Source organism: Amycolatopsis japonica (genome assembly GCF_000732925.1).
Lineage (GTDB): Bacteria > Actinomycetota > Actinomycetes > Mycobacteriales > Pseudonocardiaceae > Amycolatopsis > Amycolatopsis japonica.
This window is the reverse complement of sequence record NZ_CP008953.1, coordinates 1-56,066: the sequence shown is the minus strand read 5'-3', so window position 1 is coordinate 56,066 and position 56,066 is coordinate 1. Positions and strand designations below refer to the sequence as shown.

Here is a 56,066-nt window from a genome sequence, read left to right as displayed (position 1 = left end):
ACGTGGCCGAGCAGGATCGACGGGCCGACGTCGCCGGGCACCGGCGAAAGCCGGTACCACGCGGCCTGCATCGGGTTCTTCGCCGACGGGACGGACATCTTGCCGTCCTTGCCGACCGCGACGGTGACCAGACTCGACTCCGCGCCGATCTTGGGGATCTTCACGTTCGTCGGACGGGTCCCGTTGTACGGCTTGACCACCGGCGGAGCCGATTCCGACGGCGCCGCGGCGGGCGCGGCGGGTTCGTCGGTGCCGCATCCCGTCAGCGCGAGGGAAAGCACAAGGGCGGCCGCGACCACGCGGCCGCCCTGCGTCAGGAGCTTCATCGGATCAGGCCGCGGTGGCGCCGAAACCGGTCTCGATGCCGCCCTTCGGCTTCAGCTTGACCTGCTTCTTCGGCTGCTCCGGCTTGGTGCCCGGCGCGGTCGAGCCGCCGCCGACCGTCTCGATCTCGATGTCACCCTTGCCCGGCTTGCCGTCGCAGGTCCAGGTGAAGGTGCTCGACGTGCCCTTGAAACCGGGCTTGGCCTCGACGATGTAGATCCACAGGTAGGCGTCGCCACCGTCCTGGAACGAGTCGACGATGGTGAAGTCCGGCGCGGTGACGTCCGCGGGCTCCGAACCGCACAGGATCGCCAGCGCGCCCTCGTTGCCCTCGACGTAGCCGGCGCCGACGTTCAGCTCCGGCTTCGGCGGAGTGGTGGTGGTCGGCTTCTCCGACGTGGAGGTCGACGGCTTGCCGGAGGTGGGCGTGCCGCTGGTCGAGGTCGGCGTGCCGGTCTCGGAGGAGGACGGCGGGGCCGTCGTGACCTTGCCGCCCGACCACGAGGGCGGGTTGCTGACCTGGCCGCCGGACCACGAGGGCGAGGGCGCCGTGGTGGGCGTCTCGCTCGTCGGCGCGGGAGGCGTGGTCGTCGTTTCGGTCTGCGCCATCGCGACCGGCGTCACGGCCAGCGAGATGACGGCGCCGGCCAGCACCGCACCCGCGAGGCGGCCCAACGTCTTCTTCAAAGTGATCTCCCAGTGGAAAAGCATCGCAACGCACGGTGACCCCCACCATGCGACCACCCAGGGAAGATTCCCACGTATGGGTGATAGCGCGATCCTGGCCGAAAACCGCGGCCGGACGTAGCGAATAGACGGTGACAAAAGCCACCGTGAAAACGGGTAACGCGGGAGTGGTCTCGGCCGATACAAGGGCCCGAAAGTCGCTCAGCCAAGGGAAAAACTCGCGGCGACGAGGGAATGTTAACACCCGGACGGCCCGAAAGTCGCTATGCGGAAGTACTTCTTTCCCGCCCGTCGTGCGCGGTGAAATACCGACCGTTCATGAGCGAATCCCGGTGCCGGGCAACTTGAAGGTCACGATCAGAACACCAGGAATCACGTGCCCAAGCTAGCCGAGCGCGGAGGCCAGATCCGTCCAGAGATCCTCCGGATCTTCGAGCCCGACGCTGAACCGGACGAGCCCCGCGGGCACGTGGGCGTCGCCCGCCATCCAGGCCCGCCGCTCGACCAGGCTCTCCACCCCGCCGAGGCTGGTGGCGGCGCGGATCAGCCGCAGCGACCCGATGACCTTGTCCGCGGTCTCGGCGTCCGGGAGTTCGAACGCGATCATCGTGCCGGAGCCGGGATAACGCACCCGGGTGATCGCGGGGTGGTCGAGCAGCCGCGCCGCCAGCAGCTTCGCCGTGCGGGTCTGCTCGGCCAGCCGCACCGGCAGGGTGCGCAGCCCGCGCAGGGCCAGCCACGCTTCGAGCGCTCCCGGCGTCGCCCCCAGCCTCGTGCGCGCGTCGCGCAGACCTTTCGCGACGCTTTCGTCGGCCGCGATGGTGAGGCCGAGGAGAAGGTCGCTGTGGCCGCCGATGAGTTTCGTAGCGCTGTGCACGACGATGTCGGCGCCGAGCTCCAGCGGCCGTTGACCGAGCGGGGTGGCGAACGTGTTGTCCACCGCGACCAGGCCGTTCGCGGCGGCGGCGATCGTCTCGATGTCGATGACGTCGAGCGTCGGGTTGGTCGGCGATTCGAGCCAGAGCAGGTCCGCGTCCGCGGCGGCGACCCAGGCGGCCGTGTCCTCCGGCTCGATCTCGGTCACCACCAGACGGCCCGTGCCGTGCGCGTGCGCGAGCAGCCCGCGCGACCCCGCGTAGGAGAACGTCGGGACACAGACCTTCGCCCCGACCGGCAGGGTGTCGACGACCGCGCTGAGCGTCGCGATCCCGGACGCGAAGGCCGTGGCGTGCCCGCCTTCGAGCGCGCCGATCGCGGCTTCGAGGGCCTCCCAGGTCGGGGTGCCGTCCTGGCGCGAATACGCGCGGTCGGCGCCGGCGTCGAAGGTGCTCGCCGCGACGATCGGCACGTTCAGCGGCTCGCCGGGCCCTTCCGGGCGTCCGGCGGCGACGGCGAGGGTGCGGGGTGACCAGTCGTTCGTGTCCACCCCGCCACCGTAAACCGTGCCCTCGCTCGGCCCGGTCACTCGTGGTTCAGAGGTCGCTTCGGTCGATCCAGTCGATCGTGGCGACGACGTTCGCGCCGAGGGCGGCTCGCGTGGCGGCGGTCGCGGCCCGGCGGCGGGCTTGCTGGACGAGAGCGGCCCAAGGGTGGGAATAGTCGAGGTCTGCGTCCCCCCACTGGACCTCTGTCCAGTACATCCCGCCGTCGCGTTCGACTCGCCAGAGCTGGAAGTCGAGCGTCACCTGATCATGGGCGGCGAGGTCGTCGATGACGTGGCTCAGTCGTTCCGAGGGCCATGCCTCGTGCCCGTAGGCCGTGGTGAAACGGAGGCTCGCGGTCAGCGACGGGACGACAGGATGCCGGGCACCGAGCTCGGTCAAAGCGAATCGAATGCTGCCCGGCGCCGACCAGTCAGGAGGGTCGCCGCGGTCCTTGCACGCTTGAAAGGCGCGCCGGAGCGCGGGTACCGCGTCGATGACGCGTAGCCGGGCCAAGGCGCGGGCGGACCACTCGCGGACCGTGTCGTGCTCGCTGGTCAGCAGCTCGATCAGCGGTTGCCCGGCGCGGGCGTCGCCGAGTTCTTGAAGGATCTCGATGGCGCAAAGCTGCCCGAAACCGTTCAGCGTCGGCAGGGCTCGCAAAAGCGGCGCGATCACGTCGGTCTCACGGCCGAGACGGGTCAGCTCCGCCTGCGCGTCTTCGGCCTCGCCGCCGCCATCCGCGTCGAGTCGACGAACGAGTCGCTCGATCTCGTGCATGATGGGCCCCTTCCTCACGTCCGAGCAGGGGCCCATCAGACACCACGAGCTAGTGGGCGTACACCTCGAATTCGTAGAGGGAGTAGCCGTACTTCGTCCCGCGCTGGACACCGGCCATCCGGACGTAGCGCCCGTCCACCGCCTCGAAGGCGACGTTGTCCGTTCCGCCGTTTCCGTCCACTATGGACGCCGCGTCCCGCCAGTTCATGCCGTCGGACGAGACCTGCACCTTGTACGCCTTCCCGTACGCAGCTTCCCACTGCGGGACGACGCGGGACACGCGCTGCACCGAACCGAGATCCACGGTGATCGACTGGTTGTCGCTCCAATCGCTGGCCCAGCGCGTCGACAGGTCGACGTCTATCGCGTTGGACGGCGGCGAGTCGTACCAGCCGGTCTCGTGGCTGCTCGCGCTCACCGATCGGCCGGTGGCGAGGTTGGCGATGTTGTCGCCACGTTTCGCCGGGAACTCCACGACCTGCTGGAAGGTCGGCCGGTTCTGCGTGCTCATCTTGTCCTGCGTGATACCGCCGAGCGCGCGGTGGATGATCGTGTCGGCGCACCACTGGTCGCCCGCGGCGCAGTCGCCGTCACCGGGATAGACGGTGTTCGCGGGCTGCGCGGCCGCCTGCGTCAGCGAGTCGAGCAGCACCTGACGGCACGCGTTGACATCGCCGCCGCCGCAGTACTTCACGGCGAGCGGGCCGGCCACGTTCTGCCCGAGTACCGAGCGGATGTCCTTGTGCACGTAGCCCCACCAGCCGGACTGGTACGACGAACCGGCGTGCCCCTGGCCGACGTGCTTGCCGGGAACCTCGTTCTGCCAGCCGGAAGGCGATTCGTTGATCTTCAGCACGCCGACCATGGCGCCGTAGGCGGCGTCACCCATACCGGGTTTGAACTGGGCGTTCACCAGCAGCGGCCACCAGGCGTCCATGATGCGGATCGCGTCGGCGTTGGCGTAGGCCTTGCTGCCCGGCGAAGTCTCCGAGCGCAGACCGCCCGCGGCGAGCCAGGTCTTGAGCTTCGCCACCGCGTCCGCGGCCGGGCCGGTCACCGGTGCCTTGTCGATCACCTTGAACAGTTCCGGCAGCACCTTCTCCGCGCGGAGATCGGCCAGCGCCGCCTCCTCCATGGCCTGCGTGAGGTTCACCCGCGTCACCTTGGTGCCGCTGGAGACCAGCTTCTTCACCCGCGCGTCGATCAGATCGCCGCGGTGCACGGAACTCTTGTCCGCGCCGCTGGCCGCGTAACCGTTGGTCTGCGCGTTGTTCCAGCTGATGTAGTAGTCCTGGTTGATCGACTGCGGGTGCTGCGAAGACGGCGTGTAGTTCGCGAGGTTGCCGTCGGGGTTCCAACCCTGCCAGTCGAATCCGGCGTCCGCCTTCACCGGCATGGCCGGGTCGACGTTCGGATTGCGGACGGGGTTCGAGCCGGAGTTGAAGTACGCGACGTCACGCGAGTCGGCGTAGAACCAGTTGTAGGTCTGGTTGACGTCGGCCGCCGCGGCCTGGAAGTCCTGCGCGGATTTGATCGCGTCCGGGTCGTTGAACTTCTGGAAGCCGATGATCGTGTCGATCTCATGCTGGAACGTCGACCGCAGCGACGCGTACGCCACCGGTTTGCCGCCGACCAGCGCCCGGCTCGTCACCGGCCCGTACTTGGTGCGGAAGCTGCGCAGCGTGTACGAACCTTCGGCCGTCCCGTCGGCGATCGTGGGCTTCCACGCGTTCTTGCGCTCGACGATCTCGAACGGCAGGCACTGACCGCGGAACCGGTAGAAGTTGGAGTTCTTCGTCGGCGCGGAGCCGTTCTGCTCGCACAGTTCGACGGCGTAGGTGTCGGTGATGTCCTGCGACGCCGAGGTCGCGCTCCACGAGTAGTCCTTGCCGCGGCCGAGCAGCACGTACATGCTGATGCCCGCGAACGAGGCACCGCGCGCACTGATGCCAGGGCCCTGGAGTTCCTGCAGCATCAGCAATTGCGGCGCGAAGTAGCCGGCCTGAGGGCCGAAGACGGCGACCGGGTGACCGCTCGCGGTCTTGGCGCCGGACACCACCAGCGCGTTGGACATGCCGTGCTTTTCCGACAGCAGGTTTCCCGGCAGGACGCCGTCGTCGAAGATGCCGCGGACGGCCTTCTGGTCCTCGGGCGCCGGGACGTCCACCTTGGCGGGCGTCGCCGTCCCGGCGGAACCGGTCGGGTCGAAGACCAGCTGCTGCCCGGTGACCGAACCCTTGTCCGGCATCGCCGCGCCCTGCGGGTTCGACGGCGCCTTGCCGTAGTCGAACGTCTGTCCATTGTGGAGAGTCTTGACGGTCTCGGGGTCGTCCTCGGACCGCAGGCTCTTCCAAACCTTGTCGCCTTGTTCGAGTCCGTACTTCTCCTGCATCGCCATCTTCGCGATGGCGTTCTGCACCTCGCCGCCACCGCCGGCGCCGAACTGCGCCCCGACGACGGCGGCGAGGACGACGAGGTCGGTGAGCTTGAACGGCTCGATGGTCCCGGCGTTCGTGATCGCGTCGACGTGCCCGGTGAGCACGTACTCGCCGGGGAAGTAGCGGCCGCTGTGCGCGTCGGAGATGTACTTGTTGACACCCTGCACGTAGGCCTCGGCGTCGGCCTTGCCCTGCGCGCCGCGCGGGCCACTGGCCGCGGCGTTGTCGATCTGCTTCTGCAGCTCCTGCTCGGTGTACGGCGCCGAGGCGAAGAAGCTCTGCTCGAGTTCGCGGTTGCCCTGCGCGCCACCGGCGTACGAGGTCAGCTGGCCGCGGCCGACGCGGCGCATGATGTCCATCAGCCACAGGCGGTCCTGCGCGGCGGCGTATCCGGCGCCGTACATCGTGCCCGGCCGCGTCGTGCCGACGATCCGGGGCACGCCGATCCCCTTGTCGCGGGTGATCGTCACGTCCGAACGCGGTTTGATCGTGCTCTCGACCTGGCCGGACGGAACACCGAACGACGCGTCGTTGAAGAACTGGTTGATCTTGTCCGTCGTCAGTGTCTTGTAGCCGTCGGCGAGCGAGGCGTACTTGCCGAGCTGATCGGCCGAATGCGCGGGCCGGGTGCCGAACGCCTTGTGCGCCAGGATCTCGGCGAGGGTGGCGTTCCCCTTGGTGCCGGGCGGGAGGATGTCACCGCACTGGCCGCCGCAGTAGTCGTCGAGCGCGGCCGCCACCACCGAGTTCCGTGGCGCCTCCGCGGCGTTCGCCTGCAGTGCCGGAACGGTGCCCGCCACCAGCGTCAACCCCGCCAGCGTCGTCAAGACCCGTATGCCTCGTCGCATGAAAGACCTCCGTCGTCGGAGAGTGACGAGGCGCACACTACCCACGAGTATCCAAATTTGTGAAGACTATTCGCGTTCTTGCCACCGTTCGGCGGAATACTCGCCCTGCGGGCCCGGGACCTGCGGAGGTAGCTTATGGGCATGTCTTTGCAGAAGCCCCAGATCGACCGCCCGGAGGGCCCCGCGCCGTCCGACCTGGAGAAGTCCGACATCACCGTCGGCGAGGGCCAGGAGGCGAAGGCCGGCGACACCGTCTCGGTGCACTACGTCGGCGTCTCGCACTCGACCGGCGACCAGTTCGACGCCTCGTGGGACCGCGGCGAACCGCTGCGCTTCGGCCTCGGCGCCGGTCAGGTCATCCCCGGCTGGGACCAGGGCGTGGCCGGGATGAAGGTCGGCGGCCGCCGCAAGCTGGTCATCCCGCCGCATCTGGCCTACGGCGAACGCGGCGCCGGCGGCGTCATCAAGCCGAACGAGACCTTGATCTTCGTCGTCGACCTCATCGGCGTGAACTGACCCACACCCGACGAGCCGAAAGGGCCCTTCACCTCGTGCGATGAGGTGAAGGGCCCTTTCGCTGCATCTAATGAGGTGAAAGTCCCCTTCGCCCCCACCCCAACCACCCCGCCAACCGCCGCCGACCGCACCGCGGGGGTCCGGGGGCTCGGCCCCCCGGGGACTGACGAGCGACGACGAACGCGAAAGAGGCCCCGTCGCGCTAGCGAAGGGGCCTCTGACTAAGAGTGGGCGAGGAGGGAGTTGAACCCTCACGTCCTTTCGGACACACGGACCTGAACCGTGCGCGTCTGCCATTCCGCCACTCGCCCGAGTGCTTCGTTCTCTGACAGCTCGCAAAGCGTAGCAGGCGGATTTCACGGGTTTCACCGGGGGCCGTGTCCGACTGGCCGTACCCGGATAGGATCGACGGGGAAGCACACGTGTGAGGAGGGTTGCCCGGTGGGCCGCGTCGAACGGTTTGACAGACGGCTCGAGAACCTTGTGGGCAATACCTTCGCGCGCATGTTCGGTGGCAACGTCGTCACGCAGGAAGTGGCGGTGGCGCTTGAGCGCGAGAGCGAGGAGAACGTTCGTGAGCTGGCCGGTGGTCGACAGCTCGCTCCCAATCACTACATCGTGTCGTTGGGGCAGGCTGATCACGAGCGCATGGCCGGAGACGAGCGTCGGGTCACCTCGGTGTTGGCGGAGGCGGTCAAGGAACACCTCGCCGAGCACGGATGGGACACCTATGGTGACGTCGTAGTTTCGCTCGAGCGCAACGAGGCGCTGCATACTGGACAGTTCAAGACCCGTTCGTCCGTCGATCCCGACGTCAAGCCCCACGGCGCCGAAGGTTCGTCACGGTCGGCACGACCCAGCAACGCAGGAGACCCAGCAATGAGCCAGCCCCCCGGCTACGGCCAATACGACCAGGGTGACCCGTACGGCCAGCAGCAGGGCCAGTACGGCTACGGACAGCAGGCTGGCCAGCAGCAGCCCGGGTACGACCAGGGTTATGGCGGCCAGCAGCAGGGCGGCTACGACCAGGGTTACGGCGGCGCCCAGCAGCCCGGCTACGACCAGTACGGCGGCCAGCAGCAAGGCGGCTACGACCAGGGCTACGGCGGCGGCGCCGCCCAGCAGCCCGGCTATGACCAGTACGGCGGCCAGCAGCAGCCCGGGTACGACCAGGGTTACGGCGGCGCCCAGCAGCCCGGCTACGACCAGTACGGCGGCCAGCAGCAAGGCGGCTACGACCAGGGCTACGGCGGCGGCGCCGCCCAGCAGCCCGGGTACGACCAGTACGGCGGCCAGCAGCAGGGCGGCGGCTACGACCAGTACGGCGGTGGCCAGCAGCAGTACGGCCAGCCCGCCGCGGACCCGTACGCGCAGGGTGGCGGCTACGGCGGCCAGCCGGCGGCCGGGCGTCAGCTCACCGCGAGCCTCCAGCTCGACGACGGCTCGAACCGTTCGTACTCGCTCAAGCAGGGTGGGAACGTCGTGGGCCGCGGCCAGGACGCCGACTTCCGGCTCCCGGACACCGGGGTCTCGCGCCGTCACCTGGAGATCACCTGGGACGGCCAGAGCGCGACGCTCGCGGACATCGGTTCGACGAACGGCACGACCGTCAACGGCACCCCGGTGCAGACGTGGCAGCTGGCCGACGGCGACGTGATCCGCGTGGGCCACTCGTCTCTCGTGTTCCGTACGCAGGGCTGACCGGCGGCGTCCGGAGGGGGTATCGCAGAATTGCGGTGCGGGACCTGTGGTGGATCGGCACCGCGGGTCGTACGCGGAGAGCAAGGCCGTTCGGAGCCGACCATCCCGGACGGCACGGGCTCTCCGCGGCGTACAGGAGAAACGGGAGCGGACACAACAAGTGCCAGAGCTGGTCGTTCAACTCACCAGGGTGGGCTTTCTCGTGCTGCTCTGGCTCTTCGTGTTCGCCGCGTTGCGTGTCGTCCGTTCGGATCTGTACGCGGCCTCCGGGCTGCGAGTGGCCGTCCCGACGTTCGGCCGCAAGAAGAAGGAAAACAAGAAGCCGCGCGGCGGGAAGTCGCCGCAGCAGCTGCTCGTGACCCATGGTGCGCTGGCGGGAACCAGGATCGCCTTGGACGGCAGGCCGATCCTGATCGGCCGCGCCGACGACTCGACTCTGGTGCTGGACGACGACTACGCGTCGACCCGGCACGCCCGGATCGCCCTGCGCGGGGAGGATTGGTACGTGGAAGATCTGGGTTCGACGAACGGGACGTACCTCGACCGGGCTAAGGTCACGGCACCCCTCCGGGTCCCGCTCGGAGTCCCCATCCGGATCGGCAAAACGGTGATCGAGCTTCGCCCATGACTCTCGTCCTCCGCTACGCGGCTCGCAGCGACCGGGGCCTGGTGCGTTCCAGCAACCAGGACTCCGTGTACGCAGGTCCCCGCCTGCTCGCCCTCGCCGACGGCATGGGTGGGCACGCAGCGGGTGAGGTGGCCAGCAAGGTCGTCATCGCCTCCCTCGCCCCCCTCGACGACGACGATCCCAGCGACGATCTCCTCGCTCAGCTGAGAGAGGCCGTCCAGAACGGCAACGCCGCCATCGCCGAGCTCGTCCAGCAGGACCCGGACCTCGACGGGATGGGCACGACCCTGACCGCCGTGCTGTTCGCCGGTTCGCGGATGGGTGTCGTGCACGTCGGCGACTCCCGGGCGTACCTGATGCGCGGCGGTCAGTTCTCGCAGATCACGCGGGACGACAGCTTCGTCAACGAACTTCTCGAACAGGGCCGGATCACGCCGGAAGAGGCCGCGGTGCACCCGCAGCGGTCGCTGCTGCTGAAGGCGCTCACCGGCCACGAGGTCGAGCCGAGCCTCACCGTGCGCGAGGCCCGCGCCGGCGACCGGTACCTGATCTGCTCGGACGGCCTGTCCGGCATGGTCAGCGACGAGACGCTGTCCGAGGCGATCCAGATCCCGGATCCGCAGGCCTGCGCGGACCGGATGATCGAGCTGGCGCTCAAGGGCGGCGGCACGGACAACGTCACGGTGATCATCGCCGACGTCGTCGACGTCGACTTCGGTGAGGACGCGCCCATCGTGGGCGGCGCCGCCGGGGACGGCAGCGACGAGTTCCACCAGGGGGACTCCCCCGCCGCCCGCGCCCGTGCGCTGACCCAGCCCGCGCCGCAGCCGCGGCCGGAGGTCCAGCCCCAACAGGAGGACCCCAAGGTCAAGCGCCGGAGGCGATTTCGCTGGCTGGCGGGAGCGGTGGTCGTCCTGATCGTGCTGGCCGCGGCGGCGATCGCCACGCGGTATTTCGTGCTGAGCCAGTACTACGTCGGCGAGGGTCCCGGCGAGGAGGTCGTGATCTACCGCGGCGTCCCCGGCAGCATCCTCGGCATCGACCTGCACGCCTACGAGCAGGGCTCGTGCCCGCCGGGCGGGCTGTGCACCGACAAGCTGCTGGTGCCCGCGTTGCAGGAAGACGCGCGGATCGCGGTGAAGAACGGCGTCAAGAAGGACAACCTCGACGACGCCCGCAAGTACATCGACGACTTCCTGCGGCCGCACAAGCAGCTGGCCGACTGCAAGCCGAACACCAGCTCGACTTCCACGCCGCCTTCCGCTTCGTCACCGCCTCCGGTGTCGTCGTCGGCGGCAGCCCCTTCTACCCCCGCCTCGCCGAGTTCGGCGAACCAGCCAGCGGGGAGGGACTGCTCGACGCCGGCCACGGCAGCACCAGGGGGCGGTAACTGATGAGCACGCCGATCGCCGATCCGGCTTCGGCCCAGTTCGCCACGAACCCTCCGCGCGAGCTGCCCAAACGGCGCGGGACCGAACTCGTCCTCCTGGCGTTCGCGACGTTCATCGTCACCGTCGCGCTCGTGCTGGTCGAGGCGAACCAGGAGCAGGAGCTCACCAGCTCGATCATCTGGCTGGGGCTGTCGTACCTCGGGGTGCTGACGGCGGCGCATCTGGCGGTCCGCCGCTGGGCGCCGTACGCGGACCCGGTGATCCTGCCGTGCGTCGCGCTCCTGAACGGGCTCGGCCTGGTGATGATCCACCGGATCGACCTGGCGCTCGCGGAACGCGCGGTGCAGCAGGGCAAGGAGTACACGCCGGACGTCACCAAGCAGGTGCTGTTCACGGCGATCTCGCTGGTGCTGTTCGTGGTGGTGCTGGTCGTGATCAGCGATCACCGCACGCTGACCCGCTACGGCTACACCTGTGGTCTGGTCGGCATCGTGGCGCTCGCGCTGCCCGCGGTGCTGCCGTCGAGCCTTTCCGAGGTCAACGGCGCGAAGGTCTGGATCAAGCTGCCGTTCTTCTCGATCCAGCCCGGCGAGTTCGCGAAGATCCTGCTGATGATCTTCTTCGCTTCGTTCCTGGTGACGAAACGGGACCTGTTCATGGTCGCGGGCAAGAAGATCGTCGGCGTCGAGCTGCCGCGTGCCCGTGATCTCGGCCCGATCCTGATCGCGGCGGCCGCCTGCCTCGGCGTGCTGGTGTTCGAGAAGGACCTCGGGACGTCGCTGCTGTTCTTCGGCGTCACGCTGGTGATGCTGTACGTCGCGACCGAACGGGTCATCTGGGTCGTGCTGGGCGTCGGTTTCTTCGCCGCCGGCGCGATCATCGCCTACAACCTGTTCACGCACGTCCAGCAGCGCGTCCGCAACTGGATCGACCCGCTCGCCACCTACGACGACGCGGGCGGCGGCTACCAGGTCGCGCAGGGGCTGTTCGGGCTCGGCACCGGCGGGGTCGGCGGCACCGGCCTCGGCGCCGGACGGCCGGATATGGTCCCCGAGGCCAAGACGGACTTCATCACCACCGCGATCGGCGAGGAACTGGGCTTCGTCGGCCTCGCCGCGATGCTGATGCTGTACCTGATCCTGGCGATGCGCGGGATGCGCAGCGCCCTCGCGGTCCGCGACACCTTCGGCAAACTCCTCGGCGGCGGCCTCTCGTTCGCCCTGGTCATGCAGATCTTCGTGGTCGTCGGCGGCGTCACGAACCTGATCCCGAACACCGGGATCACCGCCCCGTTCCTCTCCCGCGGTGGTTCTTCACTGCTCGCGAACTACATCCTGGTGGCCCTCCTGCTCCGAATCTCCGACGCCGCCCGCAAACCCGCGGTGCGGCCGAAGCCGCAGCAGCCGCAGGCGCCGCTCGCCGAAGCGCACACGGTGATGGTCCAGCGGCCGTCCGTGAACGGTGAGGGGAGCGCTTCGTGAACACCCCGCTCCGCAAGGTGGGCGTCGCCATGCTCGTCATGGTGGTGCTCCTGCTGGCCAACGCCACCTACATCCAGGTGGTCAAGGCCGACGACTACCGCACCGACTCGCGCAACCTCCGGGTGCTCTACGAGGAGTACTCGCGGCAGCGCGGGCTGATCGTGACGCCCGACGGCGCCGCGCTCGCGAAGGTCGACCCGTCGAACGACAAGTACAAGTTCATCCGGACCTACGCCGACGGCCCGATGTACGCGCCGGTCACCGGCTACTACTCGATCAACTACGGCTCGGGCGGCCTGGAGCGGTCCGAGGACGACGTGCTCAACGGTTCCGACCCGCGGCTGTTCGTGCGGCGCCTGTCGGACATGGTCACCGGCCGCGACCCGCGCGGCGGGAACGTGCGGCTGACGATCAACCCGGCCGTGCAGAAGGCCGCGTACGACCTGATGACGCAGAAGGGTTACACCGGCTCGGTGGTCGCCATCGAGCCGAAGACCGGGCGCATCCTGGCCATGGTCTCGACGCCCTCGTACGACCCGAACAAGCTCGCCTCGCACGTCGGCAAGGAGCAGATCGCGGCCTGGGGCCAGTGGCGCGACGACCCGAAGAAGCCGATGCTGAACCGCGCGATCTCGGAGACCTACCCGCCGGGTTCGACGGCCAAGCTGCTGGTGACCGCGGCCGCGCTCGAGAACGGCAAGACGGCGGACATGCCGGTCAACACCGCGCCCAACGTGAAGCTCCCCGGCACGCAGACGACGCTGGAGAACTACGGCGGCGCGGCCTGCAAGGGCAGCACGCTGAAGGAAGCGCTGCGGTACTCGTGCAACGTGCCGTTCGCCGAACTCGCCGGAGAACTCGGCAAGGACAAGCTGAACGCGACGGCGAAGAACTTCGGTGTCGGCGAGGACCTGGCCGTGCCGATGCGGGTCGCCGCCTCCTCCCTCGGGCCCCTCGAGTCGAAGGCGGCGCTGTTCCAGAGCGCCATCGGGCAGCGCGACGTGCGGCTGACCCCGATCCAGGACGCCCTGCTTTCGGCGACCATCGCCAACAACGGGATGGCGATGAAACCGCAGCTGGTGCAGTCGCTGCTGGCGCCGAACCTGTCGACCATCGAGGACTACAAGCCGACCGAGCTGACCGGCGACGCCGCGATGTCCAGCGCGAACGCCGCGATCCTGCGCGACATGATGCTGGCGTCGGAGGAGAACACGAAGGGCGCCGGCAAACGAGGCGACATCCAGATCGCCTCCAAGACCGGCACCGCCGAGCACGGCAACGACCCGAAGAACACCCCGCCGCACGCCTGGTACACCGGGTTCGCGCCGGCGATGGACCCGAAGATCGCCGTCTCGGTGATCGTCGAGTCCGGGGGTAACCGCGGGCTCGAAGCGACCGGTGGCACCGTGGCCGCGGAGATCGGCCGCGCCGCCGTCAACGCCATGCTCGGGGGTGGATAGCGGATGCTGTCCTCGGGTCAGCTGCTGGCCGACCGGTACAAGCTGACGAACCGGATCGCCGTCGGCGGGATGGGCGAGGTCTGGCAGGCCAGTGACACGCGGCTGGACCGGACGGTCGCGGTCAAGATCCTCAAGGCGGAGCTGTCCGGCGACGCCGAGTTCCTGCACCGGTTCCGGACCGAGGCGCGGATGACCGCGTCGCTGAACCACCCCGGCATCGCCGCGGTGCACGACTACGGCGAGACGGTCGCGGACGAACTGTCGATCGCGTATCTGGTGATGGAGCTGGTCGAAGGCGATCCGCTGGCCGCGATCATCACCCGCGAAGGACGGCTGAACGCCGAGCGCACCCTCGACATCCTGGAGCAGGCCGGTAACGCGCTGCAGGCCGCGCACGAAACCGGTCTCGTGCACCGCGACGTCAAACCGGGCAACATCATGGTGACCCCGGCCGGGCAGGTGAAGATCACCGACTTCGGTGTCGCGAAGGCCGCCGACGCCGCCCCGGTGACCAGGTCCGGCATGGTCATGGGCACCGCCCACTACATCGCTCCCGAGCAGGCGCTCGGGCACAACGCCGAACCGGCGAGCGACGTCTACTCGCTGGCCGTGTGCGGCTACGAATGCCTCACCGGGCACCGGCCGTTCCTTTCGGAGAACGCGGTGACGGTCGCGATGATGCACATCCGCGACCTCCCGCCACCGCTGCCGCCGGACGTGCCGCCGGGCGCCCGCGCGGTGATCGAAGCGACCCTGATCAAGGATCCGAGACAGCGGTACAACAGCGGCGGCGAGTTCGCCGCCGCCGTCGCCGCGGTCCGCGCCGGGCTTCCCCTGCCGACGCCGTCCGGACTGGTGAACGTGGCCTACTCGGCCGGCCAGCCCGTGCTGCCGCAGCAGGTGCCGCCCGGCCCGCACTCCCCGCCGAACCCGATGGCGGCGGTGGGACCGGCGTCGCATCCGGCGATGCACCCGGTCACCGGCCCGCCGCCGATGGCGGTCCGCCGTCTGCCCGGCAGACGGCCACAATGGGGCTGGTGGCTGCTGCTCGCGGTGATCCTGATCGCAGTACTGGTGGCAGGAGCCTTCCTCATCGTGAGACTGGTCGGTTCGGGCAACGGACCGCAGTCGGGCGGCGTGGAAACGAGTGAACACGCGCCGGCTCCGGGTAAGAAGTCCGAAGGTCCTCCGCCGACATCCGCGTACCCCGCGGTTCCGACGGAGGGCGGCACCGAGGAGCCGGCCGGACAGGCGAATCCAGGAATGATGAGCAGCAAACCTTGGACGGAATGGAACGGCACGCAGAGATGAGCACACCAAGACTGCTCAGCAACCGCTACGAGCTGGGCGAGACGCTCGGCTACGGAGGCATGTCCGAGGTCCACCACGGCCACGACGTGCGCCTGGGCCGGGAGGTGGCGATCAAGATCCTGCGTGCCGACCTGGCGCGGGATCCCCAGTTCCAAGAACGTTTCCGTCGCGAGGCACAGAACGCGGCGGCACTGAACCACCCGGCGATCGTCGCCGTCTACGACACCGGCGAGACGAACACCGAGTTCGGCCCGCTGCCCTACATCGTGATGGAGTACGTCGAAGGACGGACTCTGCGCGACATCGTGAAGACCGAAGGCCCGATGTCGCAGAAGCGGGCCATGGAGGTCATGGCCGACGTCTGCGCGGCACTGGACTTCTCGCACCGGCACGGCATCGTGCACCGCGACGTCAAACCGGCGAACGTGATGATCACGAAGAACGGCGCCGTCAAGGTGATGGACTTCGGTATCGCGCGCGCCATGCACGACGGGCAGTCCGCGATGACGCAGACCGCCGCGGTGATCGGCACGGCGCAGTACCTCTCGCCGGAGCAGGCCCGCGGTGAGTCCGTCGACGCGCGTTCCGACGTCTACGCCGCCGGCTGCGTGCTGTACGAACTCATCACCGGCGAGCCGCCCTTCACCGGCGACTCGCCCGTGGCGGTGGCGTACCAGCACGTCCGGGAAGACCCGAACCCGCCGTCGTCGGTGAACCCGGCCGTGGCGCCCGAGCTCGACGCCGTCGTGCTCAAGGCGCTCGCGAAGGGCCCGGCGAACCGGTACCAGTCGTCCGCGGAAATGCGTTCGGACCTGGTCCGCACGCTGTCCGGTCAGCGGCCGGCCGCGCCGATGGTGATGTCGGAGGACGAGCGCACCCAGGTCATGGACTCCGACCGCCGGGTGCCGCCGCGCTACGACCAGTACGAGGAAGACGACGAGGACCCGGCCGCGAAGAAGAAGCGCCGGGCCTGGCTCATCGCCGGTCTCGTGGTCTCGCTGGCCGCCATCGTGCTGCTGATCATGTGGCTGTCGAACGCGTTCAACAGCACCGGCGCGGAGAGCAAGGCGATCCCGACGGTCGTGGGTCAGTCCGAGGCTTCGGCGAAGGACACGCTGCGGGGCGCTGGGTTCAACTCGTTCGAGCCGACCAAGAAGGTGCCCTGCACCGGCGAGGCCGTCAACGGGCTGCCCGCCTGCGACGAGAACGACATCGACAAGGTCATCGCGATCAGCCCGAACCAGGGCCAGGTGGCACCGACCACGGACAAGATCACGCTGACCGTCGGCGCGAAGCCGGGCAAGGTCAAGACCCCGGACCTCAAGGGCAAGACCGTCACCGAAGCGACGGCGGCGCTGACCGAAGCCGGTCTGAAGCTCGGCGCGACCACTGAGGACGAGACCGAAGACACGAACCAGGCCGGCAAGGTCATGTCGCAGAATCCGAGCGCGCAGGCCGAGGTGGACCAGGGTTCGAAGGTCGACATCACGGTCGGCAAGTCCAAGGAACTGAAGACGGTCCCGAACTACAAGGGCAAGACCCAGGCCGAGGCCGAAGCCGGGTTGAAGGCGGCCGGGTTCACCCCGCAGGTCACCAACGTGGACTCCGACCAGCCCAAGGGCACGGTGATCGACCAGACCCCGAACGGCGGCAAGCTGGCCGTCGGCGGTGTGGTCAAGCTGTCCGTGTCGAACGGCAACCAGGAGACCTTCGACATGCCGAACCTGAAGGGCATGACCGAGGACCAGGCGACGCGGCAGCTGCAGCAGCTGGGTTGGACCGGAAACCTGGACACGCAGGCCGACAAGAACGGTGACCGGGATCAGGCGGGCAAGGTCAGCAAGACCAACCCGCAGGCCGGTGCGAAGGTCGCGAAGAACGCGCCGATCACGCTGTTCATCGTGGAAGGCGACGAGACGTCGACGACGTCGAGCTCGCGGCTCTTCCCGCCTCCGTGATCCAGCGATGACGTGAGCAGGGCCCCGCACGGTTTCGTGCGGGGCCCTTTCATGTCAGCTTTTCGAGCAGTCCTTGGTATGCCTGCTGAATCCGCCCGGCGCTGGTCCGCACCACGACCGCCTTCGGTCGCGTGGCGATGAGCGCCACGAGCCGGTCGTACATCTCCGCCAGCCGTTCGGGCCCGCCCAGCATCTCGTGCGCCTCGACGTGTTCGGGCTCCGCAGCCGCGCGCGTGCGTTCGGCGAATCGCCGGAGCACGTTGTCCTTGGTGTCGAGGAGGACGATCTCGTGGAACTCCGCGGCCGTTTCGCCGGCGAGGGTTTCGAGGCGTTCGAGGAGATCGGCGCGGCCGAGGAACTGCGGGACGATCACGTCGTGGCCCGCGAGCAGATGGGTACGCGCGGCGCTCACGGCGAGGTCGCGGGCGAGAGTTCCGGCCTTCGCGGCGTTCTCGCGCCAGGCGCCGAGCTGGCCGCGAAGCCGGTCGATGTCGAGGTTCAACGTCAGCGGATGGTCGTCGGCGTACAACCGGGCGATGGTCGACTTCCCGCAGGCGGGCGGGCCGTTGAGCACGATGAGCCGCGGCATCAGGCGTTACGCCGGAGCAGATACCCGACGGCCGTGGCGCTCAGCAGCAAAGCAGAGACCGCGGCCACGACGGCCACGACGAACGGGCCGGTCAGAGGTTGTTGCGAGGTCAAGGCGCGCAGCAGCGGATTGGCCAGCGGCAGCCACTTCACCAGGAGCACCGCGGCGAGGGCGAAGATCGCGGCCAGGACGGACCAGCCGACACGCGGGACCAGCAGTCGTGAACAGGGCAGGCCGATCGCGATCCCGAACAGCGCGCACAACGCGTGCGCCGAGGCGCCCAGCGCGAAGGTGCCGATCGTGAAGCCGCCGGTCCGGAGGCCCGACCACAGCACCGTCACGAGGATCAGCACGACCGCGCAGCCGAAGACGGCCAGCGTGGCGCCGCCGAGGACCGATCGCCAACGTCGTGCGTGGCTGAAGGTCACCAGCCGCTGGACCGGGTCTTCGACGTCGAGCATCGCGATGGTCAGCCAGCACGAGACCACGAGGAGCGAACCAGCGCTGATCCCGTACTGCGGCAGCAGCGGCGACTTCGGATCCGTGTAGAGCACGGTGTTGACCGCGATGTAGGCGAGGATCGCGGGCAGATAGCGCTGGGAGTGGCCGAGCAGCGCGAGGTAATAGCGGGTCATGGCGAGCACGGCGCCACCTCCCGGACCGAAAAGCCCCGGTTGAGCGCGCGCAGCAGGACCGCGTCGGCGTGCCCGGCTTCGACCGTCAGGACGACCTTCCCGTCCTCGGCCACGACGTGGCTCACTCCGGGTTCGGAAGACCAGTCGACACTGGGGCCGTGCAGGACGATCCTTGTCGCGCTCTCGGTTTTCGCCACCGCTTCGACACGGGTCAGGAGTCCGTCGTCGATCCGGTAGACGTCGTCGGCGTGGGCGTGCACGACCGAGGCGCGGTGGTCGGTGAAGACCACGCTCGCACCCCGTTCCTTGGTCGCGGCGACGAGTTCGCCGAGCACGGTGTGGGCTTCGACGTCGAGACCGGACCAGGGCTCGTCGAGGATCAGCAGCTCCGGCTCGGCGAGGACCGCCTGGGCGAGTCCGACCTTCTGGGCGTTGCCCTTCGACAGCGTCCGCAAGGGCGCGTCCGGGCCGCCGACCAGCGCCAGCCTGTCCAGCAGGGGGTCGATCGCCGACAAGTCGACATGGCCGTCGATGCGGGCCATATGCCGCAGGTACGCCCTGGCGCTCATCCGCTGTCCCGCCGGGAAGCGGTCCGGCAGGTAGCCGACGCGCGGATCGCCCACGACGGTTCCCGAGGTCTCCCGGGCAAGTGCCGCGAGAATCCTGAGCAGCGTCGACTTCCCCGAGCCGTTCGAACCGAGGACACCGAGCACACGGCCCGCCGGAACGTCGAGGTCGACGTCGGCGAGCACGGGTTCACCGCGGCCGTAGCGCTTCCCGACTCCTTCGAGCCGGATCAGCGAGGTCACGCAGCAGCGGCCTTCTGCAGCGCGCGAGTCGCCTGTTCGAGTTCGTTGACCGTGACGTCGGGGACCGGGTGGCCTGCGGAGGCCATCCAGTTCGCCAGCATCCGGTGACCGCCCTGGGTGAGCACGGACTCGGGGTGGAACTGGACGCCTTCGAGCGGCAGCTCGCGGTGCCGCATGCCCATCACGACACCGGACTCGGTGCGACCTGTGATCTCGAACACGGCCTCGTCGATGGTTTCCGGCAAAACGGTCAGCGAGTGGTACCGCGTGGCGGTGAATTCCGCGGGGAGCCCGGCGAGCACTCCGTCGCCCGAATGGTGGACTTGACTGGTCTTGCCGTGCAGCAGTTCCGGGGCGCGGTCGACAGTGGCGCCGAAGACCACGCCGAGGGCCTGGTGGCCGAGGCAGACGCCGAGCATCGGGATGCGATCCTCGGCGCATTTGCGGATGACGTCCATGCTCTGACCAGCGCGTTCCGGGGTTCCGGGGCCGGGAGACACGAGGACCGCGTCGAACTCGCCGAGCTTGTCGAGCTCCACCACGTCGTTACGCCAGACGGTGCAGTCGGCGCCGAGCTGGGCCAGATACTGGACCAGGTTGTAGACAAAACTGTCGTAGTTGTCGACGACGAGCACGCGCATGAAGCCAGCTTAGCGGCTCCCACCAGGTGGACCGTACGCCAGATCACAATGATTGTTAGGGCTGCCTAACTTACCGTGGTAGGAGTGAGCCGTTCTCTTCGTGTAGCCATCGTGGGTGCCGGTCCGGCCGGCATCTACGCCGCCGACATCCTCGACAAGTCCGACGCCGACGTGACGATCGACCTGTTCGAGCGCATGCCGGCGCCGTTCGGGCTGATCCGGTACGGCGTCGCGCCCGACCACCCCCGGATCAAGGGCATCGTCACCGCCCTGCACAAGGTGCTCGACAAGCCGAACATCCGGCTGCTCGGCAACGTCGACTACGGGACCGACCTGAAGCTCGACGACCTGCGCCAGTTCTACGACGCCGTGATCTTCTCGACCGGCGCCATGGCCGACCGCGCGCTCGACATCCCCGGGATCGACCTCGACGGAAGCTACGGCGCCGCCGACTTCGTCTCCTGGTACGACGGGCACCCGGACGTGCCGCGCACCTGGCCGCTGAACGCGACCTCGGTCGCGGTCCTGGGTGTCGGCAACGTGGCGCTCGACGTGGCGCGGATCCTCGCGAAGACCGCCGACGAGCTGCTCAGCACCGACATCCCGGACAACGTCTACCAGGGGCTGAAGGCCAGCCCGGTCACCGACGTGCACGTGTTCGGCCGCCGCGGCCCGGCGCAGGCGAAGTTCACGCCGCTGGAGCTGCGCGAGCTGGACCACTCGCCGAACGTCGAGGTCATCGTCAACCCCGAGGACATCGAGTTCGACGAGGGCAGCATCGCCGCGCTGCGGGCGTCGAAGCAGATCGACATGGTCGTGAAGACGCTGCAGGAGTGGGCGATCCGCGACCAGGGCGACCGGCCGAAGCGGCTGCACCTGCACTTCCTGCACTCGCCGTGCGAGATCGTCGGCGAAGACGGCAAGGTGACCGGCCTGCGGACCGAGCGCACCGAACTGACCGGTGACGGCAACGTGCGCGGCACCGGCGAGTTCCACGACTGGGACGTCCAGGCCGTCTACCGCGCGGTGGGCTACCTGTCGTCGCATCTGCCGGAGATCCCGTTCGACCACACCACCGGGACCGTGCCGAACACGGCGGGCCGGGTGCTGGACATCGACGAGGAGCAGGTGCCGGGCGTCTACGTGACCGGCTGGATCAAGCGCGGGCCGGTCGGCCTCATCGGCCACACCAAGGGCGACGCGGCCGAAACCATCGCGAGCCTGCTGGCCGACGCCGACAGCCTCACGGCCCCGGCCGTCGAGGACCCCGACGCGATCCTCGGCTTCCTGACCGAACGCGGCGTTCCCTTCACCACCTGGGAAGGCTGGGGCAAGCTCGACGCCCACGAGAAGTCGCTGGGTGTCCCGCACGGCCGAGAGCGCGTCAAGGTCGTGGAGCGCGACGAAATGACCCGCATCTCGCGAGGCTGAACCCGTTCCGTGAAGGCCTCCTTCCCTACTCCATCCATGCCCCCGCCGCCGCCCTCAACGGACGCGCTGCGCGCGCAGCCCGGATTCAAGGTAGGGAAGGAGGCCTTCACGGCGTTCCCAGGTAAGCGAGGACCGCGAGAACGCGGCGGTTCGTGTCGTCCGAGGCGACGATGCCGAGTTTCGCGAAGATGTTCGCGGTGTGCTTCCCCACCGCCCCTTCGCTGAAGTGCAGCCGTCCGGCGATGGCGGCGTTGGAACAGCCTTCGGCCATCAAGCCGAGCACCTCGCGTTCGCGCGGGGTCAGCGCGGCGAGGGGATCGGATGCGTTGCCCGCCACCAGTTTCGCGATCACTTCGGGATCCATCGCGGTGCCGCCGCCTGCCACCCGGCGCACCGCGTCGATGAACTGGTCCGCGTTGAAGACCCTGTCCTTCAACAGATATCCGATCGCACCGGCTCCATCGGCCAGGAGTTCCCGTGCGTAGAGCTGCTCGACATGTTGCGACAGAACGAGAATCGGCAGCCCTGGGATGTCGCGCCGCACGGCAAGCGACACCTGAAGTCCCTCGTCGGTGAGCGTCGGCGGCATCCGGACGTCGACGACCGAAACGTCGGGCCGGTGCGTGCGCAGCGCCCGCTCCAGTTCCGGACCGGTGCCCACCGCCTCGACGACGTCGAAACCGTGCGCGGTCAGCAAATGCGTCAAGCCGTCTCGGAGGAGGTACTGGTCCTCGGCGACGACGCATCGGGGTCGAGCTGGCACGGGATCTCCATGATCGCCTTCGTCGGCCCGCCGAGCGGGCTGGTCAGAGCAAAAGTACCGTCGAAGGCGCCCAGTCTGCGTTCGATCCCGCGAATCCCGCTTCCCCTGGCCGCGTTCGCGCCGCCCTTGCCGTCGTCGGTCACTTCGATCCGCAACAGACCGTCGTCGTAACCCAGTTCGATCGATACTCGCCGCGCCTCACCGTGCTTCGCGGCGTTGCCCAGCAACTCACTGACCGCGAAGTACGCGCACGCCTCCGCGGGCTGCTCCAGCCGGGGCAGGGTGCCGTTCACCGAAGCCCGCAGCGGACTGTCGAGCGCCATCGCCCGCACCGCGTCACCGAGCCCGCGCTCCGACAACACCGGCGGGTGAATCCCCCGCACCAGCAACCGCAGCTCGGTCAGCGTCTCGGACGACGTCTGCCGTAGCTCGGCGGCCAGCCGTTTCGCCGCGGCCGGGTCGCTGTCGATCAGCGCTTCGACCGCGCCCAGCTTCATACCCATCGCGACCAGCCGCGACTGGACGCCGTCGTGCAGGTCCCGCTCGATACGCCGCAGCTCGGCGGCCTGCGCGACCGACGCGTCGGTCCGCGTCTGCTTCAACCGCTCGACACGCTGCCCCAGCCGCGAAGCCTCTGTCGGACCGAGAAGCAGCTTCGCGAAACGTGCTCCCAGACGGGCGAGCCAGGGTGTCAGGACCAGCCCGGCTGCGGAGGCCGCAAGGGCCACCGGGGTCAGCGCGAGCGCTTGCCCGAACGGACGCCAGACCCAGAGCGCCACCACACCCCAGAGACCGCCGAACACCAGCGCCGCCGTCGGCACCACCATCAACAGCAGGACCACGGAGTTGACCACCGCGGCCGCCAGGTCGCGCCAGGTCGCGCGGTCGGATATCGCCCAGCGCAAACGCGCGCGCCGGGCCGGCCACCATGGCGTGTCGTACAGCTGTCGTCCGTACCGATACATCCCGTCCGCCCGCGGCACGGGGAACGGCGGCTCCGGCAGATACGGCCGACCGATCCGCACGCCGGTCCAGTTCTTGGCCTCGCGGCGCAGGGTGTCGGTCACCGAACGACCGGCGACGACCATCGCCGGGAACAGCGGCGCCGGCCAGATCAGGACGAGCAGCGTCGGGATCGCCATACCCAGCTGCGCGACGGAAAGCGCGAACAGCCCCAACTGGAAACCGAGCGCTTTCAGCCTCGTCTTGATCCAGCCGTCGCCGGTGCGAGCCGGACGAGGCCCAAGCCACCAGCGCGTCCACTTCCCGTACAGGCGAAGCGCGCGCGGCCCGGCCAGCAGGACCGCGGGCACGAGCACCAGACCGGCCAACGGATTCCACAGCTGCCAGCCGAGATCGCGTCCGGTCGCCGGATCGTCGGAGATCCACTCGAACCGTTTGGTCCATTTGATGAACCACGACCGCTTGAACAGGCTGTTCCCGTCGCGGTACCAGCCGTCGCGCTCACGTTCCGGTTCGGGCGGCGCCGGCCGATAGGGCGACCCGACCTCGACCCCGCACCAGCGTCCGGCCAGGCGCCGGGTGAGCGCGGCACGCGGACGCGTCCCTTCGAGCGCGAGTGTGTAGGCGAAGACCAGGCCGACGCAGAGCAGGCAGAAACCCACCAGTTCGAGCAGCAGGTCCAGCCAGCTCACCAGCGCCAAGCCCGCGAGCACGAAGCCCCGGCGCACGGAGGTGAGATAGGTGCGGATCATGCGACGAAGTCTTCCCCACCGCCCCTGCCCAGCACAGTGACCGCAGGCCCCCGATCGGGGTGGGTCCAGCCCCACCCCAACTGTGGGTTCAGCGCCATTCTGACCAAGTCCGTTGCGCCATAACGTTTTTCGCATGCCAATCATCGAAGTCACCAACCTCCGCAAGACGTACGGGGAGCACGTCGCGGTCGACGACGTTTCGTTCCACGTGGAACAAGGCGAGATCTTCGGGATCCTCGGGACCAACGGCGCCGGCAAGACCACCACGGTCGAATGCCTCCAGGGACTGCGCACGCCGGACTCCGGCGCCATGTCGGTCCTCGGCCTCGACCCGGGCAAGGACCACGCCGCTCTGCGGCAGCGCCTCGGCTCGCAACTCCAGGAGAGCCGCCTGCCGGACAAGATCAAGGTCCACGAGGCGCTCGACCTCTACGCCTCCTTCTACGCGAACCCCGCCGACACCGGCGACCTGCTCGCGAAGCTCGGTCTCACCGGGCAGCGGGACAAGTACTTCGGCAAGCTTTCCGGTGGTCAGAAGCAGCGCGTCTCGATCGCGCTCGCGCTGGTCGGCCGCCCCGAGGTCGCCGTCCTCGACGAACTGACCACCGGACTGGACCCGCACGCCCGCCGCGACACCTGGAAGCTCGTCGAGGCCGTGCGCGATACCGGCGTCACCGTCCTGCTCGTCACGCATTTCATGGACGAGGCCGAACGCCTTTGCGATCGCCTCGCGATCTTCGACGCCGGGCGCGTGGTCGCCACCGGCACCCCGGACGAACTCCGTGACCGCGCCGGTAAATCCACTTTGGACGAAGCCTTCGTGACCCTGACCGGCCGTGACTGAGCAAGGAGACGACGAATGAACACGCTCGCCAAGATCACCCTCACCGAAACGAAACTCGCCCTCCGCACGCCCGGCTTCGTCATCGGCGGGCTCGTCCTGCCGACGGCCATCACGGCCATCCTCGGCGCCATTCCCGCCATTCGCGCGGACAGCGAGACACCGACGGGCATGCGCTTCCTCGACGCCTGGGTGCCGTCGATGGTGGTACTCACCATCGCCATGATGGGCCTGCAGGCGATCCCCGGGATCATCGCGACTTACCGCGAACAGGGCATCCTCCGCCGCTTCGCCACCACACCGGTGCACCCGGCGCAGCTGCTCGTGGCGCAGCTGATCATCAACGTCACCGTGACCATCGGCGGAGTCGGCATCCTTCTCCTGACGGCGGGCGTCGTCTTCGACGTCCCCACTCCGCGTCACCCGCTCGGCTTCCTGTTGACGTTCTTCCTCGGCACGACCGCGATCTTCGGGCTCGGCCTGATCGCCGCCTCGGTCGCCAAGACCAGCCGCGCCGCGAGCGGGATCGCGTTGATCGCCTACCTCCCGATCATGTTCCTCGGCGGCGTCTACCTGCCGCGTCCCCTGCTCCCGGAGGCCATCCGCGACATCGGCGCGTACATCCCGCCGGGCGTCAAAGCCCTCGAAGACGCGTGGACCGGCGCCGGGGCGCAACCGCTGCAACTCGCCGTACTGGCGGCTTTCGCGGTGGGCAGTTGTGTCTTGGCGGCGAAGCTCTTTCGCTGGGAGTGACGACGGCTTCCGCCAAAGTGGTGATGATGATCGTTTTCTCTTGTGGCTCGGGCCGCGGGTGAGTAGTCAGGTAGATGGCCCACGTTCACCGTGTCTCTCTCGGAGGTTCGATGTCTCTGGATGTATCGCCCGCGCTGCTGGAGAAGGCCGAGCGCGGGGAGGTCTCCGACGCCGAATTCGTCGCCTGTGTCCGGGAGTCCCTGCCCTACGCCTGGACCGTGATCACCGGTGTCATCGCGGAGGCCGAGGGCGCGGCCGACGGGTTCGCCGACAACGAGACGCCGCCGCCGAGCGAGGCCGAACGCGGTCAGCTGCTGCGGGCGCTGGCCTCGGACGCCATCCGCGGCGGCCTGGAACGACACTTCGGCGTGAAGCTCGCGTTCCAGAACTGCCACCGCGTCGCCGTGTTCAAGAAGTCCCAAGTGGACAGTGACCGCTACCGCGCGTTCGTCTCCGTCCGCGGCCAGCTGCTGAACCAGAGCCCGGAACTGCGCGACTGCTAGCCGCGACGCAGCGCGGGTAGCACTTCTTCCCCGATCCGCGCGATGTTCTCGAGTGTTCCCTCCGGCGTACCGGACGCTTCCACCATCATGATCACGTGGGAGACCCCGGTACGCCGGATGCTCGTTCCCAGCCTGTCGACGCAGTACTCCACGCCGCCGATCGGGTGCATCTCGCACAGCCGGTCGGTATAGGCCACCGGATCCTTGTCCAGGCCCCGTTTGCCGTCGAGGTAGACGTGCCCGGCGAAGCCCTCTTTCAGGGAACCCGGCAACGCGGACCGCACGATGTCCAGCGCGTCGTCCCCGACCTGGCACATCACCGTCGACACGTGCTCGGCGGCGGAATCCCCGTACGCGGCAAGGGTTTCGATTTTGCCGTCGTCGTCGGTGTGCAGCCCGAGCAGCATCGGCAGCCCACGATCGGCGGCGAGCCGCACCGCCCGCGAGCCGGCGTCCCCGCAGGCCACGACCAGCCGCGGGGCGCGTTCCGGCCGCGGCACCATCGGCACTTCGCGGAACTTGAAGTGATCGCTGTCGGCCGAGACCGTCTTCGCCGTCATCGCCGCGAGCATCAGGTCGAGGCTCTCCCCGAATCCCGTTTCGTAGCGGGAAGCACCGGTGCCGAACACCTCGAGGTCCTGCCACGGCCCGCCGCGGCCGACGCCGATCCGCAGCCGTCCGCCGGAAACGGCGTCGAGCAGCGACCACTGTTCGGCGAGCGCCACCGGGTGCGCGACGGACAGCACGCTCACCGCGGTGCCGACGGCGATCCGCTCGGTACGGCCGAGCACGTGCGCGGCGAGGGTGATCGCGGACGGGCAGACGCCGTACGGCATGAAGTGGTGCTCGGCGAACCACACGTCGTCGAATCCGGCCCGCTCCGCGGCGATGGCGGCGTCGACCGACCGGCGCAGCACCTCGGCGTCCTCCTGGCCGGGAAACCGGCCGGAGACGAGGAAGACGCCGAACCGCGCGGCTACTGGACGCTCACTTCGTTGAACCAGAGGCGCGGTTCCAGCCACGGGAAGACGACGAACATCAGCAGCGCCACGATCCCGAGCGCCAGCACGACCGCCGTCGCCAGTTTCACCGCGAAGGGGCCCGGCAGCTTGCGCCAGATCCAGCCGTACATCAGCGCGCCTCCGAGATCTTGGGCAGGAGTTCGGCGTAGGAGCCGACCTGGTTCTTCGGCACCTGCTGGGCCAGCACCGCGTGGATGATGAGCCGTTCCTTCGCCGAGAACTGCGGGTGACACGTCGTCAGCGTGAGCAGCGAGACCTGCTCGGCCTTCGGGAGGATCTCCGGATCCTTGTACGGCACCGGGTTCACCGTGTCGCCCTTGGTCGGGAACACGATACGGCGGCCGTTGGTCTCGCCGTAGGGCCCGCCGTCGGCGGCGTTCGGGTTGCGCAGCGTCCCGACGTTCTTGCACTTCGGCTGCGCGCCCTTGCCCTCCGCCCAGCCTTCGACCTCGTCCTTGTACGGCAGCACCTTGTAGATGTAGAAGTCGGTCTGCGTCTCGATGACGATCTGGTCGCAGGAGCTGAGGTTGTCCAGGTCGTTGAACGGCGCGCCCTTGCCGACGCGGTGGCCGGCGACGGCGAAGTTGCCCGGTTCGCCCGGCAGCGCGGTGCCCTTGTAGTGGCCGGGGCCGACTTCGAGCGCGGCCTCGGTGGTGCCTTCCTGGATCGTGAAGTTGAAGTCGGCGCCGAACACCGGGATGTGGATCCTGGCGAACGCCTTCCCGTCGACCAGTTCCGGATGCAGCTGCCGGTCCTTGCCCCACTCGCCGTCCAGCTCGGAACTGGCCTCGGACTGTTTGCCCGCGGAGAACAGGTCGGTCACGTAGACCTCGTAGACCATGAACAGCAGCACCACCAGGCCGGCGGTGATGAGGAGCTCGCCCACGGTCCGGATCGCGACGCCGCCCTTGCCCAGCTCGCGCGGCGGCGGACGTTCCTCGGTCGCGGTGCCACCGCCGACCGGTTCGAAGATGACGGTCTCTTCGGTCGACCCCGGCGGCGGCATGGGGCGACGGCGCGGCGGGGGCGCGTCGCTCCGGCGGCGCGGCGGAGGACCTTCGTACGCCCTGCCGTCCTGAGGCCTCCGACGCGGTGTCGGCGCTTCTCCCTGGCCGCGACGCGGCGGGATTGAGTCCTCCGGCCTACGCCGGGGGGCCGGACGGCCTCCGCCGGGTGGTCGTTCGGAGTACCGCCGACGGTCCCCGCCCGGCTCTTCCCGCTCAGCCACGCAAAGCTCCTCAGTCTCGAACCAAGCCACTGCCGAACCGTCTGTGACACCATTGTCACAGTGCGGGAAATCGACCGGTCCCGGACGGTGCCCAGCGGCGCTCGTTTACGTTAACGTGTGCACGTGGCGCTGGTTGCGCACCCGAAAGCGGGTCATCGCCACCAGGGAAGCCGAACAGTACGCGAGGAACACGATGCCGAAGTCCAAGGTCCGCAAGAAGACGGCGTACACCCCGCCGACCGATCGCCGCACGCCGGTGAAGGTCAAGGCCGCGGGCCCGTCGAACCTGTTCTACAAGATCGTGATGTTCGGCCTCATGCTGGTCGGCCTGTTGTGGCTGGTCGTCAACTACATCGCGGGCGACAAGATCCCCTTCATGGCGGATCTGGGCAACACGAACTTCGCCATCGGTTTCGTGCTGATGATCGCCGGGTTGCTCATGACGATGCGGTGGCGGTGAGCATTACCCCGGATGGCGGCTTGACGCCGAATTACACCGGTGTGACTCATCCCCAGTGTGGATAACCCCTGTGGATAACTACCCCACCTCGTGGGCGCCGCAGCGGAACGTTGTGGTAGTGGCCTGGGTACTCACCCTGTTGCTGCTGGCAGGCGTGCTGTGGCTGGCCATCGGCGGCGACGTCGGTGGCACCGTCCTGACCGGGGTCGCGATGCTGTCCGTCGGCGCGCTCGCGTTGCACGGCACGCTGCTCCGCCCCCGGCTGGCGGCAGGCCCCGGCGGACTCCTGGCCAGGACCGTGGGCGGTGCGCACCGCTACTCCTGGACCGAAGCCCGGCTCCGGCTTCGCACCACGCGACGGCTCGGCCGGGACAGCCTGACCCTGGAGGTCGAATCCGGCGATCACCTGCTGGTGTTCGGCCGGATCGACCTCGGTGAGGACCCCCGCGACGTACTGGACGTCCTCACCGCCCTCAAGGGTCAGGCGTTGTCGTAGTAGTGGACGTCGCCGTTCGGGCCGTGTGACCAGCCCGGGACGGCCGGGCCGACCGCGGGCGGCGCGTACTCCCCGAAGATCTCGTACGGCGAAGCCGGCGAGCAGATCGGGTTGATCTTGACGACGCAGTTCCGCAGCGACCCGCTGAACTTCGCTTTGACGTGCCGGGGCCGCTGGTCCTCCACCACCGCCGGACCCGCCGTGATCTCCCAGCCGGTGGCCGCGCCCGGCCCCGTCGTGCCGACGGTCTGCGTGGCCGCCGAGGACGTCACGCCGGGATCGCCGAAGCAGATTTTCAACGCCGAATCGACGTAGGCGACACGGAGCGTGATGGTGCTGCCCGAGCCGAGGAAATAGCGTTTGGTGTAGGTCTGGCAGGTCTCGGCGGCTTGCCCGGCCTGCGCGACCGCGGGTGCCGATACCGACGCCAGCACGGCGACGGCGGCGAGAGCTGCTGCTTTCCGGATCTTCATCTCAACCCCCAAGTTGACGATGCACATGATCAACTCGAAGGTACCCAGCCCGACCGCTTCTCGATCGGGTTTTCGGATGACCCACTCGGAGGAAGTGCGGCTACTCCGGGTAGCAGGCGTAGGAGGGCACGCCCCGGCTGGTCGCGAGCTCACACGTCGCGGAAATCGTCTGCGAGTCCTTCCAGACGACGAGCCCGATCATCGCCACCACGACGATCGCGATCCCGCCGAGCTGCCATTTCAGCCGGTTCTTGTCCGGCGCGTACAGCAGCGCGAAGGTGGCCAGGAGGCCCGCCACGAACCCGCCGGCGTGCCCGAGGATCGAGATGCCGGGCACCTGGAAGGTGATGAAGACGTTCAGGCCCAGGATCACCAGCAGCCACGTCGGGTTGAGCCGCAGCTTGATGACGATGACCGTGTACGCGCCGATGAGCCCGAAGATGGCGCCGGACGCGCCGACCACGGGGACGGCGTCCAGGTCGCTGAAGACCAGGTTCGCGGCCGAGCCGCCGAGCAGGGAGACGAAGTAGAGCACCGTGAACGGGACGCGGCCGAGCGCCGTCTCCAGCGGGCGCCCCACGAACCACAGTGAGAACGCGTTGCTCGCGATGTGCAGCAGGCCGTACTGGAGGAAGCCCGAAGTGAGGATCCGCCACCATTCGTCGCCGGCCAGCGTCGCGGGATTCCACAGCTGGCCGTACTGGAACAGCTCGGAGAAGTTGTTGTTCGCGATGCTGCCGGACTGGACGACCGTGATGAGGAAGACGATGACGTTCAGCGCCAGGAGGACCGGCGTCACGACAGCCGTCCGGGCGGGCTGGGCGCCCGCGAGGGTGCGCGAGCCGTAGCCGGCGTCGCGGTACTGCTTCTGCTGGGCGCGATCCTGCTGACGACCGGCCTGGACGCAGTCCGTGCACTGGAAGCCCACGGCGGCTTCGCGCAGGCAATCCGGGCAGGCCGGACGCTCGCAGCGTGCACAGCTCAGCCCGGTCGGCCGGTTCGGGTGCCACCAGCAGCCGGGCATGGCGGCCTGCTGGTACTGGGGATTCGGTGGTTGGCTCACGATGCCACCAACCTACCGAAATCCCCGGTAACAGGCTCTGCGATCAGCGGCTGATGCTGACCTTCTCGATGACGATGTCCTGCAGCGGACGGTCGGCCGGACCGGTCGCCGTGCGGCCGATCGCGTCGACGACGTCGCGGGAAGCCTGGTCCGCGACCTCGCCGAAGATGGTGTGCTTGAAGTTCAGGTGCGTCGTCGGCGCGACGGTGATGAAGAACTGCGACCCGTTGGTGCCGGGTCCGGCGTTGGCCATGGCCAGCAGGTACGGCTTGGAGAACTGGAGCTCCGGGTGGAACTCGTCGCCGAACTTGTAGCCGGGGCCGCCGCGGCCGGTGCCGGTCGGGTCGCCGCCCTGCAGCATGAAGCCGTCGATGACGCGGTGGAAGATCGACCCGTCGTAGAACGGGCCCGAGTTCGTTCCCTGCGCGTTGGGCTGGGTGTACTCCTTGCTGCCCTCGGCGAGCCCGACGAAGTTCGCGACCGTCTTCGGCGCGTGGTCGGGGAACAGGTTCAGGTTGATGTCACCCTGGTTGGTGTGCAGAGTGGCCTTCAGCGCGCCACCAATGAGGGATCCCTTGCTTTCAGTCACGAGCTTCATCGTGCCATCTGCGGCAAGATCTGGGGAAAAGGGGCACGATAGGTTACAAGCAACGAAGCAGAATCAAAACGATTGATGAGGTGAAGGCCATGACCCGGGCCGCAGATTCGGTGAGCGAGTCGGCGAAGGCCGGCGCGCTCGGCCTGCGCAAACGTGCTGTCGAGGCGGGTAAGGAAGCCACCGCCCACGCCGTAGAGGTAGCCGAGCAGAAGCTCTCCGAGAGCGCCGGTGAGATCGCTAAGACCAGCCGTCGCGCGCGCAAGAAGCTCGCGAAGAAGACGGAACTGACCCGCAAGGAGCTCAAGCGGAGCTCGAAGGCGGCTCGCAAGGAGGCGCTGGCCAGGCTTTCCGAGATGCGGAAGCCGGGCCGCAAGGCACGCAAGGCCGCCATCCAGGCCGCGAAGTCCGCCGGTGAGTCCAAGCGCCGGGGCAAGAAGGACTTCAAGGCGGCGAAGAAGGACTTCAAGGCCGCGCTCGTCGAGGCGAAGACCGCTGCCAAGGGGACGCGCAAGCGTCGTCGCTGGCCGTGGGTGATCGGTATCGCCGTCGTCGGCGCCGGTGCCGCCTACGCCCTGCGTTCCAAGCAGGAGCCGCCGGTCGCGCCCGCGCCGCCGAAGGCTCCGCCCGCTCCTCCCGCCAAGCCCGCCGCTCCGGCCGCGGCCGCTCCGAAACCGGCACAGCCGGCGAAGCCCGCCGCTCCGGCGAAGCCCGCCGCTTCCGGTCCGGCTCCGGCCAAGCCCGCGGCTCCGAAGAACGGGCACCAGGCTTCGAACGCGGGCTCCGCCGACAAGAAGAACTGACGCCTCACCCTTTTCTGCTTGTCGCGAAGGGCCGCCCAGGACCGCTTCTCCGGTCCCGGGCGGCCCTTTCACGTCTTGGCGACGGGGACGGTGCGGGTGAGCGTGTGCCCCCGGCGCATCCGGCCGTCGGGGGTGAACTCGCCGAAGAAGTACACCTCGATCGTGAGGTCCCTCTTGCGGTTCGTCACGTACAAGGTGCTCCGGGCGGCGATCCGGTCCCCGCCCGCCACCGCTTCGTGCACCTCCCATCGCGCGGTGGGCCGGTTCTTGCGGACCGGGTGGGCGTGCGCGATGAGGTTGTCCCGATCCATCCGGTGGCCGTCGGCGATCTGCACGATGTCCGGCGTGTGATAGCGGTCGACGATCACTCCCGCGTCCTCGTCGCTGTTCACCAGGTCGTCGTGGAACGACAGGTGGAACTCCGCGATGAACTTCTTCGGGTCCGTGCCGTGGAAAGGCGCCATGGTCGCTCCCAGCCTCACGAAACATCTCTTACAGGCTGTAAGATATCCACGACCCATCAATTCTGACAAGGTGTAAGAGATGTCTCGACCCTCGGCGCGGAACCGGCGCTCCGACGCACAGCGCAGCAGGGCTTCGATCCTGGACGCGGCGCTCCGGACCCTCGGCGCCGATCCCGACGCCGGCGTCGAAACCATCGCCACCACCGCGGGCGTGACCCGTCAGACGGTCTACGCCCATTTCCCTTCACGAGGGGAACTGCTGGCCGCGGTACTCGACCGCATCACCGAGGAGGCCGTCGCCGCGATGGACGCCGCGGCCCTCGACGACGGCCCGGCCGCCGAGGCGCTGGTGCGGCTGATCGAAGCCGGCCGCCGCACGTCCGGGCGGTACCCGGCCCTGCTCCGGAAGATCACTTCCCTGCCCGCGAGCCCGGACGACGATCAGCGGCGCCACTCACCGGTCGCCGAGCGGCTCGAACGCGTCATCCGGCGGGGCAAGGAGACGGGCGAGTTCGACGATCGGCTGCCGACGGGCTGGCTGGTGGCGGTCACCGTGAAACTCGGCCACGCCTCCGGCGAGGAGGTCGACTCCGGCCGGATGTCCGCCGACGAGGCGGCGGACGCCTTGCACACGAGTCTGCTCCGGGTATTCGGCGCGACATCGTAAACGCGATGAAGGGGCGCCCTCCACTCCCAACAGGATGTTGAAAGCGGACCGGGCGCCCCTTCGGCGCGCTTTACGTCAGCGCGATCAGACAGACGCAGCGTGCTTGTCGATCAGCTGGCCGAGGCGGGGCAGGGCCTCCTCGACGTTCTTCTTACCGTTCGGGCGCAGCTTCGAGTACACCTTCTTGATGCTGTCGCGGCTGCTCTTCTCGGCGCGCGAGTCGGTGACCGACAGGAGCGCGTCCGAGGCCTCGTCGCTACGGCCGACCAGGTAGGCGCCGAAGTCGTTGCCGCCCTTGGCCTTGTAGTCACCGTAGAACGGCTCGAGCGCACCGGTGAAGTCGTCGAGCAGGGTGTCGACGGCGGCGGGGATGATGCCCGGCTTGATCTTCTTGACGGCGGCGAAGCCGGTCTTCACGACGGCACCCGAAACGCCGCCCTTGTCCGAGACCTCGGCGTCGACGAGGCCTTCGAAGTCGCTCACGACCGCCGGGCGACGGCTGGAGTCGAGCAAGATTTCCTTGAGGGTGTCAGCCACGAAACCTGTCCTTTTGTCTTATGGGGAGAAATGATCTTTTGTGCCGCCGAGCCACACCGCAAGGCGGCCTCCGCCGGATCTGGCGCCCGCGCTGGTCCCGCGAAACCTCGCGCGTGCGGCACAGGGTAGTACAAGATCAACTTCACTCTGACGTGTGGATACCACTACCTAGAGCTTCAGCTCACCGATAGCCTCCTTCGCCACCGTACGTGCCTTGATGCTCTGCTTCTGGTTGGTGGTCACGACTACCGCGTTCCCACCCTTCGCGACGGCGTAAACGGCGCCTTCGCCGGAGGGTTGGTAGCCGCCCTTCCAGCCCGCCGGTTCGTCGGCGGGGTTGGAGGTGTCGATGGGCGCCGCCTGATCCACCAGCGCCTTCGCCACGGCGGGTTCCCCGACGTACACGCGCACGGTGAGCTGCAGTTTCCCGCTGAGCGCGTAGAAGAAACACGTCGGATGCGGCTGGTCGGCCGAGGTCTTGACCTTGGAGACCTTCTGCCCGTTGGCGTCCGAGACGAACTCGTTGCCGAGGTACGGGCACGGGCCCTTGCCGGTGGGTTCCGGGGCGGGCGGGATGCTGGGCGCCGGGGTGTTCGACGGCGCGGGCGAACTCGCCGCGGGCGGCGGCTGTTCCGTCGGCCCGCAGGCCGCCAGCAGCGGCACGACGAGCGGCAAGATCAGAAGACGTCGCATAGTGGCGTCCAGTGAAGCAGATCGCCGTTCGTGCGACGATGGCCGTGCGCGAGGAGTCTTCGGGAGGCGTCAGTGCTCAGCAAGGAGCAGTACCTGGGTGCGGTGGCAGAGCGCATCCAGCGCAGCGGGGGCAGGCTGAACACGGTCCAGATCGGCCCGAGCGCCGCCGTCGTGGGCCTGTTCACCGAGTCCGTGATGATGTCGACGATGAACTACTGCGTGGTCGCCGCGGCGATCCCGGAGGTGACCGCGCCCGCGCTGTACGACTTCACCGGGCTGGCGACGCAGCACGCGCGCGCGAACGTGATGGGCACGGTCGGCTGGACGGCCGCTTCGGTGGTCATCGCCGGGCTGATCGGCGACCGGGTGTACCCGGACGCCGCGCAGGCCGCGTCGGCGAAATCCGGCAACCAGTTCGGCGGCGAGACCCGCATGGTGGCCGTCGACGTTTCGGCGGCGCAGATGTACGCGTTCGTCGGCGGGAAGCTGTGGGGCGCCGCGGTACAGGGTTCGGTCAACGCGAAGCTGACGTTCTGTTTCCCGCAGCCCGCCGAGGTCTATCAGCAGGTGCAGTGGGCGCAGTCGCAGGGCCAGCAGCCGCCGATGCCACCAGGGCCGCCCATGCCTCCACCAGGACAGCAGCCGCCACCCGGCTGGCAGCCCCAGCAGCCGCCACCGCCGCAGTACCCGGTCGGGCCGCCGCCCGCGCAGGGTCCGCCGCCGGGCCAGCATCCGCCGCACTATCCACCGCCCGCGCCCGGTTACCCGCCGCAGCGCCCGCCGGGGTACTGATGGATCGCACGTTGCGCGGCTGGCCTTCGTTCCCCGAAGAACTCCCGGAGTTCGACACCGAGGCCACACCCGCGACCCCGCGCGAGCTTTTCCTGGAATGGCTCAATGAGGCGGGGGAACACGTCCTGGCGCCGCACGCCGTCACTCTGTCCACAGTGGACGCCGACAGGATGCCGGACGCGCGCGTCGTGATCCTCAAGGACGTCGACGGCGACACCTGGGCGGTCGCGACGAGCTCCGAAAGCCCGAAAGGGGTTCAGCTGGCGAAGAATCCGTTCGCCGCGCTGACCTTCTTCTGGCCGGGACGCGGCCGTCAGGTCCGTCTGCGCGGCCCGGTCGCCGTCGCCGATCCCGAGGTGTCCGCGGCCGACTTCACCGCCCGGCCGCCGGCTTCCCGGGTGGAGGCGTTCATCGGCAGGCAGTCCCAGGTGCTCGACGACCCGGCCGATCTCGACCGTGCGGCCGCGGAAGCGGAGCGGTGGGTCGAGGAGAATCCTGGCGTGGCACCGGAAACCTGGACCCGCTATCTGGTGACGCCGTCCGAAGTGGAGTTCTGGCAGGCGAGCCACGACCGGCGGCACCGGCGGCTCCGCTACCGGCGCGCGGACGGGACCTGGCACAAAGAACGCCTCTGGCCGTAAACGGTAACTGGGAACGACGATCGTCGGGTTGTCGTGGACGATTCACTTCGGCGACGGTGAACCCACCTTGTCCCCAGATCGTTCGGAGGCGAAATGTCCACACGCCGTCGCATCGGGGGCGCCTTGGCCGCCACAGGGCTCGCCCTGCTGGCCGTCACGACGCCCGTCGCGAGCGCCCAGACCGGCGACCCGGCGAGAGGGCTGTATTCGGTGGAGGGCGCGTCCACCCCCGACAAACGCACCGAGGTCGCCCGCACCGGCGTCGACGTCGCGGGCTCGCGCGGCGGCGCGCTGACCATCGTCGCCACTCCGGGACAGGCCGCCGCCCTGCGTGCGAACGGCTTCGGACTGAAGTCGCTCGGCGACTTCGACAGCATGCTGAAACAGCGCAGCGGTCGGGCGGGCACCGCGGCCGTCGCGGGCGACTTCCCGCCGGGCGACGAGGCGTACCACACCTACGCCGAAACAACCGCGGAGCTGCAGAAGGCCGCGAAGGACCACAGCGACATCGCGACCCTGTCGAGTGTCGGCAAGTCCTACGAAGGCCGTGAGCTGAACCTGCTGAAGATCAGCGACAACGCGGGCACGGACGAGAACGAGCCCGAGGTCCTGTTCACCTGCAACCAGCACGCGCGCGAACACCTCACCACCGAGATGTGCCTGCGGATCGTGCAGCGGTTCACCAGCGGGTACGCGAGCGATCCGGCCATCAAGAAGATGGTCGACGAGCACGAGATCTACGTGATCCCGAACGTCAACCCGGACGGCTCCGAGTACGACATCACCGGCGGCGAGTACCAGGGCTGGCGCAAGACGCGGAAGCCCGTTCCCGGCAGCAGCGCGGTCGGCACCGACCCGAACCGCAACTGGGACTACAAGTGGAACTGCTGCGGCGGGTCGAGCAACAGCCCGTCCGCCGAGGACTACCACGGTCCGTCGGCGTTCTCCGAGTCCGAGACCAAGGCGGTCGCGGCGTTCATCGACTCCCGCGTGGTCGGTGGCGCGCAGCAGATCAAGACGCACATCGACTTCCACACCTTCTCGGAGCTGGTGCTCTGGCCTTACGGCTACACGAAGGCCGAGACCGACACCGGTCTGAACGAGGAGGAAGCGAAGCGCTTCGCCGACGTCGGCAAGCAGATGGCGGGCACCAACGGCTACACGCCCGAGCAGTCCAGCGATCTGTACGTCACCGACGGCGACATCAACGACTGGGCGTGGGGCAAGCACAAGATCCTCAGCTACACCTTCGAGATGTACCCGAAGGACGGCGGGATCGACGGCTTCTACCCGCCCGCTTCGGTGATCCCGGAGCAGACCGCGCGCAACGACAAGGCCGTCGACATCCTCATCAACGAGGCGAAGGCCTGAGATCGGCCACTCGCGACGCCCGGCTCTTCGGCGAATCCAAGCTGAAGCTCCGGGCGTCGCCGAGTTGGTCACGGACGAATTCTTCGGTCTTCGCGATCGTCTCGCGCAACGCGGCGTCCTCTTCGCCGAAGAACTTGTGGACGATCTTTCCGGCTTCGGTGTCGAACTCCCACAAGCCGGCGATGCGGCCCCTGTCGACGATCACGTGACTCGGCGGATCCGCCTGTCCGCCCAGCGTCTCCCCCGGCCGTCCGCCGGGCACCGGGCGTTCGACGTCGGCGTCCGCGAGCAGCCGTGACATCTCGCGGTGCAGAAGATGGATGCCGTCGATCCCCGCGAGCAGCGCGTACGACGGCTCCGACGGCACGGTGAACGCGGCGAACTCGTCCGCGAGTTCCTTGGGCATCACCAGATCGGTGCCGTCGAGCGGCACGAGTTCCAGCTGTTCCGCGATCTTCTTCGCGCTCGCCGCGGTGAAACCGGAGAACCAGCGGAAATGCCTGAGCGACGCCGGAGCCGCCCACGAGAAGTACCGCCGGGCCAGTTCGGTCCGCGCGGTGTCCATATCGGACAGTCCGCCACGCGGGGACGGCGTCCACCGGACATAGCCGTAGCGCTGCTGATCCAGCCGGCCGTTGACCGGGACCCGGCGGATGTCGCCGCGCGCCTGGAGCAGGCCGAGCGCGAGCGGCAACGTCGTGGTGGTGCCGCGTTTGCGGCCCGCCTCCCCCAGATCGCGCACCGCGGACCCGGCGGCGTCCTTGATCGCGGCCGGACCGAGCGGTTCGTCCGAAGCGTCGAGCAGATCGGCGACGGTGACGCACAGCTGCTCGATCTCGGCCTGTGTGACGCCGAGGTACTTCTCCGCGGCCACGAGTTCACCCGCCGGTGCCGCGGCCCCGACGGTCAGGCCGAGTTCGAAATCCGCCGACGGCAGGACGTAAGTGCAGCCGCGCGCCGAAGGCAGCTCGTGGATGGCCAGCCGGGCGACGTCCGCGTCCACCGTCTCGCGATCCAGACGGGCTCTGGCGAACAGCCCGAGATAGGGCGCCGAACCGCCGACCGAGCGCATCCAGCCGGTCCGTTCCAGTACCTCGGCCGCCGATGACCCGAGCAGCGATCCGTCGAGACCCTGCCGATGTGCCCACCACGCGCGCAGCTTGTCGGTCGCCATGAGTTCCACGGTATGGGCACTTGGTGACACCTCGCAGCCTGGCACGATGGACGGATGCTGGTCGAGCTGGCAATCGGCGACGCGTACGGGGGCTCCTTCGAGCACGCGTACCCGGGCTTCGTCGCGGAGCACAACAACCTGACCGGTTACGTGCCGCATCACGGGCTGCCCGGTGCCCCGGCCGGTCGCTACACCGACGACACGCAGATGACGATCGCGATCGCCGAGGTGCTCGTCTCCGGGCTGCGATGGACGCCGCTGCTGCTCGCCGAGCAGTTCGTGCGGGCGTATCACCGCGATCCGCACGACGGCTACGCGCCGCGTTTCCATCAGCTGCTCAGCGAGGTCCGCGACGGCGAAGAGCTGCTGCGACGGCTCCGGCCGCAGAGCGACAAGAGCGGCGCCGCCATGCGCGCCGGGCCGATCGGGGTCCTGCCGACCGTCGACGACGTGCTCTATCACGCGAAACTGCAGGCCAGGATCACGCACGACACCCCGGCCGGGATCGCCGCGGCGCAGGCGGCCGCGCTGGCCGTGCACTATTGCCACCATCGGGTGGGACCGCTTTCCGAGATCGCGAGGTGGATCGAAGGGATCCTTCCCGAGGATGTGGGGCACGGCGGCTGGGCGCTGCCGTGGTCGGGCAAGGTCGGGCCGCAAGGCTGGATGAGCGTGCGCGCGGCGCTGACCGTGTTGACCGGCGGCGGAGGACTCGCCCGGATGCTGCACTCCGCCGTCGCGCTCACCGGCGACGTCGACACCGTCGCGACGATCGCGCTGGCCGCCGCTTCACGTTCGCCCGAGGTGGCACAGGATCTGCCGCCGGTGCTGTGGCGCGACCTGGAGAACGGCGAGTTCGGCCGCGACCATCTGGCGAAACTCGACGAGCGGCTGCTGCGCGTCTGACGGACAGACTCGAAAGTTAGGGTGACCTAACCTAGACTGATCACATGGATTCCTTGACGCCGGTTCGCGAAGCCGCCGATCATTTCGGGCTGGCGATCTCGACCCTGCACTACTGGGAGCGCCGCGGGCTCATCACCGCCTTCCGCCGCTCGGGACAGCGGTATTACGACGACGATCAGCTGTACCGCATCGCGCTGATCAAGCACTGGCGGCGGATCGGCGGGCTGGGTCTGGCCAGGATCACCGAGCTGCTCGCCGAACAGCACCGCTGGCGGGACGTGGTGACGGGACGGCTCGCCGAGATCGAACGGGAGCGCGCGCGGCTCGACACCGCGCACGACTACCTGGTCGAACTGCTCACCTGCCGCCGTGACGGGAACCTTGAGGACTGCCCCTGGTTCCGCGACCGGGTCGATCTGCCCGCGCACGCGGCGGCGAGCTGAGCCCGGGCATCGTCACCGCCGCGACCACCGCGGCGGCCGCGAGACAGGCGGCGGAGGCGAGGAACGCGGCGGTGTAACCGTGCACCAGCGCCTCGCCCTTCGGCAGGCCGGACGGCGAACTCGCGGTCACGGCCGCCGCGAGCGCGGTCAACGCGGCGAGCCCGAGCGCGCCGCTGGTCTGCCGGACCGTGTTCAGCAGACCGGCGGCCAGGCCGTTCTGACGTTCCGGGACGCCGCTCGTGGCGGCCATGGTGATCGGGGTGAAGGCCGCCGCCGTCCCGAAGCCGAAGACCATTCCGGGCACCAGCACGGAAACGACGTAGGAAGCGTGCGCGCCGGCCAAGGCCGCGATCGCGGCGAAACCCACCGCGCCGAGCGCGCAGTACAGCGCCGCCGCACGCCGGGGCCCGATCCGCACCGACAACCCGCCCGCCGTCCGCGCGCCGGCGAACATCGCCACCCCCATCGGCAGGTAGGCCAATCCCGCCCGCATCGGCGAGTATCCGTGGACATCCTGCAGGTACAACGAAAGCAGGATCGGGCTGGCGAGGAAACCCAGTCCCAGCAAGAAGATCACCACGTTCCCGCTGCTGACCGAACGCAGCCGGAAGATTCCGAGCGCGACCAGCGGTTCGTCCGCCCACCGGTGCTGGTGCACCAGGAAAACGGCGAGCAGGACGAGCCCGCCGGACAGCGGGAGCAGCACGGACCCGCTTCCCCAGCCGTCGGACGACGAACGCATCACCGCGTAGACCACACCGACGAGTCCCGTCGCCGACAACACCGCGCCGAGCACGTCCAGCCTGCCGCGAGGACGGCTTCGATCCCGAAGCGGCAACACCGTTCCTGCGACGAGAACGGCCACCACTCCGATCGGGACACTGACGAAGAACACCCAGCGCCAGCCCGCCCACTGCGTCAGCAAGCCGCCGATCACCGGCCCCGCCGCGGCTCCGGCCGCGCCCACCGCGCTCCAGGTGCCCAAGGCCCGCGCACGACGGGCGGGTTCGGTGAACGTCGTCGTCAGCAGGGACAACGTGACCGGCATCAGCAGCGCGCCGCCGAACCCTTGCACCGTGCGGGCGACGAGCAGTGTTCCCGGGGAACCGGCGAGCCCGGCGGCGAGCCGCGCGACGGTGAACAGGCTCATCCCGAGCACGAAGATCCGCCGGACCCCGAATTCGTCGCACAACCGTCCGCCCAGCAACAGGAACCCGGCGAACGCGAGTGTGTACGCGTTCACCACCCACGTCAGCGTGCCTGCCGAGAAGCCGAGGCCGAACCGGATCGAGGGCAGGGCGACGGAAACGATCGTCGCGTCGAGGATGACCACGAAGGATCCTGCGCAGGCCAACGCGAGCACGGCGCCTTCACGTTTCATACCGGCAGCGTGCACGCTGAAGCACGCTTGAGGGCAAGCCCGCGCTACCAGGAAGGCCGGTACCGCAGGCCTTGCTCGTAGTACTGGTCGTCGGATTCGGGCTGCTCGTCCGGTGCGAGCCCGGCCGGTTCCTCCGACCGGTCCTTGAGCACCACGTTCTCAGTGCTCGCGGGCGGACGGCGGGAAACCGGGACCGACGGCGCGACGGTTTCCCCTTCCTGTTGGAAGGAAGGAGTGAACCCGAGCCGCCAGCGGAGCCTGTCCGTGATGTACCCGGCGTTGCCGATCGGCGCCATCAGCTCCGCGCTGCGTTTCGCGGATCCTTGCTGCGCTTCCTGATAGGTCCGCATCACGGTGTCCGCGATCTCGGCGGGCGACATCCGCGACGCGGCTTCGCCCACTCTGAGCCGCGTCATCACGCCGTCGGTGTTGACCGAAACGGAAACGGCACCGTCCGGTGAGGACGCGTCGACCGAGAGGGCGGCCAGTGCCTCGAGCATTGCTTGCCGGTCGGCTGGCGGCTTCTTGGCCGCCGGTTCGTCAGCCACGATCCTCCATCAGTCGGTCGGCAGCGGGGAAAGTTCCATCGGCGGTTCCTGGAACTTGCCGTCGTTCGAGATGTCGACGTTCTTGTCCCGGACCCGTTTTTCCGTTCCCTTGTCGGTGTTTTCGGTTTCGAAGTTGCCGGGATCGAAGGTCTCGCCGGGGCTGACGTCCGGCGGTTCGGGGATGATCGGCAGGTTGTTGATCTCGGTGTTGATCTTCGAGATCAGGGATTCCGACGCGCGGAACATGGCTTCACGGATGTTGACCACACCGTCGTGGAAGCTGTTGTAGATCATTTCGGGGCTGTCCCCGACGATCGCGGCGTTCTCGGAGACCAGGGTCGAGAGCCCGGCACCGGCCGCCGCACCGGCGACCTGCACACCGTTCGCCGTGGTGAAGAACGTCGCCGCGGTGAGTCCTGCCGGTGGCGCGGCCGCCACGAGCAGAGCGGTGACAGCGGCGGCGAAGGTCGCGGCCAACGCCTTCACCAAGGCGGATTCGTCCTGCCGTTCCTTGTCGTCCCGGTATTTTTCCGCCGCGGTCAGAAAGGAGGCGGCGAGAGTGCTCAGGTCGGCCCGTGCGGTCGCGATGGCGTCCCGCGCGGCCACGATGTCGGCTTCCAGCACGGTGAGTTTGGTACCCACGCGGGAATAGGTGTTCACGAGACCCTGGATGTAGCTCTTGGCGGTCTCGGCGCCTTCACCGCGCCACTTGAGAAGCAGGACCAAGGACCGGTCGAGCGGCGCTTTCGTGTCCTGGAAAGCGTTCCAGAGACCTTCGTAGGCCTCGATCATGGGCTGCAGACTGTTCTCGCCGACGAGCTGCGCGTCGGAGAATTCGAGGAAGAAGTCGCGGATCTGTTCCTTGCGCCCACCGCTGAAATCCGCGTCGCTGCCGAACATCCACGGCTGGAAAAGGAGGTCGACGGCCGTGAAGGCCTTCTCGGCGCCCGCTTGGAGGTCGTGGGTGATTCCTTCGAGGAGTTTGCTGTTGTCGCCGAAGCCGGAGTTGGTCTCCGCGTCCAAAGCGTTGAAATACCCGTCCACGCCGCTACCCCTGGTTCCCGTACGCCGCGCGGTTCACTCGCTGCTTGTTGTCCTCGTCCACGGCTTCGTAAAGTTCGGCGACCCTCGCCAGCGCCTGTGAGGCGTCCTGCGTGCTGCGGAGCAGCTTCCCGAGCATCTTCTCGACGGCCTGGCGGTGTTCCTCGTACGCCGCCGAAACCCCGCGCATGCCCAGCGTCTTCCCGAACGCGGTGTCCGGCGCGAAAAGGCCGGGCATGAAGCCACCCGTGACCGGGTCGGGAGCCGGCACGTCCTGGCCCCGCACACCGGTGTGTGCGGTGCTGACGATGTCCGCGGCATTCTGCAGTTCCTTGCTCGACAACCTGAGATCGTCGAGGTCGGTTTCGAAACTGACCATGTTCACCTCGCTGTCCGGATTCCACCCCCATGTAAGCAGCGTTGACTTGGCTGGGCGCGCGACTTCGTCATCCGCGTACGGTGACGAACGTCACCACTCAGACGCAGACCCAGCAGTAGAGGTGATCACCCCGGGTCTTGGCGTCGCGGGCGAGTTCCGCGAGGCCGGTCAGCACGTCGGCCAAGTCGGCGGGGTCGGCCTCGCCGCCGAACTCCTCGGTGCGGGACCAGGGTTCGGCCACCTCGCGCAGGCGAGCCTCGTCGGCGTCGGACAGCGTGGTAGCCAGCTCTTCGGTCAGCGCGACGACCAGGAGCGCACCGTCATCGGCCATGGCGACAGGTTCGATGGAGCGGCCGATGACGGTGTCGTAGTCGACCCCGGTCAGCAAGGATTCCAGCGTGCCCAGCTGCACGAACGGGTCCACACCCTTGAGCTGGACGGTCGGCAAGGACGCCTCGGACGGCCCTCCGACGAGGTCGATCGTGGCGGCCGCGGCGTCGTTGTCCGGCGCGGCGAAGTAGTCGAAGAGAACACCCATGCGCGCATTCTGGTGGAAACGAGAAGGCCACCCGCGGTACGGGTGGCCTTCTCGGTTTTCGGAGTGGAGCTGAGGGGAATCGAACCCCTGACCCCTGCCTTGCAAAGGCAGTGCTCTACCAATTGAGCTACAGCCCCGGATCGCAGGCGATCATGATAACCGCCTGCGCCGAAATCAGTTGTTGCGGGACGCGTCCGCGGCCTTGGCCGGAGCGCTTCCGTTGGTGGAGGCGGATCCCAGCGGACGCTCGGTGGGAGCGGTGGCCTCACGCCAGAGGTCGGCCTCGGCCTTGGCGGCCTTGTTGCGCTTGATCACGAACAGCACGCCGCCCGCGATGACCGCGAGTGCCAACAGCTTCTTCATCAGAAGCCCCCTCTTTCCGCCGAGTTGCTCCGCTTACCCACCGATGCTACTGCACCACGTTCCACGTGGAACCGTCCCCCACGGCAATGGGCCACCGCGGCCACAACGACCACGCGCCCCAACGCTGGGGGGTCCAGGGGGGCGAAGCCCTCCCTGGCGGGGGTCTGGGGGTTCGACCCCCAGAAATGACAAACGCCCGGTCGCGGTTTGTGATTTCCACAAACACGACCGGGCCAACCGGGTGGGCCCACCAGGACTTGAACCTGGGACCTCTTCGTTATCAGCGAAGCGCTCTAACCGCCTGAGCTATGGGCCCGAACGAGGAGAAGATTACAGGACGTCTTTCGACGCCCTGCAACCGGGTCACTCTCGTTCGGAAAGGGTCACTTCCAGGCCTCCGGCGAGGTCGGCGGAGACGTTGTAGATGAAGGCGCTGACGGTGGCCAGCGCCGAGATCAGCACGATGTTGATGGCGCCGAGGATGGCCGCGATCCCGAAGACGCGGCCGGCGCTGATCAACGGGTCGGCCGGCGCGTCGGCCCCTTCTCCGCCGACGAGCGACGAGTAGGTCCCGTTGAGTTTGTCCCAGACGCCCATGCCGTCGAGGACGGTGTAGAGGACGCCGACGGCGACGAGCCACACGAAGAACAGCGCGACGCCGAGGACGAGGGACAGTTTCAGCACCGACCAGGGGTCGAAGCGTTTGATCTGCAGGCTGGCGCGACGCGGTCCGCGGCCGGGGCGGCGGAGCGCGGTGGGGGCGGCACGGGTGCGGGAGGCCGACGGGATGGCGGAGGGGGCGGGCTCGCCCTCTCCGCTGTCGCCGAAGAGCCTCTTCGCGGCTGTGCCGCTTACCCCGTGATAGTCGGTCACGGTTGTCGCGTCCCGCTTCGGTTCCGAGTGGGCCACGTCTTCGGTGGCGACCGAAGACACCGAGACCGTCTGCTCGCTGGAGCCTTCGGGTTCCCCGGCGCCGCTGTCACGCTGCCAGGGTGGGCTCGAAGAACCCGCCTGCGCGCCGCCTGCTTCGGGCTTCTCGGATGGTGTCACGAGGTGTCAGTCCTTACCCAGTACGTGGGGCGTCGTCTATTCCTGCTCCGACGCCGGGGTTTCTTCTCCTTCAGCACTACCTGCAGTGGCGACGTCTGAGGGCTCGTCCGCGTTGCGTGCGACCGCGAGAAGAGTGGTTCCTTCGTCGAGATTCATCAGCCGCACTCCCTTCGTCTGCCTGCCGGCCTTGCGCACCTGTCCGGCCGAAGTCCGGATCACCCCGCCGCTGGAGGTGATCGCGTAGAGCTCGTCTTCGGCGTCGACGATGACCGCTCCCACCAGCCTGCCACGTTTCTGGTCGTACTGAATGGTGAGCACACCCTTGCCGCCGCGGCCCTGCACCGGGTAGTCCTCGGTCGGCGTGCGCTTGGCGTAGCCGCCGCCGGTGGCGACGAGGAGGAACTTGTCGGGCTGGACGACGTTGATGCCGAGCAGCTCGTCGCCGTCGTTGAACCGCATGCCGAGCACACCGGACGTCGCGCGGCCCATCGGGCGCAGGGCTTCGTCGGTGGCGTGGAAGCGGATCGACTGGCCTTCCGCGGACACGAGGAGCAGGTCGTCCTCGGCGGCCGCGAGGACCGCGCCGACCAGTTCGTCGCCTTCGCGCAGGTTGACGGCGATGAGGCCGCCGGCGCGGTTGGAGTCGAAGTCGGTGAGCTTGGTCTTCTTCACCAGGCCGCGGCGGGTCGCGAGCACGAGGTACGGGGCGACCTCGTAGTTCGGGATCTCGATGACCTGGGCGATCTGCTCGTCGGGCTGGAACGCGAGCAGGTTGGCGACGTGCTGGCCGCGCGCGTTACGGTTGGCCTCGGGCAGGTCGTACGCCTTCGCCCGGTACACGCGGCCCTTGTTCGTGAAGAACAGGATCCAGTCGTGCGTCGAGCAGACGAAGAAGTGCTGGACGATGTCGTCCTGTTTGAGGGTCGCGCCCTGGACGCCCTTGCCGCCGCGTTTCTGCGAACGGTACAGATCTGTTTTCGTTCGCTTGGCGTAACCCGTGCGGGTGATCGTGACGACCACGTCCTCGACGGCGATGAGGTCTTCGACCGAAACCTCGCCGTCGAACGGGATGATCTTGGTGCGCCGGTCGTCGCCGTACTTGTCGACGATCTCCTGGAGTTCCTCGGCGATGATCGTGCGCTGCCGCTCGGGCTTCTCGAGGATGTCCTTGAGGTCGGCGATCTCGAGTTCGATCTCGGCCAGGGTGTCGATGATCCGCTGCCGCTCCAGTGCCGCGAGGCGGCGGAGCTGCATGTCGAGGATCGCGGTCGCCTGGATCTCGTCGACGTCGAGCAGGCTCATCAGGGCGGGCCGGGCCTCTTCGGCCGAGGGCGAGCGCCGGATGAGGGCGATGACCTCGTCGAGCATGTCCAGCGCCTTGACCAGACCGCGCAGGATGTGGGCGCGTTCCTCGGCCTTGCGCAACCGGAACCGGGTCCGGCGGACGATGACGTCGATCTGGTGCTTCACGTAGTGCCGGATCATCTGGTCCAGGCGCAGCGTGCGGGGCACGCCGTCGACCAGTGCCAGCATGTTGACACCGAAGTTCTGCTGCAGCTGGGTGTGCTTGTACAGGTTGTTCAGCACGACCTTGGCGACCGCGTCACGTTTGATGGTGACGACGATCCGCATCCCGCTGCGGCTGTTGGACTCGTCGGCGATGTCGGAGATACCGGTGAGCTTGCCGTCGCGGACCAGGTTCGCGATGTTCTCCACCAGGTTGTCCGGGTTGACCTGGTACGGCAGCTCGGACACGACGAGGATCGTGCGGCCCTTGGCGTCTTCCTCGACCTCGACGACCGCGCGCATGCGCACGGAGCCGCGGCCGGTGCGGTAGGCGTCCTCGATCCCGGAGTTGCCGAGGATCATCGCCTTGGTCGGGAAGTCCGGGCCCTTGATCCGGACCAGCAGCGCGGCGAGCAGCTCGTCGTCGCTGGCTTCGAAGTTCTCCAGCGCCCATTTGACGCCGTCGGCGACCTCGCGCAGGTTGTGCGGCGGGATGTTCGTCGCCATCCCGACCGCGATCCCGGAACCACCGTTGACCAGCAGGTTCGGGAACCGCGACGGCAGGACGTCGGGCTCCTGGGTGCGGCCGTCGTAGTTGTCGGAGAAGTCGACGGTCTCTTCTTCGATGTCCTGCAGCATGTGCATCGCGAGATGCGCCAGCCGGGACTCGGTGTACCGCATGGCGGCGGCGGGGTCGTTGCCCGACGAACCGAAGTTGCCCTGGCCGTCGATCAGCGGGTACCGCAGCGACCACGGCTGGGCGAGCCGCACCAGCGCGTCGTAGATCGCGGAGTCACCGTGCGGGTGGTAGTTGCCCATCACGTCGCCGACGACGCGGGAGCATTTGTTGTACCCGCGGTCGGGGCGGAAGCCGGAGTCGAACATCGAGTACAGCACGCGGCGGTGCACCGGCTTGAGGCCGTCCCGCACGTCCGGCAGCGCCCGCGACACGATGACGCTCATCGCGTAGTCGATGTAGGAGCGCTGCATCTCCTGCTGGATGTCGACCGGTTCGATCCGGTCGTGGTCCGGAGCAGGCGGCAAGGTTTCCGTCATGAGGTCCTTCTCGTGGGAGCAGTCCTAAGGGGACAAAGAGGAACGGGGACGCCTACACGTCCAGGAAGCGCACGTCCTTGGCGTTACGCGTGATGAAGGAACGGCGCGCTTCGACGTCCTCGCCCATCAGGACGGAGAACAGGTCGTCGGCCTGCGCGGCGTCGTCCAGGGTGACCTGGCCGAGCAGCCGGTTCGCCGGGTCCATCGTGGTCTCCCACAGCTCTTCGGCGTTCATCTCGCCGAGACCCTTGTAGCGCTGGATCGCGTCGTCCTTCGGCAGCTTCCGGCCGGCCTCGACACCCGCCTGGATGACCGCGTCGCGTTCCCGGTCGGAGTAGGCGTACTCCGGCTCCTGCCGCGGCCACTTGATCTTGTACAGCGGCGGGCGGGAGAGGAACACGTGCCCGTGCTCGATCAGCGGGGGCATGAACCGGAACAGGAAGGTGAGCAGCAGCGTGGTGATGTGCTGGCCGTCCACGTCGGCGTCGGCCATCAGCACGATCTTGTGGTAGCGCAGCTTCTCGATGTCGAACTCTTCGTGGATACCGGTGCCGAGCGCGGTGATCAGCGACTGGACCTCGGTGTTCTTGAGGACGCGGTCGATACGGGCCTTCTCGACGTTGATGATCTTGCCTCGGATCGGCAGGATCGCCTGGTACATCGAGTCGCGGCCTTCCTTGGCCGAACCGCCCGCCGAGTCACCCTCGACGATGTAGAGCTCGCATTCCGACGGGTTGGTCGAGCGGCAGTCCTTGAGCTTGCCGGGCAGCCCGCCGATCTCCAGCGCGCCCTTGCGGCGGACCAGGTCCCGCGCCTTGCGGGCGGCCATCCGCGCCTGCGCCGAGGAGATCGACTTGTTGATGATCGTCTTCGCCTCGGTGGGGTTGCGCTCGAACCAGTCGGCCAGCCATTCGTTCGAGGTCTGCTGCACGAACGTCTTGGCCTCGCTGTTGCCCAGCTTGGTCTTGGTCTGGCCTTCGAACTGCGGCTCGGAGAGCTTGATCGAGACGATCGCGGCGAGTCCCTCGCGCACGTCGTCACCGGAGAGGTTGGCGTCCTTCTCCTTGAGCAGCTTCTTCTCGCGCGCGTACGCGTTGACGACGCGGGTGAGCGCGGCGCGGAAACCCTCTTCGTGCGTGCCGCCCTCGTGCGTGTTGATCGTGTTGGCGAAGGTGTACACCGACGGCGTGAAGCCGTTGTTCCACTGCATGGCGACCTCGACCTCGAGGCCGGTTCCCTTGGCCTCGAAGGAGATCACGGACGCGTGGATCGGGTCCTTGCTGCCGTTGATGTGCTTGACGAAGTCTTCGAGACCGCCCGGGTAGCAGTAGGTCTTCTCCTTGACCCGCGCCGCCTGGCCGGAAGCGTCCGTTTCGGTCTCTTCGTCGGCGACGCGCTCGTCGCGCAGCGAAAGGGTCAGGCCCTTGTTGAGGAAGGCCATCTCCTGGAGACGCCGGGAGATCGTCTCGAAGTTGTACGTCGTGGTCTCGAAGATGTCGCCGTCGGCCCAGAACGTGATGGTGGTGCCGGTCTCGGTCGCCGGGCCCAGGTCCTGCAGCTCGCCGGGGATCTGGTCGGTGTACTCCTGACGCCAGCTGCGGCCGCCGTACTTGACCTCGGCGACGAGCTTGGTCGAGAGCGCGTTCACCACCGAGACGCCGACGCCGTGCAGACCACCGGAGACGGCGTAGGAATCGCTGTCGAACTTGCCGCCCGCGTGGAGCACGGTGAGCACGACCTCGAGGGTCGGCTTCATCTCCTTGGGGTGCATGTCGACCGGGATGCCGCGGCCGTCGTCGACGACGCGCACGCCACCGTCGGCCAGCAAGGTAACCTCGACCTTGGTCGCGTAGCCGGCCATCGCCTCGTCGACGGAGTTGTCGACCACCTCCTGGACGAGGTGGTGGAGGCCGCGTTCACCGGTGGAACCGATGTACATACCGGGACGCTTGCGGACGGCTTCGAGGCCTTCGAGCACCGTGATCGACGACGCGTTGTACTCGCTCTTGTTCTCGGTCACAGGCGTTGATTCTCCTCGTCTCGCCCGAGCGGACGCTCGCTCATCCCCAGTGTACTTGGCCGCGTCCGCAGACATGCGGCAAGGACACCCCTGATTTGCTCACAGGCGCGCTAATTCGTTCGAAGAAGAGTCTTGACGTTCGCGAAGCACTCTGAAGGCGTTCTCGGCGCTTTAATGGGCACTGTCGCGGCGAAGCGCAACTCGGGTCAGCCGTACGTGTCACGCGGGCCACGTCCCGGGACGTGCCGCGGCCCTTTCCGCCAGCTGGGCGCCGTCGGCCCTTGGATCCGCATCTTCTTCACCACGCCGTTCCCGACGCCCTTGGCGATCTTCGCCAGCAGCTGCCCCTGAAGCAGGCGAAGCTGCGTCGCCCACGCCGTCGAACTCGCGCGGACGGTCAGCTCGCCGTCCTTCAAGGCCACTGGCTGAGCGTGTTCAGCGACCTCTTCACCCACCAGGCGGGCCCAGTGGCCGAAGACCTGACCGTTCGCCAGCCGCGTGTTCCAGCCGCGGTCGACGGCGATCCGGGAGGCGAGCCTGCCGAGCGGTTGCGGGTCGCGTGCGTCGGCACCCGGCCCTGACCAGCGACGACGTCGCGGGCTTTGGCCGACCGAACCGGCTCCCCCTCCGGTGATACGGCCGCGGCGCACGCCCGGTTCAACCCCGCGGGCCTTCGCTTTGGCCTTCGCGGCGTCGAGAGCCGCCCGAGCAAGATCACGACCCGTAGTCGGTTCTTTGCTTTCGGTATCGGTTGAGCCGTTCGATACCGAGGGGCGATCACTCCGCGTATCGAACAAGGCTCCCTCACTCGGGTTACCACCCGCGTGAGGGGTGTCAAGCCGCTTATCAGGCCCCTTGGTCACGCGGGGCGATAACGCGTTCACGGTGTTATCCACACTGTCCACAGGTTTGTCCCCAGATCGGTGGGCAACTGCTGTGGCGCCGATCACCCGGGGTGTCCACTTCGCGGGATCACCCTCGGTTGATCTCACCATCCGCCACGAGGAAGCGATGTCCGGCCAGTTCGGCGGGCACGTCCTCGTCCACGGCGGCGGTCACCAGCACCTGCTCGGCGCCTGCCGCCACCTCCGCCAGCCGGGCCCGGCGACGCCGGTCCAGCTCGGCGAACACATCATCCAGCAGAAGCACCGGTTCCCCGGCCTCGCCACGCAGGAGCTCGTAGCTTCCCAGACGCAACGCGAGGGCGAACGACCAGGACTCCCCATGGCTCGCGTAGCCCTTCGCCGGCGCTTCGCCGAGGATGAGATCGAGCTCGTCCCGGTGCGGGCCGACCATGCTCACCCCGCGTTCGAGCTCCAGGTTCCGCGACCGTTTCAGCGCTTCGACCAGCACTTCTTTGAGGACCGCTTGGTCGGCGCGAGGACCGTCCGGAGTGCCGTAGCCCTCTGGCATCGCTTCGCCCAGGCTCGACTTGTACGCGATCTTCGCCGGTCTCGAATCGGGCGCGACCCCCATGTACGCGGAGGCCGCGTACGGCGCGAGGTCGGCGATCAGGTTGAGCCGGGCCGCCAGCAACGCGGCCCCCGCCACCGACAAGTGGTCGTCCCAGACGTCGAGCGTCGACAACGCGTACGGGTCTTCGCGCCCCGTACGCCGCTTGCCGGCTGTCTTCAGCAAGGCGTTCCGCTGCTTCAGCACCTTCTCGTAATCGGCGCGGACCCCGGCGTACCGGGGAGCGCGCAGCACGAGGAGTTCGTCCATGAACCGACGGCGCTCCCCGGGATCCCCGCGCACCAGTGCCAGATCCTCCGGGGAGAACAGCACCGTGCGCAGGATCCCGAGTACGTCGCGGGGCTTGCCGACCGCGCCGCGGTTGACCCGCGCGCGGTTCGCCTTGCCGGGCGTGATCTCCAGCTCGACCGTCAGCTCGCGGTCCTCGTTGACCACCGCGACCCTGATCAGCGCGCGTTCGCACCCGTGCCGCACCAACGGCGCGTCGGTCGCGACGCGGTGCGAGCCCAGGGTCGCGATGTAGCCGATCGCCTCGAGGAGGTTCGTCTTGCCGCGGCCGTTCTGTCCGACGAGGACGGTCGGGCCGGGTTCGAGCGCGAGATCGGCTTGTGGCCAGGACCGGAAGTCGGTGACCTGCAGATGTCTTAAGTACAACCCGCTTGCCTAGTCGCCGGCCTTCTTGACCGAGTGCCCGCCGAACTGGTTGCGCAGCGCGGCGACGGCCCGCATCGCGGCGGAGTCCTCCTGGCGCGAGGCGAACCGGGCGAACAGCGCGGCCGAGATGACCGGCGCCGGGACCGCGTTGTTGATCGCCTCTTCGAGAGTCCACCGGCCTTCGCCGGAATCCTCGACGTAGCCCTCGAGGTCGTCCAGCTCCGGGTCCTCGTCGAGCGCGCGGACCAGCAGGTCGAGCAGCCACGAGCGGACGACGGTCCCCCGCTGCCAGCCCTTGATCACCGCGGGCACGTTCTCGACGACCTTCGCGGCTTCGAGCAGCTCGAAGCCTTCGGCGAAGGCCTGCATCATGCCGTACTCGATGCCGTTGTGGATCATCTTCGCGTAGTGACCCGAGCCGACGGCGCCGGCGTGCGAGAAGCCCTCGTCACGCGGACCCTCGGGACGAAGCGCGTCGAAGATCGGCATGGCCTTCTCGACGTCCGAAGCCGCGCCGCCGACCATCAGGCCGTAGCCGTTGTCCTTGCCCCACACGCCACCGGAAACCCCGCAGTCGAGGTAACCGATCTTCTTCGCGGCGAGCAGGTCCGCGTTGATCCGGTCGTCGGTGTACTTCGAGTTGCCGCCGTCGATCACGAGGTCGCCCTCGGACAGCAGGTTGCCGAGCTCCGCGACGGTCTGCCGCGTCGGTTCGCCGGCGGGCACCATGATCCAGACGATCCTGGGACCGTCCAGTTTGGACACCATGTCCTCGAGTGAGGTGGAGTCGGTGACGTCGGGGTTGCGGTCGTAGCCGACCACCTCGTGACCGGCCGCGCGCAGCCGCTCACGCATGTTGAACCCCATTTTGCCGAGGCCGATGAGTCCCAGCTGAGCCATGAAGATCCCCTTTGGTGCGAACAGAAGTGGAGGCCGGTCAGCCCGGGAGGCGAACCGGCATCAGGAGGTACAGGTAGCCGGGGACGACGTTGCCCTCCTCGTCGGCGGGCTTGATCAGCGCCGGCCGGTTCGGGGTGGTGAACGTCAGTTCCGCCCGGTTCGCGTTCAGCGCGCCGAGCCCGTCGACGAGGTAACCCGGGTTGAACGCGATGGTCACCGGCTCACCCTCGTAGTCGACCTGAAGCTCTTCCTCGGCCGAACCCTCGTCGTCGCCACCGGCGGAGAGCCGCAGCGAACCGTCGTTGAACTCCAGCCGCACCTGGGTGCCACGCTCGGCGACGAGCGAAACACGCTTGATGGACTCGGCGAGCGCGGAGACCTCGATGACCGCGCGCGACGTGTGCTGCGCGGGCAGCAGCTGCCGGTACGGCGGGAACTCCGCGTCGAGGAGGCGGGTCGTGGTGTAGCGACCGGAACCGGAGAGACCGAGCAGGCCTTCGCCGCTGGCGAGCGCGAGCCGGATCTTGGCGCCGCTGGCGCCGAGCGTCTTCGCGGCCTCGGCGAGCGTGCGCGCCGGGACGAGCACGGCGGCGTCGGACAGACCCTCGGCCGGCTCCCAGGTGAACTCGCGCATCGCGAGCCGGAAGCGGTCGGTGGCGACCAGGGTCAGCGAGGAGCCGGAGATCTCCAGGCGCATCCCGGTCAGCATCGGGAGGGTGTCGTCCTTGCCCGCGGCGACGACGACCTGGGTGACGGCCTGGCCGAACGCGTCACCGGTGAGTTCGCCGGCGAAGGCGGGCTGGGACGGGAGCTGCGGGTAGTCCTCGACCGGCATGGTCGGCAGGGAGAAGCGCGCGGAGCCGCAGGTGATGGTCGCGCGGGCGCCGTCGACGGAGATCTCGACCGGCTGCGCGGGCAGCGACTTGGTGATGTCGGCCAGCAGACGGCCGGAGACCAGCAGACGGCCGCCGTCGGCGATGGTGGCCGGGACGCCGACCGTGGCGGAGACCTCGTAGTCGAATCCGGAGACGGTGAGGGCGTCACTCGTCCCGTCGGATCCAGCATCGAGCAGGACACCGCCCAGAACCGGGACCGGAGGCCGCGACGGGAGGCTTCTCGCCACCCACGCGACGGCGTCGGCCAGCCCGTCACGCTCGACGCGGATCTTCATGCGCGCTTCCTTTCGACAGCCGAGCCCCTGACGGCTCGAAAGCTCAACGGGTCACCTCGGCCGGAGAGCGCGATGGCCAGGTGCCTCGCAGGTGTGTTCGGTCCGTGCGAGGACGCGAACGCACGTCGACACGCAGACCAGGTGCAGGGACCCACGTTAGGCCGTCCCCGGGGTCCACGTCACCTCGGCCTCCCCTTGCTTTTGTCGACAAGACGACACGGCTCACCGGCTGTCCCCAGATTCGTCCTTCGCCTGTTTTTGTTTTGTTCTCTTCTAGAGAAGAAGAAAAGACAGCAGTAGTAATAGGCGTTGTGGATTGTGTGGACAAGGCTCGTTCGCGCAGGTCCGGCCGCCTCTGAGCCTGTGGACTCAGGGTGTGTACGGACGGTGGACAGCTCGGTGCGTCCGTGGATGGATTCGGGCGGCGCTCGATCTGTCCACAGTCATCCACAGTTGTCCCCACGGTTATCCCCAGTTGTGGGGCGGTTTGTACCCAGGGTTGTGGGCGCCGTTCGTGACCGGAATCGCTCGGGAGAGTGATCCGTGCAGCCTGCATCACCCTTGTGCACAAGATGTGGGCAACCTGGGGACAGCGTGTGGATCTTGGTGTGGAAATGCTGTGGATCGCCTGTGAGTGCGATGTGGACGGAAATCCCGTCGCCGCTGGTCCGCCGACCGCCGGAGTTGTGCACAAGCTGCCCACAGCATGTGGATTCCTTTGTACACAAGGAAAAACGCGAAGGCGACTCAAGCGCGCTTCGCCTCCTTCGCGCCCTTCGCCGCTTCTGCTCGTGTACCCGTGCTTCGCAGCTCTACACGCGGTTCGGGCCTATGTGGACACGAAGAAGGGGCTCCCACCTGGACGGTGAGAGCCCCTGAAAGCGTTGTGTACTGGAGGATTACTGCCGGGCGCGCTGCTTGATCCTGGAGGTCAGCTCCTGGACCTGGTCGTAGATGCGCCGTCGTTCGGCCATCTCCTTGCGGATCTTCTTGTCCGCGTGCATGACGGTGGTGTGGTCGCGGCCGCCGAAGGTCTGCCCGATCTTCGGGAGCGACATGTCGGTCAGCTCGCGGCAGAGGTACATCGCGATCTGGCGTGCGGTGGCGAGCGCCTTCGTCTTGCCAGGGCCGCAGAGGTCGTCGAGCGTCACGTCGAAGAACTCGGACGTGACACCCATGATGGTCGGCGCGGTGATCTCCGGCGCGTGCGAATCCGGGATGAGGTCCCGGAGCACGATTTCGGCGAGGGCCACGTCGACCGGCTGCTGGTTCAGCGACGCGAAGGCGGTGACGCGGATGAGCGCGCCTTCGAGTTCCCGGATGTTCGCTTCGACGCGCGAAGCGATGAACTCCAGGACCTCACCGGGAACCGCGAGCCGGTCTTGCGCCGCCTTCTTGCGAAGGATCGCGATACGCGTTTCGAGTTCCGGCGGCTGGATGTCGGTGATGAGACCCCACTCGAACCGCGTGCGCAGCCGGTCTTCCAGCGTTTCGAGGCGCTTCGGCGGGCGGTCGGAGGAGACGACGATCTGCTTGTTCGCGTTGTGGAGGGTGTTGAAGGTGTGGAAGAACTCTTCCTGCGTACCTTCTTTCCCTTCCAGGAACTGGATGTCGTCGACGAGCAGGATGTCGATGTCGCGGTAGCGGCGCTGGAACGCGACCTTGCGGTCGTCTCGCAGCGAGTTGATGAAGTCGTTGGTGAACTCTTCGGTCGACACGTACCGCACGCGCATGCCGGGGAACAGCCGCTGGGCGTAGTGCCCGACGGCGTGCAGCAGGTGGGTCTTCCCGAGTCCGGACTCTCCCCAGATGAACAACGGGTTGTACGCGCGCGCCGGCGCTTCGGCGACGGCGACCGCGGCCGCGTGCGCGAAACGGTTCGAGGCACCGATGACGAAGGTGTCGAACGTGTACTTCTCGTTGAGCTTCGTCTTCGACGTCTGCGGCTGCGCCGGCGCGGTGTAGGGCTGGCCCGCGATCGGCTGACCGGAGAACGTCGGCCAGATCTCGGTCACGGCGGCGAGGGCCTCGCCCTCTTCGTCGACTTCTTCATCGCTGTCATCGCCATCGTTGAGGCTGTTGTCCACCGGCTGCTGCCTCGGCGGCCTCGGCTTCGGAGGCTCGGGCCGGGGCCTGGTCGGGGACAGCATGCCGTCACCCTCGGGCAGCGGAGGAGTACCCGACACCGGGCCGGACCCGTTTTCCACCCGGCTGGGTGACGTCGGTTCGTAGCGAGGGCCGGGCGAGGGCGGGGGCATCGAAGTGTGGGGTTCGGTGCTGTCGACCTTCACCGCGAGCGAGACCGCGCGGCCGAGCCGGCGCGAAAGGGCTTCGGTGATCGCTCCGCGCAGGGCGCGTTCGATCGCTTCCTTGGCGAAGTCACTGGGGGCGGCGAGGAGCGCGGTGCCGTCGAGGAGGCCGATCGGCCGGGTCACCCGCATCCAGGCGCGCTGCTGCGGGGAGAGGGTGCCATCCGACAGCTCGCGCACGACCTGTTCCCAGATGACGCCAAGATTGTGCTGGTGATCGGACAC

The 56,066-nt window shown here is 68.2% G+C and carries 56 protein-coding genes and 3 tRNA genes (1 of these 59 running past the window's edge); 21 read left to right on the top strand and 38 right to left on the bottom strand.

The genetic code is table 11. The features are described 5' to 3' along the window. The 5 genes from AJAP_RS00290 to AJAP_RS00270 form a co-directional block, all read right to left on the bottom strand. A protein-coding gene (locus AJAP_RS00290; RefSeq protein WP_051972292.1) for a class F sortase crosses the window boundary here: on the bottom strand, positions 1-326 show its 5' portion. Its footprint begins 268 nt before the window's first position; only the first 326 of its 594 coding nucleotides appear in the window; its start codon is at positions 324-326; the stop codon falls past the left edge of the window. Positions 327-330: 4 nt separating this feature from the next. Beyond that, a complete protein-coding gene (locus AJAP_RS00285; RefSeq protein ID WP_228694826.1) occupies positions 331-1,035 on the bottom strand; it encodes a hypothetical protein in 705 nt (234 codons plus the stop codon). 361 nt (positions 1,036-1,396) lie between these two features. After that, the gene (locus AJAP_RS00280; RefSeq protein WP_038522099.1) at positions 1,397-2,437 is read right to left on the bottom strand and encodes a trans-sulfuration enzyme family protein; all 1,041 of its coding nucleotides are present in this window, start codon (positions 2,435-2,437) and stop codon (positions 1,397-1,399) included. Between the two features lie 46 nt (positions 2,438-2,483). Beyond that, positions 2,484-3,212, bottom strand: coding sequence for a HEAT repeat domain-containing protein (locus AJAP_RS00275; RefSeq protein ID WP_051972291.1), 729 nt, complete (start codon positions 3,210-3,212; stop codon positions 2,484-2,486). 49 nt (positions 3,213-3,261) lie between these two features. Beyond that, a complete protein-coding gene (locus tag AJAP_RS00270; protein ID WP_228694825.1) occupies positions 3,262-6,498 on the bottom strand; it encodes a penicillin acylase family protein in 3,237 nt (1,078 codons plus the stop codon). Positions 6,499-6,639: 141 nt separating this feature from the next. On the opposite strand from AJAP_RS00270, the gene AJAP_RS00265 reads away from it, so the two are divergent. Continuing rightward, positions 6,640-7,014: an FKBP-type peptidyl-prolyl cis-trans isomerase gene (locus tag AJAP_RS00265; RefSeq protein ID WP_038522092.1), complete on the top strand. Its 375-nt coding sequence runs from the start codon at positions 6,640-6,642 to the stop codon at positions 7,012-7,014. Positions 7,015-7,242: 228 nt separating this feature from the next. Here AJAP_RS00265 and AJAP_RS00260 read toward each other — a convergent pair. After that, a tRNA-Leu gene (locus AJAP_RS00260) sits at positions 7,243-7,325 on the bottom strand. Positions 7,326-7,455: 130 nt separating this feature from the next. On the opposite strand from AJAP_RS00260, the gene AJAP_RS00255 reads away from it, so the two are divergent. The 7 genes from AJAP_RS00255 to pknB all read left to right on the top strand — a co-directional run bounded on the left by AJAP_RS00255 (position 7,456) and on the right by pknB (position 16,944). Next, positions 7,456-8,715 (top strand): DUF3662 and FHA domain-containing protein, encoded by a 1,260-nt coding sequence (locus tag AJAP_RS00255; RefSeq protein WP_038507106.1) that lies wholly within the window; start codon positions 7,456-7,458, stop codon positions 8,713-8,715. A gap of 160 nt (positions 8,716-8,875) precedes the next feature. Continuing rightward, on the top strand, positions 8,876-9,343 hold the full coding sequence (locus AJAP_RS00250; RefSeq protein WP_007030429.1) for an FHA domain-containing protein FhaB/FipA: 468 nt from the start codon (positions 8,876-8,878) through the stop codon (positions 9,341-9,343). Further along, entirely contained in the window at positions 9,340-10,737 is a 1,398-nt protein-coding gene (locus AJAP_RS00245; protein WP_016330504.1) for a PP2C family protein-serine/threonine phosphatase, read from the top strand. Before AJAP_RS00250 ends, AJAP_RS00245 begins: the two co-directional genes overlap by 4 nt. Continuing rightward, complete coding sequence (locus AJAP_RS00240) at positions 10,737-12,215, top strand: FtsW/RodA/SpoVE family cell cycle protein (protein WP_038507100.1); 1,479 nt, start codon at positions 10,737-10,739, stop codon at positions 12,213-12,215. Before AJAP_RS00245 ends, AJAP_RS00240 begins: the two co-directional genes overlap by 1 nt. Next, entirely contained in the window at positions 12,212-13,675 is a 1,464-nt protein-coding gene (locus AJAP_RS00235) for a peptidoglycan D,D-transpeptidase FtsI family protein (RefSeq protein WP_038507099.1), read from the top strand. The genes AJAP_RS00240 and AJAP_RS00235 overlap by 4 nt, the downstream gene beginning before the upstream one ends. A gap of 3 nt (positions 13,676-13,678) precedes the next feature. Beyond that, on the top strand, positions 13,679-14,986 hold the full coding sequence (locus tag AJAP_RS00230) for a protein kinase domain-containing protein (protein WP_038507096.1): 1,308 nt from the start codon (positions 13,679-13,681) through the stop codon (positions 14,984-14,986). Then, entirely contained in the window at positions 14,983-16,944 is a 1,962-nt protein-coding gene (pknB, locus tag AJAP_RS00225) for a Stk1 family PASTA domain-containing Ser/Thr kinase (RefSeq protein ID WP_038507092.1), read from the top strand. The genes AJAP_RS00230 and pknB overlap by 4 nt, the downstream gene beginning before the upstream one ends. A gap of 49 nt (positions 16,945-16,993) precedes the next feature. On the opposite strand, the gene AJAP_RS00220 is transcribed toward pknB, so the two are convergent. The 4 genes from AJAP_RS00220 to AJAP_RS00205 are packed head-to-tail and all read right to left on the bottom strand — an operon-like array spanning position 16,994 to position 19,618. Next, positions 16,994-17,533: an AAA family ATPase gene (locus AJAP_RS00220; RefSeq protein WP_038507090.1), complete on the bottom strand. Its 540-nt coding sequence runs from the start codon at positions 17,531-17,533 to the stop codon at positions 16,994-16,996. Beyond that, positions 17,533-18,177 carry a hypothetical protein gene (locus AJAP_RS00215; RefSeq protein ID WP_038507087.1) on the bottom strand — a complete coding sequence of 215 codons (645 nt, stop codon included), beginning with the start codon at positions 18,175-18,177 and terminating at the stop codon, positions 17,533-17,535. Before AJAP_RS00215 ends, AJAP_RS00220 begins: the two co-directional genes overlap by 1 nt. Then, positions 18,165-18,977, bottom strand: coding sequence for an ATP-binding cassette domain-containing protein (locus AJAP_RS00210; protein ID WP_084097982.1), 813 nt, complete (start codon positions 18,975-18,977; stop codon positions 18,165-18,167). Before AJAP_RS00210 ends, AJAP_RS00215 begins: the two co-directional genes overlap by 13 nt. Continuing rightward, positions 18,974-19,618 carry an aminodeoxychorismate/anthranilate synthase component II gene (locus AJAP_RS00205; protein ID WP_038507085.1) on the bottom strand — a complete coding sequence of 215 codons (645 nt, stop codon included), beginning with the start codon at positions 19,616-19,618 and terminating at the stop codon, positions 18,974-18,976. The genes AJAP_RS00210 and AJAP_RS00205 overlap by 4 nt, the downstream gene beginning before the upstream one ends. A gap of 111 nt (positions 19,619-19,729) precedes the next feature. Between AJAP_RS00205 and AJAP_RS00200 the strand changes: the two genes are divergently transcribed. Then, the gene (locus AJAP_RS00200) at positions 19,730-21,049 is read left to right on the top strand and encodes an FAD-dependent oxidoreductase (protein ID WP_038507083.1); all 1,320 of its coding nucleotides are present in this window, start codon (positions 19,730-19,732) and stop codon (positions 21,047-21,049) included. A gap of 106 nt (positions 21,050-21,155) precedes the next feature. On the opposite strand, the gene AJAP_RS00195 is transcribed toward AJAP_RS00200, so the two are convergent. Then, a complete protein-coding gene (locus tag AJAP_RS00195; protein WP_038507080.1) occupies positions 21,156-21,812 on the bottom strand; it encodes a response regulator transcription factor in 657 nt (218 codons plus the stop codon). Further along, complete coding sequence (locus tag AJAP_RS00190) at positions 21,752-23,527, bottom strand: sensor histidine kinase (protein ID WP_038507077.1); 1,776 nt, start codon at positions 23,525-23,527, stop codon at positions 21,752-21,754. The genes AJAP_RS00195 and AJAP_RS00190 overlap by 61 nt, the downstream gene beginning before the upstream one ends. A gap of 133 nt (positions 23,528-23,660) precedes the next feature. Between AJAP_RS00190 and AJAP_RS00185 the strand changes: the two genes are divergently transcribed. The 3 genes from AJAP_RS00185 (at position 23,661) to AJAP_RS00175 (ending at position 25,624) form a co-directional block, all read left to right on the top strand. After that, positions 23,661-24,371, top strand: coding sequence for an ABC transporter ATP-binding protein (locus AJAP_RS00185; protein WP_038507075.1), 711 nt, complete (start codon positions 23,661-23,663; stop codon positions 24,369-24,371). Positions 24,372-24,386: 15 nt separating this feature from the next. After that, positions 24,387-25,121: an ABC transporter permease gene (locus tag AJAP_RS00180; RefSeq protein WP_038507072.1), complete on the top strand. Its 735-nt coding sequence runs from the start codon at positions 24,387-24,389 to the stop codon at positions 25,119-25,121. A gap of 110 nt (positions 25,122-25,231) precedes the next feature. Continuing rightward, positions 25,232-25,624 carry an SCO5389 family protein gene (locus tag AJAP_RS00175; protein WP_005161845.1) on the top strand — a complete coding sequence of 131 codons (393 nt, stop codon included), beginning with the start codon at positions 25,232-25,234 and terminating at the stop codon, positions 25,622-25,624. Here the strand turns inward: AJAP_RS00175 and AJAP_RS00170 are convergent. From AJAP_RS00170 to AJAP_RS00165, 3 genes are read right to left on the bottom strand one after another with little or no spacing between them, the layout of a single operon-like run. Then, a complete protein-coding gene (locus tag AJAP_RS00170) occupies positions 25,621-26,646 on the bottom strand; it encodes an LLM class flavin-dependent oxidoreductase (protein WP_228694823.1) in 1,026 nt (341 codons plus the stop codon). The two genes, AJAP_RS00175 and AJAP_RS00170, sit on opposite strands and share 4 nt — an antisense overlap. Continuing rightward, positions 26,601-26,756, bottom strand: a complete 156-nt coding sequence (locus AJAP_RS44305) for a hypothetical protein (protein WP_005161850.1) — start codon at positions 26,754-26,756, stop codon at positions 26,601-26,603. Before AJAP_RS44305 ends, AJAP_RS00170 begins: the two co-directional genes overlap by 46 nt. Continuing rightward, positions 26,756-27,652, bottom strand: coding sequence for a class E sortase (locus AJAP_RS00165; RefSeq protein WP_143202463.1), 897 nt, complete (start codon positions 27,650-27,652; stop codon positions 26,756-26,758). The genes AJAP_RS44305 and AJAP_RS00165 overlap by 1 nt, the downstream gene beginning before the upstream one ends. Positions 27,653-28,067: 415 nt before the next feature. Between AJAP_RS00165 and crgA the strand changes: the two genes are divergently transcribed. After that, positions 28,068-28,334: a cell division protein CrgA gene (gene crgA / locus AJAP_RS00160; protein ID WP_037308756.1), complete on the top strand. Its 267-nt coding sequence runs from the start codon at positions 28,068-28,070 to the stop codon at positions 28,332-28,334. Between the two features lie 118 nt (positions 28,335-28,452). Beyond that, a complete protein-coding gene (locus tag AJAP_RS00155) occupies positions 28,453-28,830 on the top strand; it encodes a PH domain-containing protein (RefSeq protein ID WP_051972290.1) in 378 nt (125 codons plus the stop codon). Here the strand turns inward: AJAP_RS00155 and AJAP_RS00150 are convergent. From AJAP_RS00150 to AJAP_RS00140, 3 genes are all read right to left on the bottom strand, one after another. Continuing rightward, entirely contained in the window at positions 28,815-29,303 is a 489-nt protein-coding gene (locus AJAP_RS00150) for a hypothetical protein (protein ID WP_016330486.1), read from the bottom strand. The two genes, AJAP_RS00155 and AJAP_RS00150, sit on opposite strands and share 16 nt — an antisense overlap. Before the next feature lie 100 nt (positions 29,304-29,403). Continuing rightward, the gene (locus AJAP_RS00145; protein ID WP_084097980.1) at positions 29,404-30,366 is read right to left on the bottom strand and encodes a rhomboid family intramembrane serine protease; all 963 of its coding nucleotides are present in this window, start codon (positions 30,364-30,366) and stop codon (positions 29,404-29,406) included. A 43-nt stretch (positions 30,367-30,409) separates the two neighbouring features. Continuing rightward, positions 30,410-30,964, bottom strand: a complete 555-nt coding sequence (locus AJAP_RS00140; protein WP_037333946.1) for a peptidylprolyl isomerase — start codon at positions 30,962-30,964, stop codon at positions 30,410-30,412. An 89-nt stretch (positions 30,965-31,053) separates the two neighbouring features. On the opposite strand from AJAP_RS00140, the gene AJAP_RS00135 reads away from it, so the two are divergent. After that, the gene (locus AJAP_RS00135; protein ID WP_038522080.1) at positions 31,054-31,764 is read left to right on the top strand and encodes a hypothetical protein; all 711 of its coding nucleotides are present in this window, start codon (positions 31,054-31,056) and stop codon (positions 31,762-31,764) included. Between the two features lie 68 nt (positions 31,765-31,832). Here the strand turns inward: AJAP_RS00135 and AJAP_RS00130 are convergent, their stop codons facing one another. Further along, on the bottom strand, positions 31,833-32,228 hold the full coding sequence (locus tag AJAP_RS00130; protein WP_038507059.1) for a nuclear transport factor 2 family protein: 396 nt from the start codon (positions 32,226-32,228) through the stop codon (positions 31,833-31,835). Between the two features lie 79 nt (positions 32,229-32,307). On the opposite strand from AJAP_RS00130, the gene AJAP_RS00125 reads away from it, so the two are divergent. Continuing rightward, positions 32,308-32,895 carry a TetR/AcrR family transcriptional regulator gene (locus AJAP_RS00125; protein WP_038507056.1) on the top strand — a complete coding sequence of 196 codons (588 nt, stop codon included), beginning with the start codon at positions 32,308-32,310 and terminating at the stop codon, positions 32,893-32,895. A gap of 84 nt (positions 32,896-32,979) precedes the next feature. On the opposite strand, the gene AJAP_RS00120 is transcribed toward AJAP_RS00125, so the two are convergent. Both AJAP_RS00120 and AJAP_RS00115 read right to left on the bottom strand, forming a co-directional pair. Beyond that, the gene (locus tag AJAP_RS00120) at positions 32,980-33,432 is read right to left on the bottom strand and encodes a DUF6918 family protein (protein ID WP_038507053.1); all 453 of its coding nucleotides are present in this window, start codon (positions 33,430-33,432) and stop codon (positions 32,980-32,982) included. 168 nt (positions 33,433-33,600) lie between these two features. Continuing rightward, positions 33,601-34,125: a DUF2020 domain-containing protein gene (locus tag AJAP_RS00115; RefSeq protein ID WP_037333956.1), complete on the bottom strand. Its 525-nt coding sequence runs from the start codon at positions 34,123-34,125 to the stop codon at positions 33,601-33,603. A 72-nt stretch (positions 34,126-34,197) separates the two neighbouring features. On the opposite strand from AJAP_RS00115, the gene AJAP_RS00110 reads away from it, so the two are divergent. The 3 genes from AJAP_RS00110 (at position 34,198) to AJAP_RS00100 (ending at position 36,929) form a co-directional block, all read left to right on the top strand. Further along, the gene (locus AJAP_RS00110) at positions 34,198-34,917 is read left to right on the top strand and encodes a hypothetical protein (RefSeq protein WP_034321947.1); all 720 of its coding nucleotides are present in this window, start codon (positions 34,198-34,200) and stop codon (positions 34,915-34,917) included. Further along, complete coding sequence (locus tag AJAP_RS00105) at positions 34,917-35,558, top strand: pyridoxine/pyridoxamine 5'-phosphate oxidase (RefSeq protein ID WP_038507048.1); 642 nt, start codon at positions 34,917-34,919, stop codon at positions 35,556-35,558. Before AJAP_RS00110 ends, AJAP_RS00105 begins: the two co-directional genes overlap by 1 nt. 93 nt (positions 35,559-35,651) lie before the next feature. Then, positions 35,652-36,929 carry a M14 family metallopeptidase gene (locus AJAP_RS00100; RefSeq protein WP_084097978.1) on the top strand — a complete coding sequence of 426 codons (1,278 nt, stop codon included), beginning with the start codon at positions 35,652-35,654 and terminating at the stop codon, positions 36,927-36,929. Here AJAP_RS00100 and AJAP_RS00095 read toward each other — a convergent pair. Then, a complete protein-coding gene (locus tag AJAP_RS00095; protein WP_038507045.1) occupies positions 36,910-38,103 on the bottom strand; it encodes a DNA glycosylase AlkZ-like family protein in 1,194 nt (397 codons plus the stop codon). The genes AJAP_RS00100 and AJAP_RS00095 overlap by 20 nt on opposite strands. A gap of 54 nt (positions 38,104-38,157) precedes the next feature. Here AJAP_RS00095 and AJAP_RS00090 point away from each other — a divergent pair, with 54 nt between their 5' ends. Beyond that, the gene (locus AJAP_RS00090; RefSeq protein ID WP_038507044.1) at positions 38,158-39,009 is read left to right on the top strand and encodes an ADP-ribosylglycohydrolase family protein; all 852 of its coding nucleotides are present in this window, start codon (positions 38,158-38,160) and stop codon (positions 39,007-39,009) included. 44 nt (positions 39,010-39,053) lie between these two features. Further along, complete coding sequence (locus AJAP_RS00085) at positions 39,054-39,452, top strand: helix-turn-helix domain-containing protein (protein WP_038507041.1); 399 nt, start codon at positions 39,054-39,056, stop codon at positions 39,450-39,452. Here AJAP_RS00085 and AJAP_RS00080 read toward each other — a convergent pair. The 16 genes from AJAP_RS00080 to dnaA all read right to left on the bottom strand — a co-directional run bounded on the left by AJAP_RS00080 (position 39,367) and on the right by dnaA (position 56,066). After that, positions 39,367-40,833, bottom strand: a complete 1,467-nt coding sequence (locus AJAP_RS00080) for a DHA2 family efflux MFS transporter permease subunit (protein ID WP_038507037.1) — start codon at positions 40,831-40,833, stop codon at positions 39,367-39,369. The genes AJAP_RS00085 and AJAP_RS00080 overlap by 86 nt on opposite strands. Before the next feature lie 44 nt (positions 40,834-40,877). Further along, positions 40,878-41,381, bottom strand: coding sequence for a YbaB/EbfC family nucleoid-associated protein (locus AJAP_RS00075; RefSeq protein WP_038507034.1), 504 nt, complete (start codon positions 41,379-41,381; stop codon positions 40,878-40,880). Between the two features lie 9 nt (positions 41,382-41,390). Further along, on the bottom strand, positions 41,391-42,425 hold the full coding sequence (locus AJAP_RS00070; RefSeq protein WP_038507031.1) for a hypothetical protein: 1,035 nt from the start codon (positions 42,423-42,425) through the stop codon (positions 41,391-41,393). A 4-nt stretch (positions 42,426-42,429) separates the two neighbouring features. Continuing rightward, positions 42,430-42,801: a hypothetical protein gene (locus AJAP_RS00065; RefSeq protein WP_038522075.1), complete on the bottom strand. Its 372-nt coding sequence runs from the start codon at positions 42,799-42,801 to the stop codon at positions 42,430-42,432. Between the two features lie 97 nt (positions 42,802-42,898). After that, a complete protein-coding gene (locus tag AJAP_RS00060) occupies positions 42,899-43,339 on the bottom strand; it encodes a hypothetical protein (protein WP_038507028.1) in 441 nt (146 codons plus the stop codon). 64 nt (positions 43,340-43,403) lie between these two features. Then, a tRNA-Ala gene (locus tag AJAP_RS00055) sits at positions 43,404-43,476 on the bottom strand. Between the two features lie 37 nt (positions 43,477-43,513). Beyond that, positions 43,514-43,702 carry a DLW-39 family protein gene (locus AJAP_RS00050; RefSeq protein ID WP_034321928.1) on the bottom strand — a complete coding sequence of 63 codons (189 nt, stop codon included), beginning with the start codon at positions 43,700-43,702 and terminating at the stop codon, positions 43,514-43,516. Positions 43,703-43,944: 242 nt separating this feature from the next. Continuing rightward, positions 43,945-44,018: transfer RNA gene (locus tag AJAP_RS00045), tRNA-Ile, on the bottom strand. Positions 44,019-44,065: 47 nt separating this feature from the next. Next, the gene (locus AJAP_RS00040; protein WP_038507022.1) at positions 44,066-44,752 is read right to left on the bottom strand and encodes a DUF3566 domain-containing protein; all 687 of its coding nucleotides are present in this window, start codon (positions 44,750-44,752) and stop codon (positions 44,066-44,068) included. A 36-nt stretch (positions 44,753-44,788) separates the two neighbouring features. Next, on the bottom strand, positions 44,789-47,314 hold the full coding sequence (gyrA, locus tag AJAP_RS00035) for a DNA gyrase subunit A (protein ID WP_038507019.1): 2,526 nt from the start codon (positions 47,312-47,314) through the stop codon (positions 44,789-44,791). Positions 47,315-47,366: 52 nt separating this feature from the next. Further along, the gene (gene gyrB / locus AJAP_RS00030; RefSeq protein WP_038507016.1) at positions 47,367-49,334 is read right to left on the bottom strand and encodes a DNA topoisomerase (ATP-hydrolyzing) subunit B; all 1,968 of its coding nucleotides are present in this window, start codon (positions 49,332-49,334) and stop codon (positions 47,367-47,369) included. A 206-nt stretch (positions 49,335-49,540) separates the two neighbouring features. Then, positions 49,541-50,131, bottom strand: a complete 591-nt coding sequence (locus AJAP_RS00025) for a DciA family protein (RefSeq protein ID WP_051972288.1) — start codon at positions 50,129-50,131, stop codon at positions 49,541-49,543. Between the two features lie 175 nt (positions 50,132-50,306). Beyond that, entirely contained in the window at positions 50,307-51,461 is a 1,155-nt protein-coding gene (recF, locus tag AJAP_RS00020) for a DNA replication/repair protein RecF (protein WP_016330462.1), read from the bottom strand. Positions 51,462-51,470: 9 nt separating this feature from the next. Next, positions 51,471-52,361 (bottom strand): phosphogluconate dehydrogenase (NAD(+)-dependent, decarboxylating), encoded by an 891-nt coding sequence (gene gnd, locus AJAP_RS00015; protein ID WP_016330461.1) that lies wholly within the window; start codon positions 52,359-52,361, stop codon positions 51,471-51,473. A 37-nt stretch (positions 52,362-52,398) separates the two neighbouring features. Continuing rightward, a complete protein-coding gene (gene dnaN, locus AJAP_RS00010) occupies positions 52,399-53,532 on the bottom strand; it encodes a DNA polymerase III subunit beta (RefSeq protein ID WP_020632653.1) in 1,134 nt (377 codons plus the stop codon). A gap of 899 nt (positions 53,533-54,431) precedes the next feature. After that, a complete protein-coding gene (gene dnaA, locus AJAP_RS00005) occupies positions 54,432-56,066 on the bottom strand; it encodes a chromosomal replication initiator protein DnaA (protein WP_038507005.1) in 1,635 nt (544 codons plus the stop codon).

Excerpts from the sequence above, each read along its gene's own strand:
- AJAP_RS00285 (WP_228694826.1), bottom strand. The coding sequence starts at position 1,035 with ATGCTTTTCCACTGGGAGATCACTTTGAAGAAGACGTTGGGCCGCCTC.
- AJAP_RS00275 (WP_051972291.1), bottom strand. The coding sequence starts at position 3,212 with ATGCACGAGATCGAGCGACTCGTTCGTCGACTCGACGCGGATGGCGGC.
- AJAP_RS00270 (WP_228694825.1), bottom strand. The coding sequence starts at position 6,498 with ATGCGACGAGGCATACGGGTCTTGACGACGCTGGCGGGGTTGACGCTG.
- AJAP_RS00265 (WP_038522092.1), top strand. The coding sequence starts at position 6,640 with ATGTCTTTGCAGAAGCCCCAGATCGACCGCCCGGAGGGCCCCGCGCCG.
- AJAP_RS00245 (WP_016330504.1), top strand. The coding sequence starts at position 9,340 with ATGACTCTCGTCCTCCGCTACGCGGCTCGCAGCGACCGGGGCCTGGTG.
- AJAP_RS00240 (WP_038507100.1), top strand. The coding sequence starts at position 10,737 with ATGAGCACGCCGATCGCCGATCCGGCTTCGGCCCAGTTCGCCACGAAC.
- AJAP_RS00230 (WP_038507096.1), top strand. The coding sequence starts at position 13,679 with ATGCTGTCCTCGGGTCAGCTGCTGGCCGACCGGTACAAGCTGACGAAC.
- pknB (WP_038507092.1), top strand. The coding sequence starts at position 14,983 with ATGAGCACACCAAGACTGCTCAGCAACCGCTACGAGCTGGGCGAGACG.
- AJAP_RS00220 (WP_038507090.1), bottom strand. The coding sequence starts at position 17,533 with ATGCCGCGGCTCATCGTGCTCAACGGCCCGCCCGCCTGCGGGAAGTCG.
- AJAP_RS00205 (WP_038507085.1), bottom strand. The coding sequence starts at position 19,618 with ATGCGCGTGCTCGTCGTCGACAACTACGACAGTTTTGTCTACAACCTG.
- AJAP_RS00190 (WP_038507077.1), bottom strand. The coding sequence starts at position 23,527 with ATGATCCGCACCTATCTCACCTCCGTGCGCCGGGGCTTCGTGCTCGCG.
- AJAP_RS00185 (WP_038507075.1), top strand. The coding sequence starts at position 23,661 with ATGCCAATCATCGAAGTCACCAACCTCCGCAAGACGTACGGGGAGCAC.
- AJAP_RS00180 (WP_038507072.1), top strand. The coding sequence starts at position 24,387 with ATGAACACGCTCGCCAAGATCACCCTCACCGAAACGAAACTCGCCCTC.
- AJAP_RS00175 (WP_005161845.1), top strand. The coding sequence starts at position 25,232 with ATGTCTCTGGATGTATCGCCCGCGCTGCTGGAGAAGGCCGAGCGCGGG.
- AJAP_RS44305 (WP_005161850.1), bottom strand. The coding sequence starts at position 26,756 with ATGTACGGCTGGATCTGGCGCAAGCTGCCGGGCCCCTTCGCGGTGAAA.
- AJAP_RS00165 (WP_143202463.1), bottom strand. The coding sequence starts at position 27,652 with ATGCCGCCGCCGGGGTCGACCGAAGAGACCGTCATCTTCGAACCGGTC.
- crgA (WP_037308756.1), top strand. The coding sequence starts at position 28,068 with ATGCCGAAGTCCAAGGTCCGCAAGAAGACGGCGTACACCCCGCCGACC.
- AJAP_RS00150 (WP_016330486.1), bottom strand. The coding sequence starts at position 29,303 with ATGAAGATCCGGAAAGCAGCAGCTCTCGCCGCCGTCGCCGTGCTGGCG.
- AJAP_RS00140 (WP_037333946.1), bottom strand. The coding sequence starts at position 30,964 with ATGAAGCTCGTGACTGAAAGCAAGGGATCCCTCATTGGTGGCGCGCTG.
- AJAP_RS00135 (WP_038522080.1), top strand. The coding sequence starts at position 31,054 with ATGACCCGGGCCGCAGATTCGGTGAGCGAGTCGGCGAAGGCCGGCGCG.
- AJAP_RS00130 (WP_038507059.1), bottom strand. The coding sequence starts at position 32,228 with ATGGCGCCTTTCCACGGCACGGACCCGAAGAAGTTCATCGCGGAGTTC.
- AJAP_RS00125 (WP_038507056.1), top strand. The coding sequence starts at position 32,308 with ATGTCTCGACCCTCGGCGCGGAACCGGCGCTCCGACGCACAGCGCAGC.
- AJAP_RS00115 (WP_037333956.1), bottom strand. The coding sequence starts at position 34,125 with ATGCGACGTCTTCTGATCTTGCCGCTCGTCGTGCCGCTGCTGGCGGCC.
- AJAP_RS00105 (WP_038507048.1), top strand. The coding sequence starts at position 34,917 with ATGGATCGCACGTTGCGCGGCTGGCCTTCGTTCCCCGAAGAACTCCCG.
- AJAP_RS00100 (WP_084097978.1), top strand. The coding sequence starts at position 35,652 with ATGTCCACACGCCGTCGCATCGGGGGCGCCTTGGCCGCCACAGGGCTC.
- AJAP_RS00095 (WP_038507045.1), bottom strand. The coding sequence starts at position 38,103 with ATGGCGACCGACAAGCTGCGCGCGTGGTGGGCACATCGGCAGGGTCTC.
- AJAP_RS00090 (WP_038507044.1), top strand. The coding sequence starts at position 38,158 with ATGCTGGTCGAGCTGGCAATCGGCGACGCGTACGGGGGCTCCTTCGAG.
- AJAP_RS00085 (WP_038507041.1), top strand. The coding sequence starts at position 39,054 with ATGGATTCCTTGACGCCGGTTCGCGAAGCCGCCGATCATTTCGGGCTG.
- AJAP_RS00080 (WP_038507037.1), bottom strand. The coding sequence starts at position 40,833 with ATGAAACGTGAAGGCGCCGTGCTCGCGTTGGCCTGCGCAGGATCCTTC.
- AJAP_RS00065 (WP_038522075.1), bottom strand. The coding sequence starts at position 42,801 with ATGGTCAGTTTCGAAACCGACCTCGACGATCTCAGGTTGTCGAGCAAG.
- AJAP_RS00060 (WP_038507028.1), bottom strand. The coding sequence starts at position 43,339 with ATGGGTGTTCTCTTCGACTACTTCGCCGCGCCGGACAACGACGCCGCG.
- AJAP_RS00050 (WP_034321928.1), bottom strand. The coding sequence starts at position 43,702 with ATGAAGAAGCTGTTGGCACTCGCGGTCATCGCGGGCGGCGTGCTGTTC.
- gyrA (WP_038507019.1), bottom strand. The coding sequence starts at position 47,314 with ATGACGGAAACCTTGCCGCCTGCTCCGGACCACGACCGGATCGAACCG.
- gnd (WP_016330461.1), bottom strand. The coding sequence starts at position 52,361 with ATGGCTCAGCTGGGACTCATCGGCCTCGGCAAAATGGGGTTCAACATG.
- dnaN (WP_020632653.1), bottom strand. The coding sequence starts at position 53,532 with ATGAAGATCCGCGTCGAGCGTGACGGGCTGGCCGACGCCGTCGCGTGG.